At 58.0% G+C, this 56594-nt stretch carries 54 protein-coding genes and 2 pseudogenes (2 of these 56 running past the window's edge); 16 read left to right on the top strand and 40 right to left on the bottom strand.

Going from position 1 to position 56594, the window contains the following annotated elements; genetic code table 11:
• On the bottom strand, positions 1-1065 hold the 5' portion of the coding sequence (locus tag QMK58_RS06475) for a SulP family inorganic anion transporter (RefSeq protein WP_320396017.1). 711 nt of this gene lie to the left of the window's left edge; 1065 of the gene's 1776 nt are visible here — the first part of the coding sequence; its start codon is at positions 1063-1065; the stop codon falls past the left edge of the window.
• 125 nt (positions 1066-1190) lie between these two features.
• Here QMK58_RS06475 and QMK58_RS06470 point away from each other — a divergent pair, with 125 nt between their 5' ends.
• Together QMK58_RS06470 and QMK58_RS06465 are read left to right on the top strand one after the other, a co-directional pair.
• The gene (locus QMK58_RS06470) at positions 1191-2153 is read left to right on the top strand and encodes a hypothetical protein (protein WP_320396016.1); all 963 of its coding nucleotides are present in this window, start codon (positions 1191-1193) and stop codon (positions 2151-2153) included.
• 120 nt (positions 2154-2273) lie between these two features.
• Positions 2274-2591 carry a helix-turn-helix transcriptional regulator gene (locus QMK58_RS06465; protein WP_053159495.1) on the top strand — a complete coding sequence of 106 codons (318 nt, stop codon included), beginning with the start codon at positions 2274-2276 and terminating at the stop codon, positions 2589-2591.
• A 46-nt stretch (positions 2592-2637) separates the two neighbouring features.
• Here the strand turns inward: QMK58_RS06465 and QMK58_RS06460 are convergent, their stop codons facing one another.
• Entirely contained in the window at positions 2638-3696 is a 1059-nt protein-coding gene (locus tag QMK58_RS06460) for an MBL fold metallo-hydrolase (RefSeq protein ID WP_320396015.1), read from the bottom strand.
• Positions 3697-3911: 215 nt separating this feature from the next.
• Here QMK58_RS06460 and QMK58_RS06455 point away from each other — a divergent pair, with 215 nt between their 5' ends.
• Positions 3912-4520 (top strand): TetR/AcrR family transcriptional regulator, encoded by a 609-nt coding sequence (locus QMK58_RS06455; RefSeq protein WP_320396014.1) that lies wholly within the window; start codon positions 3912-3914, stop codon positions 4518-4520.
• 181 nt (positions 4521-4701) lie between these two features.
• Here the strand turns inward: QMK58_RS06455 and QMK58_RS06450 are convergent, their stop codons facing one another.
• Positions 4702-5028, bottom strand: a complete 327-nt coding sequence (locus QMK58_RS06450) for a DUF2025 family protein (protein ID WP_053159504.1) — start codon at positions 5026-5028, stop codon at positions 4702-4704.
• A gap of 217 nt (positions 5029-5245) precedes the next feature.
• Here QMK58_RS06450 and QMK58_RS06445 point away from each other — a divergent pair, with 217 nt between their 5' ends.
• Positions 5246-6373, top strand: a complete 1128-nt coding sequence (locus QMK58_RS06445; protein ID WP_320396013.1) for a glycerophosphodiester phosphodiesterase — start codon at positions 5246-5248, stop codon at positions 6371-6373.
• A gap of 180 nt (positions 6374-6553) precedes the next feature.
• Positions 6554-6862 carry a PepSY domain-containing protein gene (locus tag QMK58_RS06440; RefSeq protein ID WP_053159508.1) on the top strand — a complete coding sequence of 103 codons (309 nt, stop codon included), beginning with the start codon at positions 6554-6556 and terminating at the stop codon, positions 6860-6862.
• A gap of 188 nt (positions 6863-7050) precedes the next feature.
• On the opposite strand, the gene QMK58_RS06435 is transcribed toward QMK58_RS06440, so the two are convergent.
• A complete protein-coding gene (locus tag QMK58_RS06435; RefSeq protein WP_320396012.1) occupies positions 7051-8676 on the bottom strand; it encodes a methyl-accepting chemotaxis protein in 1626 nt (541 codons plus the stop codon).
• A 272-nt stretch (positions 8677-8948) separates the two neighbouring features.
• Between QMK58_RS06435 and QMK58_RS06430 the strand changes: the two genes are divergently transcribed.
• The 3 genes and pseudogenes from QMK58_RS06430 to QMK58_RS06420 all read left to right on the top strand — a co-directional run.
• A complete protein-coding gene (locus QMK58_RS06430) occupies positions 8949-9971 on the top strand; it encodes a transporter (protein WP_320396011.1) in 1023 nt (340 codons plus the stop codon).
• Positions 9972-10204: 233 nt separating this feature from the next.
• Positions 10205-11818 carry an inorganic phosphate transporter gene (locus QMK58_RS06425; protein WP_053159515.1) on the top strand — a complete coding sequence of 538 codons (1614 nt, stop codon included), beginning with the start codon at positions 10205-10207 and terminating at the stop codon, positions 11816-11818.
• Positions 11819-11907: 89 nt separating this feature from the next.
• Positions 11908-12105: pseudogene (locus QMK58_RS06420) on the top strand (short-chain dehydrogenase); the annotation flags it as partial.
• Positions 12106-12164: 59 nt separating this feature from the next.
• Here the strand turns inward: QMK58_RS06420 and QMK58_RS06415 are convergent.
• Positions 12165-12602 (bottom strand): multidrug/biocide efflux PACE transporter, encoded by a 438-nt coding sequence (locus QMK58_RS06415; RefSeq protein ID WP_053159517.1) that lies wholly within the window; start codon positions 12600-12602, stop codon positions 12165-12167.
• Between the two features lie 101 nt (positions 12603-12703).
• On the opposite strand from QMK58_RS06415, the gene QMK58_RS06410 reads away from it, so the two are divergent.
• Complete coding sequence (locus tag QMK58_RS06410) at positions 12704-13558, top strand: LysR family transcriptional regulator (protein WP_320396010.1); 855 nt, start codon at positions 12704-12706, stop codon at positions 13556-13558.
• 57 nt (positions 13559-13615) lie between these two features.
• Entirely contained in the window at positions 13616-14314 is a 699-nt protein-coding gene (gene tsaA / locus QMK58_RS06405) for a tRNA (N6-threonylcarbamoyladenosine(37)-N6)-methyltransferase TrmO (RefSeq protein WP_320396009.1), read from the top strand.
• Between the two features lie 174 nt (positions 14315-14488).
• Here tsaA and fpr read toward each other — a convergent pair whose 3' ends face one another.
• The gene (gene fpr / locus QMK58_RS06400; protein ID WP_008054100.1) at positions 14489-15268 is read right to left on the bottom strand and encodes a ferredoxin-NADP reductase; all 780 of its coding nucleotides are present in this window, start codon (positions 15266-15268) and stop codon (positions 14489-14491) included.
• A gap of 139 nt (positions 15269-15407) precedes the next feature.
• Between fpr and QMK58_RS06395 the strand changes: the two genes are divergently transcribed.
• A complete protein-coding gene (locus QMK58_RS06395; RefSeq protein ID WP_053159521.1) occupies positions 15408-16334 on the top strand; it encodes a LysR family transcriptional regulator in 927 nt (308 codons plus the stop codon).
• On the opposite strand, the gene QMK58_RS06390 is transcribed toward QMK58_RS06395, so the two are convergent.
• The 3 genes from QMK58_RS06390 to QMK58_RS06380 form a co-directional block, all read right to left on the bottom strand.
• The gene (locus QMK58_RS06390; RefSeq protein WP_053159523.1) at positions 16331-16693 is read right to left on the bottom strand and encodes a diacylglycerol kinase; all 363 of its coding nucleotides are present in this window, start codon (positions 16691-16693) and stop codon (positions 16331-16333) included. The two genes, QMK58_RS06395 and QMK58_RS06390, sit on opposite strands and share 4 nt — an antisense overlap.
• A 74-nt stretch (positions 16694-16767) precedes the next feature.
• Positions 16768-17418 carry a response regulator transcription factor ErdR gene (gene erdR / locus QMK58_RS06385; RefSeq protein WP_053159525.1) on the bottom strand — a complete coding sequence of 217 codons (651 nt, stop codon included), beginning with the start codon at positions 17416-17418 and terminating at the stop codon, positions 16768-16770.
• Between the two features lie 218 nt (positions 17419-17636).
• Positions 17637-18380, bottom strand: a complete 744-nt coding sequence (locus QMK58_RS06380) for a tRNA-uridine aminocarboxypropyltransferase (RefSeq protein ID WP_053159527.1) — start codon at positions 18378-18380, stop codon at positions 17637-17639.
• Positions 18381-18569: 189 nt separating this feature from the next.
• Between QMK58_RS06380 and QMK58_RS06375 the strand changes: the two genes are divergently transcribed.
• Positions 18570-18992, top strand: coding sequence for a PA3611 family quorum-sensing-regulated virulence factor (locus QMK58_RS06375; RefSeq protein WP_053159529.1), 423 nt, complete (start codon positions 18570-18572; stop codon positions 18990-18992).
• On the opposite strand, the gene QMK58_RS06370 is transcribed toward QMK58_RS06375, so the two are convergent.
• Positions 18993-19187 carry a hypothetical protein gene (locus QMK58_RS06370; RefSeq protein WP_053159531.1) on the bottom strand — a complete coding sequence of 65 codons (195 nt, stop codon included), beginning with the start codon at positions 19185-19187 and terminating at the stop codon, positions 18993-18995.
• Between the two features lie 481 nt (positions 19188-19668).
• Here QMK58_RS06370 and QMK58_RS06365 point away from each other — a divergent pair, with 481 nt between their 5' ends.
• Entirely contained in the window at positions 19669-20787 is a 1119-nt protein-coding gene (locus tag QMK58_RS06365; RefSeq protein ID WP_053159533.1) for an LOG family protein, read from the top strand.
• A 44-nt stretch (positions 20788-20831) separates the two neighbouring features.
• Here QMK58_RS06365 and recX read toward each other — a convergent pair whose 3' ends face one another.
• From recX to QMK58_RS06340, 5 genes are all read right to left on the bottom strand, one after another.
• Positions 20832-21299 carry a recombination regulator RecX gene (gene recX, locus QMK58_RS06360; RefSeq protein WP_053159535.1) on the bottom strand — a complete coding sequence of 156 codons (468 nt, stop codon included), beginning with the start codon at positions 21297-21299 and terminating at the stop codon, positions 20832-20834.
• An 8-nt stretch (positions 21300-21307) separates the two neighbouring features.
• Positions 21308-22366, bottom strand: coding sequence for a recombinase RecA (gene recA, locus QMK58_RS06355; protein WP_053159537.1), 1059 nt, complete (start codon positions 22364-22366; stop codon positions 21308-21310).
• 83 nt (positions 22367-22449) lie between these two features.
• Positions 22450-22950 (bottom strand): CinA family protein, encoded by a 501-nt coding sequence (locus tag QMK58_RS06350; RefSeq protein ID WP_053159539.1) that lies wholly within the window; start codon positions 22948-22950, stop codon positions 22450-22452.
• A gap of 118 nt (positions 22951-23068) precedes the next feature.
• Positions 23069-23410 carry a phage holin family protein gene (locus tag QMK58_RS06345; protein ID WP_053159541.1) on the bottom strand — a complete coding sequence of 114 codons (342 nt, stop codon included), beginning with the start codon at positions 23408-23410 and terminating at the stop codon, positions 23069-23071.
• A 187-nt stretch (positions 23411-23597) separates the two neighbouring features.
• The gene (locus QMK58_RS06340) at positions 23598-24332 is read right to left on the bottom strand and encodes an XRE family transcriptional regulator (RefSeq protein ID WP_320396008.1); all 735 of its coding nucleotides are present in this window, start codon (positions 24330-24332) and stop codon (positions 23598-23600) included.
• A gap of 200 nt (positions 24333-24532) precedes the next feature.
• Between QMK58_RS06340 and mutS the strand changes: the two genes are divergently transcribed.
• Positions 24533-27112 carry a DNA mismatch repair protein MutS gene (mutS, locus tag QMK58_RS06335; protein WP_053159544.1) on the top strand — a complete coding sequence of 860 codons (2580 nt, stop codon included), beginning with the start codon at positions 24533-24535 and terminating at the stop codon, positions 27110-27112.
• A 142-nt stretch (positions 27113-27254) separates the two neighbouring features.
• The gene (gene fdxA / locus QMK58_RS06330; RefSeq protein ID WP_053159546.1) at positions 27255-27578 is read left to right on the top strand and encodes a ferredoxin FdxA; all 324 of its coding nucleotides are present in this window, start codon (positions 27255-27257) and stop codon (positions 27576-27578) included.
• A gap of 470 nt (positions 27579-28048) precedes the next feature.
• Here fdxA and rpoS read toward each other — a convergent pair whose 3' ends face one another.
• From rpoS to QMK58_RS06290, 8 genes are all read right to left on the bottom strand, one after another.
• Positions 28049-29056 (bottom strand): RNA polymerase sigma factor RpoS, encoded by a 1008-nt coding sequence (gene rpoS, locus QMK58_RS06325; RefSeq protein WP_053159548.1) that lies wholly within the window; start codon positions 29054-29056, stop codon positions 28049-28051.
• 104 nt (positions 29057-29160) lie between these two features.
• Positions 29161-30015: a peptidoglycan DD-metalloendopeptidase family protein gene (locus QMK58_RS06320; RefSeq protein ID WP_053159550.1), complete on the bottom strand. Its 855-nt coding sequence runs from the start codon at positions 30013-30015 to the stop codon at positions 29161-29163.
• Positions 30016-30227: 212 nt separating this feature from the next.
• Positions 30228-30863, bottom strand: coding sequence for a protein-L-isoaspartate(D-aspartate) O-methyltransferase (locus QMK58_RS06315; RefSeq protein ID WP_172681825.1), 636 nt, complete (start codon positions 30861-30863; stop codon positions 30228-30230).
• A 38-nt stretch (positions 30864-30901) separates the two neighbouring features.
• Positions 30902-31651: a 5'/3'-nucleotidase SurE gene (gene surE, locus QMK58_RS06310; protein ID WP_053159554.1), complete on the bottom strand. Its 750-nt coding sequence runs from the start codon at positions 31649-31651 to the stop codon at positions 30902-30904.
• Positions 31639-32697, bottom strand: a complete 1059-nt coding sequence (truD, locus tag QMK58_RS06305) for a tRNA pseudouridine(13) synthase TruD (RefSeq protein ID WP_320396007.1) — start codon at positions 32695-32697, stop codon at positions 31639-31641. The genes surE and truD overlap by 13 nt, the downstream gene beginning before the upstream one ends.
• On the bottom strand, positions 32694-33167 hold the full coding sequence (gene ispF / locus QMK58_RS06300; RefSeq protein WP_053159558.1) for a 2-C-methyl-D-erythritol 2,4-cyclodiphosphate synthase: 474 nt from the start codon (positions 33165-33167) through the stop codon (positions 32694-32696). The genes truD and ispF overlap by 4 nt, the downstream gene beginning before the upstream one ends.
• 43 nt (positions 33168-33210) lie before the next feature.
• Positions 33211-34056 (bottom strand): S-formylglutathione hydrolase, encoded by an 846-nt coding sequence (gene fghA, locus QMK58_RS06295; RefSeq protein WP_053159560.1) that lies wholly within the window; start codon positions 34054-34056, stop codon positions 33211-33213.
• An 88-nt stretch (positions 34057-34144) separates the two neighbouring features.
• Positions 34145-35257, bottom strand: a complete 1113-nt coding sequence (locus QMK58_RS06290) for an S-(hydroxymethyl)glutathione dehydrogenase/class III alcohol dehydrogenase (RefSeq protein ID WP_053159562.1) — start codon at positions 35255-35257, stop codon at positions 34145-34147.
• Between the two features lie 107 nt (positions 35258-35364).
• Here QMK58_RS06290 and QMK58_RS06285 point away from each other — a divergent pair, with 107 nt between their 5' ends.
• Positions 35365-36261 carry a LysR substrate-binding domain-containing protein gene (locus tag QMK58_RS06285; RefSeq protein WP_320396006.1) on the top strand — a complete coding sequence of 299 codons (897 nt, stop codon included), beginning with the start codon at positions 35365-35367 and terminating at the stop codon, positions 36259-36261.
• Between the two features lie 90 nt (positions 36262-36351).
• On the opposite strand, the gene ispD is transcribed toward QMK58_RS06285, so the two are convergent.
• From ispD to ispC, 17 genes and pseudogenes are all read right to left on the bottom strand, one after another.
• Positions 36352-37059, bottom strand: a complete 708-nt coding sequence (ispD, locus tag QMK58_RS06280; protein WP_053159566.1) for a 2-C-methyl-D-erythritol 4-phosphate cytidylyltransferase — start codon at positions 37057-37059, stop codon at positions 36352-36354.
• Complete coding sequence (gene ftsB, locus QMK58_RS06275; RefSeq protein ID WP_008057335.1) at positions 37056-37334, bottom strand: cell division protein FtsB; 279 nt, start codon at positions 37332-37334, stop codon at positions 37056-37058. Before ftsB ends, ispD begins: the two co-directional genes overlap by 4 nt.
• A 171-nt stretch (positions 37335-37505) precedes the next feature.
• On the bottom strand, positions 37506-38795 hold the full coding sequence (eno, locus tag QMK58_RS06270; protein ID WP_053159569.1) for a phosphopyruvate hydratase: 1290 nt from the start codon (positions 38793-38795) through the stop codon (positions 37506-37508).
• Positions 38796-38941: 146 nt separating this feature from the next.
• The gene (kdsA, locus tag QMK58_RS06265; RefSeq protein ID WP_053159571.1) at positions 38942-39787 is read right to left on the bottom strand and encodes a 3-deoxy-8-phosphooctulonate synthase; all 846 of its coding nucleotides are present in this window, start codon (positions 39785-39787) and stop codon (positions 38942-38944) included.
• A gap of 6 nt (positions 39788-39793) precedes the next feature.
• A complete protein-coding gene (locus tag QMK58_RS06260) occupies positions 39794-41425 on the bottom strand; it encodes a CTP synthase (RefSeq protein WP_053159573.1) in 1632 nt (543 codons plus the stop codon).
• Between the two features lie 274 nt (positions 41426-41699).
• Positions 41700-43027, bottom strand: a pseudogene (gene tilS, locus QMK58_RS06255) (tRNA lysidine(34) synthetase TilS).
• Positions 43028-43155: 128 nt separating this feature from the next.
• Positions 43156-44103 carry an acetyl-CoA carboxylase carboxyltransferase subunit alpha gene (locus tag QMK58_RS06250; protein ID WP_053159575.1) on the bottom strand — a complete coding sequence of 316 codons (948 nt, stop codon included), beginning with the start codon at positions 44101-44103 and terminating at the stop codon, positions 43156-43158.
• A gap of 140 nt (positions 44104-44243) precedes the next feature.
• The gene (gene dnaE, locus QMK58_RS06245; RefSeq protein ID WP_053159577.1) at positions 44244-47765 is read right to left on the bottom strand and encodes a DNA polymerase III subunit alpha; all 3522 of its coding nucleotides are present in this window, start codon (positions 47763-47765) and stop codon (positions 44244-44246) included.
• 77 nt (positions 47766-47842) lie between these two features.
• Positions 47843-48469, bottom strand: a complete 627-nt coding sequence (gene rnhB / locus QMK58_RS06240) for a ribonuclease HII (RefSeq protein ID WP_053159579.1) — start codon at positions 48467-48469, stop codon at positions 47843-47845.
• Positions 48470-48480: 11 nt separating this feature from the next.
• Positions 48481-49611, bottom strand: coding sequence for a lipid-A-disaccharide synthase (gene lpxB, locus QMK58_RS06235; RefSeq protein ID WP_053159581.1), 1131 nt, complete (start codon positions 49609-49611; stop codon positions 48481-48483).
• Positions 49612-49613: 2 nt separating this feature from the next.
• Positions 49614-50390: an acyl-ACP--UDP-N-acetylglucosamine O-acyltransferase gene (gene lpxA / locus QMK58_RS06230; RefSeq protein WP_053159583.1), complete on the bottom strand. Its 777-nt coding sequence runs from the start codon at positions 50388-50390 to the stop codon at positions 49614-49616.
• Entirely contained in the window at positions 50387-50827 is a 441-nt protein-coding gene (gene fabZ, locus QMK58_RS06225) for a 3-hydroxyacyl-ACP dehydratase FabZ (RefSeq protein WP_007907157.1), read from the bottom strand. The genes lpxA and fabZ overlap by 4 nt, the downstream gene beginning before the upstream one ends.
• A gap of 109 nt (positions 50828-50936) precedes the next feature.
• Entirely contained in the window at positions 50937-51992 is a 1056-nt protein-coding gene (gene lpxD / locus QMK58_RS06220; RefSeq protein WP_053159585.1) for a UDP-3-O-(3-hydroxymyristoyl)glucosamine N-acyltransferase, read from the bottom strand.
• Positions 51993-51995: 3 nt separating this feature from the next.
• Entirely contained in the window at positions 51996-52499 is a 504-nt protein-coding gene (locus QMK58_RS06215) for an OmpH family outer membrane protein (protein ID WP_007990260.1), read from the bottom strand.
• A gap of 45 nt (positions 52500-52544) precedes the next feature.
• Positions 52545-54920, bottom strand: coding sequence for an outer membrane protein assembly factor BamA (gene bamA / locus QMK58_RS06210; RefSeq protein WP_053159587.1), 2376 nt, complete (start codon positions 54918-54920; stop codon positions 52545-52547).
• Positions 54921-54994: 74 nt separating this feature from the next.
• The gene (gene rseP / locus QMK58_RS06205; RefSeq protein ID WP_053159589.1) at positions 54995-56347 is read right to left on the bottom strand and encodes a sigma E protease regulator RseP; all 1353 of its coding nucleotides are present in this window, start codon (positions 56345-56347) and stop codon (positions 54995-54997) included.
• Positions 56348-56401: 54 nt separating this feature from the next.
• A protein-coding gene (ispC, locus tag QMK58_RS06200) for a 1-deoxy-D-xylulose-5-phosphate reductoisomerase (protein ID WP_053159591.1) crosses the window boundary here: on the bottom strand, positions 56402-56594 show its end. 998 nt of this gene lie beyond the right edge of the window; only the last 193 of its 1191 coding nucleotides appear in the window; its start codon lies off the right edge, out of view; it ends in the stop codon at positions 56402-56404.

Here is a 56594-nt window from a genome sequence, read left to right as displayed (position 1 = left end):
GCCGACCACGCCGGTCAGTTGGGTTTTGGCTCCGGCGGCTTCGGCCACGGGGGTTCGGGACGAGCTGCTGCTGATGGGGAAGCCCTGGAACAAACCGGCGGCGAGGTTGGCGACGCCGAGGCCCACCATTTCCTGATTCGGGTTGACGTAGGTGCGGGTGCGCGCCGCATAAACACGGGAGAGCACGCTGGTGTCGGCGAACGAGACGAGGGCGACGGCGCAACCGCCGATCAACACAGGGACGATGTCGGCGCGGGTGATCCAGGGGATGGCGAACCCGGGCAAGCCTTGCGGAAGTGAGCCGAGAACCGACACACCGGCGCGCGTCGCCAGGTCGAGGACGCCCACGGCGATGGTGGCGCCAACCACGGCGATCAGGATGCCCGGTAGTCGCGGCCAGCGTTTGAGTAGCAGGATGACCGCGAGGGTGAGCGCGCCCACAATAAAGGTGGTCCAGTTGGTTTTTCCGTCCATCACCGCTGTAACGATGGCCCAGATGTTTCTCAATGGGCCGTCGGACTCAATCGAGAAACCGAACATTTTCGGCATTTGGCTGATCAATACGGTCAGCGCGATGCCGTTCATGTAGCCGTAGCGAATCGGTTTGGAGAGCAGCTCGGTGATGAATCCCAGGCGCGCCAGACCGGCCAGGATGCACACCGCCCCCGAGACCAGCGCCATCATGCCCGCCAACGCGACGGCGCGCTGTGGGTCGCCCCCGGAGAGTGGAATGATGACTGCCAGGATGACCGCTACGAGTGAGGAATCCGGCCCCATCACCAGAATGCGGCTGGGGCCGAACAAGGCGTAGGCCAGCAGCGGAACGATGGTCGCGTACAGGCCATAAATGCCGGGCACGCCCGAGGCCACTGCGTACGCAATGCCGACCGGCACCAGCATCGTGGTCAGCACCAGGCCGGCCACGATGTCGTAGCGCAACCAACTCAATTGATACTCACGCAGCATGATCAGCCCCGGCAGCCAACGGCGCCAACCGGTCTGTTCATCCCTGCGGGCTATCCGGCCCGGTTCCGGGAGTGGAGGCGAATCATCTGTCTGGCTCATGGTTTCGCCCTTAATAATCAGTGTGTCATGCCGCAACCGTGCACAGCGGCGGCGAAATGACCTGAGTGTAGCTATTGCCCGGAACGCGCCATAAGCTGATCACTTAAAGGCCAAAGAACCCCACCATGAAATTCGATCTCGCCTACTGCCTCAGCCTCAACGACAAGTTGTCGATCTATGACGTACGTGATCTGAATTTTGACGAAACGGTGGCGTTCGACTCGGCCAAGGAACACTTCCAGTGCCCCAACGATGCCTGTCGCGCAGCCTTCGATGTGGCGAATGAGCTGGGGACGCTCAACGCCAAGAATGTGAATTACGTACGCACGCCGCACTTCAAGAACCTGCCGACAACGCGGCATGCCGATGGCTGCCCTTATGTCAGCCTGAAGGCGCCAGCGTCGGGTGTGGACGCGGAAACGGATGACAGCCGTGAGGAACATTTCCCGTCGGAATTGTTACTGACTCGACGCGAATATGTGCGCAAGCCGTCCCGCCCAGCAGGAAGTGCAGACGTTCAACGGGATGAGCCCGTGGTTCCTTCGGCGATCAGCAACACCGATCAGCCAAGTCGCGACTCCGCCCCCGACAAGACCAGCGTCTTCGTCCATCCGGTAGAGTGTTTCGTGTCGAATTTCGAAGACAAGGAACTGCTCAAGCGCATGCCACTGAAGATTGGTGAGCACACGGCGCCTTATGCGTCGTTCTTCAAGAAAATCGAATACCTGCAAGACAACAAGGGCCTGATTTACTGGGGCAAGATCAAGCAGATCAAGGACTACACCCAAAGCTTTCGTATCGATTTCGAGAAGAAGGTCTGGTTCGAGAAGAAGCCATATTCGGTCAATGTTTACCTGAGCAAGAAGCTGATCGACACCTACCGCAAGCGCAAGGCGTTCCTCGAGGAGATCAAGCATGCGATCGAGAGCGGGCAGGCGTTGTATTGCTTCTTCTATGGCGTGACGCCGGAGTTGAAGCAGGTGCCAAGCAAGAAAAACCCCGAGCAGACGTTCGGGGTGTTCAGCGCAAACATTGAGAATCTGGATCACTTTATCGTGCGGGAGGCGCCGGGGTTGGCGGACAAATAAGCGCCGTGCCGTTTGTCTGGCTGAAATGAAAAATCAAAAATTGCATTTGATTCGGGCTCAAAACAACTGTACAAAAACACAGTGCATTTTGAATCAACTCTCTCGAGCCCGGAGAACACCATGGCCTCTCAAGCGATGAAAATCACCCTGGAACGTATCGCCCTCTTCCAATTCACCCCCGCCCACTGCGCCCAGGCCCGAGCGATGCTGGGCTGGAGTGTGGAGACGTTGTCCCGTGAAGCCGGTGTTTCGGCAAATGCGATTGAACGCTTCGAGGCGCGTCAGGACGTGCTGGATGTCACACGGTTGGCGCTGGCCTATCGGTTTGAATCTGAGGGACTGGTGTTCTTCCCGGGGTTTGCACCGGGGCGCGGGATGAATGTGAGAGGGTCTACGCCGAACCCGGTTGGGCGGGCGGATTTTGCGATGGTCGAATGAGCGCTTGGCGCGGGCCGCTAAACAGCAAGCGGCCCGATGCAGTACCTCACGTGTTCTGCACCACCACCCGTTCATTCTCCTCTTCCATCACCAACCACCAAGCCTCACCACGCTTCGGATGCATCAGGTTGAACGCCTCGCCCATCTGCGGCGTGGTGATCGATACGTTGCGTTCCCAGGCCAGGGCCAGGATGCGATCGAAGGGTTCGTACCAGGCGTGGGTCGACAGGTCGAAAGTGCCATTGTGGATCGGAAACAGCCAGCGGCCCTTGAGGTCGAGGTGGGCTTGCAGGGTTTGTTCGGGTTGCATGTGCACGTGCGGCCAGTCGACGTTGTAGGCGCCGGTTTCCATCAGGGTCAGGTCGAACGGGCCGTACTGTTCGCCGATGCGTTTGAAGCCATCGAAATAGCCGCTGTCGCCGCTGAAGAAGATTCGCGTATCGCCGTCGATCATCACCCATGAGGCCCAAAGGGTGCTGTTGCTGTCGAACAACCCACGACCGGAAAAGTGTTGCGACGGGGTGGCGATGAACTGGATGCCGTCGATTTCTGTGCCTTGCCACCAATCGAATTGACGGACTTTGCTGGCATCGATGCCCCATTTGATCAGCGTGTCGCCTACGCCCAGCGGTGTCAGGAAGTGCTTGGTCTTGTCTGCCAGTTTCAGCACGGCCGCATGATCCAGGTGATCATAGTGGTCGTGGGACAGGATCACCGCTTCGATCGGTGGTAAGTCTTCCAGGCTGATCGGTGGCTGGTGAAAACGCTTGGGCCCGGCCCATTGAATGGGTGACGCGCGTTCGGCGAAGACCGGGTCGGTAATCCAGAATTTGTCGCGCAGCTTGAGTAATACAGTGGAATGGCCGAGTCGGTAGACGCTGTGGTTCGGCGCGGCGATCAACGCTTCTTGGGTCAGGGGTTGCACCGGCACAGGTGCGCTCGGGCGAGTGTTGCGCGGTTTGTGAAACATGGCGTTCCACAGGATGCCCATGGTTTTACCGAAGCTCAAACGCTGAATTGGCGTGTGGTTCTGGTACTGCCCTTGAGCCTTTCGGGACGCTTCTGGTGTGGAGGCGTTATCCGCCGGGGACATTGAATTGGCCATGACTGAATGACTCCAGAAAAAACGCATGCAACGCGGTTTTCCGTTTTGGGACGATAAATGGCCAAAGCACGCACGCATCAGCCGAACACTCTATTTTTACTGTGCAGGATTAACAAAACATTACACTGCACAGTGTAGTTTCAAGGTTGCATCAAAGCCGATGCCAAGTAAACTGGTGAGTGTAATTTTACTGTCCATCCTGCCGAAGCGTATTTATGACAGCTCCACAGCGCCTCACTGACCGAAAACGCGAAGCCATCATTCAGGCGGCGATTGCCGAGTTTCGCGACAACGGTTTCGAGATCACCAGCATGGACAGGATTGCCGCCACTGCCGGCGTGTCGAAGCGCACGGTGTACAACCACTTCCCCAGCAAGGAAGAGTTGTTTGCCGAAATCCTCAACCAGTTATGGGTACGAGTGACGGCGGAACAGGAAACGTCCTACCGCCCTGATGAGCCCTTGCGCGACCAATTACGCCAATTGCTGATCGCGAAATTGCAAATGCTGAGCGATGACAATTTTCTCGATCTGGCACGAGTCGCCATCGCTGCGACCATCCATTCTCCCGAGCGCGCCCAAAGCATGGTTTGCCGAATAGGTGAACGCGAAGAAAATCTGACTGCGTGGATTCGTGCGGCTCAGGCCGATGGGCGGCTAAAAGCCGTTGCTCCCGAGTTTGCCGCGCAGCAGGTTCATGGATTGCTCAAATCCTTTGCATTCTGGCCGCAGATTTCCATGGGCATGCCCAGCTTGTCGGCTGAGATGCAAAGCACGGTGGTGGAGTCGGCGCTGGATATGTTTCTGGCCTGTTACCAGCAGTGATAAATGACAAGTTCGGCTGCTGAATAAAGCGGCCGTGACTCTCAAGTTTACCGTTGCAATGTATTTCAGAGCGGGCCGCCATCGCTAGCAGGCTAGCTTCCACAGGGGATTTATGAGCGCCACAGATCCAGTGTGGGAGCTAGCCTGCTAGCGATGAGGCCCGTCCAATCATCACAAAACCTCAACCCCGCACCAAACTCCGCACCGCCGAAATTTCCGGCACATCCCGACGGTTCATATACACCCGCAACGGTTGGGTAATGTTGATCCGGTCATCGATGTTCTGGTCCAGCAGTAACTGAATCAACTCACGCTTGAGGGTCATCGATTGCGAGGGGCCCACAGCCCAGACAAACTCGCTAGTGGGGATAATGCCGTCATCCGCCACGTCCATGCCGAACGAATCTTCACTGAAGCGCACGATGTAATGGCCGGTCTTGCGGTTGAGGCCGACGAAACCCTTGAGTTGGTCGGCAGCCTGGCAGATGAGCTGGGAAGTGATGCGCATGGTAAACCTCACAGGGTGATCGTTGGTTTACACGCAGAGCAGGCATGGTGATTTCCCTCTGCCGGGGAAGTTGCGAGCAAGCGTACTGCAAACAGGCGCATAAAAGTGCTGACGAACATCAGCTTTAAGCAGGTTTATGTCGGTCTCGCGATAGCGCCCGCAACGCTCAGTTGTTAAAAGGGACGTCTTTGAAAATCATCGCGAAAGGATCTCGACCATGCCTTCAACCATCACTAAAAGCGCCCTGCTGCTGAGCATGCTGCTTGGCCTCAGCCAGGCACAGGCGTCCAGCGAGCCAAGCCCGGCAGCGCTGGCCTCGCGTTCAGGCATCCCGCACCCGGCAGTGATTGCCCACCGTGGCGCGTCTTTCGATGCCCCGGAGTCCACCGCCGCCGCGTACAAACTCGCCCGCGATCTGGGCGCCGATTACCTGGAACTGGACCTGCAACGCAGTAAGGATGGCGTGCTGTTCGCCCTGCACGATAACGACCTGCAACGCACCTCCGACGTTGCCAGCAAGTTCCCCGAGCGCAAGGACAGCCCAGCCAACGCGTTCACCATGGCCGAGCTGAAAACCCTGGATGCCGGCAGCTGGTTCAACTCCGCGTACCCGGATCGCGCGCGTGCGTCCTACGTGGGCCTGAAAATTCTGACCCTCGATGAAATCATCGACATCGCACAAGGCAACTCGCTGCACAAGCCTGGCCTGTACATCGAAACCAAGGAGCCCAAGCAGTTTCCCGGCATCGAGCATGACCTGAAAAAGAAACTGCAGGACCGTGGCTGGCTAAGCCCGGCCGGTTCGAAACTGGCGAAAAGCGAGCTAGCCGTGGGTCAGGGCAAAGGCAAGGTGATCCTGCAAACCTTCGAGAAAAGCAGCCTCGAACTGCTGCAAAAGGAAATGCCTCAGGTACCGAAGATTCTGTTGCTGTGGGTCGCAGAAGGCAGCATCGAGCCGGAGTCGAAAGTCTCGTTTGCCGAGTCCGGTGAGCATGACAAAGCCGCTTACTATGCCAAACAGCACCCCAAGGACAAAGCCGAGTTCCAGCGCTGGGTCGACTACGCCAAAACCCAGGGCGCCATCGGCACCGGCCCTTCCGCAGCGCTCACCCACGGTGGCGATCAGAGTTACTCGGACCTGGTACAACCGTGGATGAACCAGTACACCCACGAACAGGGCTTGCTGGTTCACGTCTACACCATCGACGATGCGGTGGATTACCAGAAAGTCATGGACGCCGGTGTCGACGGTATCTTCACCAACCGCGCCAGCGAACTGCTGAAGTTCTACAAACGCCCGGCCGCCGCCAGCGTGACGCAGGTACTGCAGAACAACGGTTACTAGGACTGACGCAAAATCTGTAAGAGCGTGGTGTGCCCGCGAAGGGGCCATCCGCTCCAACATCAACGTTGATGTCCACGCTCCCACAGTTATTGATGCAAGACATGTAGGAAAATTTAAGGGTGGATTAAGTTACACCGGCTAACCTGATCTCACTTAAACAGCTCAACAAGGAAAGACACCATGAAGACTCTGACTGCCCTGTTCACCGCTGCAGCCATGACGCTCACTGCTGGCCTGGCCCAGGCCAAAGATGTTCCCGTCGATCAGATTCCTCAACTGGTCAAGGACGGCAAGATCAAGCCGCTCGAAGAGCTGAATCAGATCGTGATGAAGCTGCACCCGGGCGCCACCATTACCGACAGCGACCTGGACAAACACTCCACCATTTACGAATACGAAGTCGAACTGCGTGACGCTCAGAATGTTGAATGGGACGTGGACCTGAACGCTACTACCGGCGAAGTCCTGAAGAACAAAAAAGACGACTGATGCATAACGCCTTGTAGGAGCCGGCTTGCTGGCGATGAACGATGACGCGATAAACTTGATGTCCGTGTTGCCTGGATCGCCAGCAAGCCGGCTCCTGCAAGGTCCGTGAGAATGTGATGTTGTCACACAACAAAAAGCCGCACGATCTTCCGATCTTGCGGCTTTTTTCGTCTTGACTACTCAGGCCATCACGCCCTCAGACGTGCCGTCACCTCATTCAACTGCCCCGACAAACCATGCAGGTTGTGACTCGCCGCTTCGGTGCGCTGCACGTTATCCAGATTGGTGCTGGCGATGCTGGTGATCTCGGTGAGGTTGCGCGAGATGTCTTCGGCCACCGAGGTCTGCTCTTCGGCAGCGGTGGCGATCTGGCGATTCATGTCGCGGATCGCCTCCACGGCCAGGGTGATGCGCTCCAGCATGGCACCGGCCTGGGTCACTTGCTCAACGCTTTCATCGCTGCGCGCCTGTCCGCTTTCAATCGCCTGAGCCGCATCGATCGCGCCGGTCTGCACGGTTTGAATGATCTGGTTGATCTCGATGATCGATGCCGCCGTGCGCTGGGCCAGGCTGCGCACTTCATCGGCCACCACCGCGAAACCACGCCCGGCTTCACCGGCACGGGCCGCTTCGATGGCAGCGTTGAGCGCCAGCAGATTGGTCTGTTCGGCAATGCCGCGGATCACTTCCAGCACTTTGCCGATGCGACCGCTGTCGGTTTCCAATTGGCGGATCACGTTGGCAGTGTTGGTGATTTCACCGCGCATCTGGGTGATGGTGTGAATCGTGCCCTGCATGACTTTTTCGCCCTGCTGCGCGTTCTGGTCGGCGTCGTCCGCTGCCCGTGCTGCATCGGCCGCATGACGCGCCACTTCCTGTGCGGTGGCAGACATTTCGTTCATCGCCGTGGCCACCTGATCGGTGCGATTGAACTGCTCGTTGGTGCCACCCGCCATCACGGTCGCAATCGAGTTCAGCTCACCGCTGGCGCTGTCCAGGTCCGAAGCACTGCGCTGCAAACGGCTGAAGGTTTCAGCGAGAAAATCGCGCAGTGTGTTGGCAGCCATTGCCAGTTTTCCCAGTTCATCCTGACGGTGACTGGACACGCGCTCAGCGATACGGCCCTGACTAAGCTGGGCAACATAATCGATCAACTGGCGAATCGGCTCGACCAGGTTGCGATTGACCAGCCACAGGCTCAGCAGGCCAATCAACAACCCCGAGGCCAGCATGACAACGATGCCCAGCCATACCGTGCGATCGGCACTGGCACTGATCAGCGTCGATTGCTCCGCGCCCTGCTTGCGTAACGCGCTGACCAGTTCGCTCATCTGATCGCTGGCCGCACGGTCCACGCCCTTCAGCGCTGCGTCACCGGCCGCCGGGTCACCGCCTGCTGCCACAAAGGCATCACGACCCTTCTGATAGGCCGCCCCCAGCAAACGGTGCTCGTCACGCAAGCGTTCGATACGGGTCTTGAGTTGCGGCTCGATGCCCTTTTGTCCGGCCAGTTCGCCAAGGATGTTCTGCACGTCGCGCTGTCGGTCTTCGAATTGCGCCCAGTACTTGTTCAGGTCTGCCGGCTGCTTGCCACGCAGCAGGACGTTTTTCCACTCCTGAACCTGCACCTTGAATTGCAGGTTGGCTTCATCGATTAATTGCGAGGTATGCAGCGGACCTTCGATCAAATTGGCGTAGTTCTGCACACCACTGGACAGAAAATGAAAGCAGCTCAGTGCGATCAACAGCGTCGCGATCAGACTACCGCTCAGCAGGGCGAGAATTTGCGTTCTCAGGGACTTTTGCAAAAGCATCGAAGGGTACTCATGGCAGGAATGAGGCACGCCCGGTTAAGGCGTGAAAATGTCCGGACTTCTTTGTCTACGGTCTCGGCGGGTCGCCGTCGGCGCGCAACTTGACCCAAACGTAATCGGCGTGCCAGAGCGGTTCTTGAGAAAATACCGACCGCCGGTAGCGTTGCGACTGCGGTCTTTTTACTGTCATGAAAACGTCATCTGCGCTTGCGATGATGCCGCTCAGGTGAACCTGTAAAACCTGCGACAGGCGCTTTCCTTTGCGAGCACTCATGAATCACAGCATCGATCAAAGCCATCGGGATCCCGATCTGTTCGGCCTGCTTTATGGATTCAGTTTTCGCCCAGGTGAACGCGGCCGGGAAATCGACTCGGCCGAGGCGTTGCGATGTCTGCAACAGCCGGAGGACGACGAGCAGTTTCTCTGGCTACACCTGAACCTCGCCCACGCCGCGTGCGAGCGCTGGATGAAAAGTCATCTGGAGCTGCCCGATGAGTTTTTCGAAGCACTGCACGAAGGCTCGCGTTCGACACGTATCGAGCACGTCGACTCGGCGCTGCTGGCGGTGGTCAACGATGTAGTGTTCAACCTCAGCAGCATGGTCTCCTCCGATGTCTCGACGTTATGGGTATGCGCCCGTAGCCGTCTGATCATCAGTGCGCGTCTGCAACCGCTGCACTCGGTGGATAAGTTGCGCTCGTCGGTCAAGGCCGGTGAACGCTTTCGTTCGCCTCTGGAACTGCTGGTGCATCTGCTGCGCGACCAGGGCGAAGTACTGACTCAGATCGTGCGCAAGACCAGCCTGAGCGTGGATCAGGTCGAAGACCAATTGCTGTCCTCGCGACCGTCGACCAATCGGGCAGAGCTGGGGGCCAACCGTCGGGTGCTGGTGCGCCTGCAACGGTTGCTGGCGCTGGAGCCGGGGTCATTGCTGCGTCTGCTCAACCGTCCACCGCAATGGCTGCAAAAGGAGGACGTGAAAGAGCTGCGCAAGTCCACCGAGGAGTTTGCCCTGATCATCAATGACCTCACGGCGCTGGGTGAACGGATCAAGCTGTTGCAGGAAGAAATTGCCGCCAACCTCAACGAACAAAGTAACCGCACGCTGTTCACCTTGACGGTGGTGACGGTGCTGGCCTTGCCAATCAACATCATTGCCGGTTTCTTCGGCATGAACGTCGGTGGTGTGCCGCTCTCCCAGGATCCGGAGGGATTCTGGATTCTGGTGGCACTGGTGGCAACGTTCACCGTGATTGCCGGACGCTGGGCATTTCGCAAGCGACAGGATTACTGAACGTCCGTGAAACCTGTAGGAGCGAGCTTGCTCGCGAAAAACCAAACGGCACCGCTGGGTGCCAGGTTTCAAGCGTTATCGTTCACGACCATCGCGAGCAAGCTTGCTCCTACAGGAATGCATTTCAGATTAACGGAATTGCAAACAACCCAAACACTGACCTAAAGCAGTCTCCCTGTAACATTTCGCAATGATCATGACCAACACTCCTTCCCTTCTCAGGAATGTCAGGCATGGCCACCCCCTCCTTCACCGCCTCCCCGGCGCCAGCTGGCAGCGCCAAGCTGCAACTCGATAAAAAACCCGGCTTGCTGACTATCGTGGTGTTTTTTGCCGTACTGGGCATCGGCTTGCTATTCACCGCTTACAGCCTGATGCACGACATGCGCGAACTGGGCACCGTGGTGACCACATGGACACCGTTTCTGCTGCTGGGTGTGGCGCTGCTGATTGCGCTGGGCTTCGAGTTCGTCAACGGCTTCCACGACACCGCCAACGCAGTGGCCACGGTGATTTACACCAACTCGCTGCCGCCGAACTTCGCCGTGGTCTGGTCCGGATTCTTCAACTTCCTCGGGGTGTTACTGTCCAGCGGTGCAGTGGCCTTCGGCATCATCGCCCTGCTGCCGGTGGAATTGATTCTGCAGGTTGGGTCATCGGCTGGTTTCGCCATGATCTTCGCCCTGCTCATCGCGGCCATCCTGTGGAACCTTGGCACCTGGTGGCTGGGGCTGCCGGCGTCCTCATCGCACACGTTGATCGGTTCGATCATCGGTGTCGGTGTTGCCAACGCGCTGATGCATGGACGCGACGGCACCAGCGGCGTGGATTGGGCACAGGCGACCAAGATTGGTTATGCACTGCTGCTTTCGCCTTTGGTCGGTTTCGGCTTTGCTGCCCTGTTGTTGTTGGCCCTGCGCGCTTTCGTCAAGAACCGTGCGCTGTACAAAGAACCCAAAGGCGATACCCCGCCACCGTGGTGGATTCGCGGCCTGCTGATCCTGACGTGCACCGGTGTGTCCTTCGCCCATGGTTCCAACGACGGCCAAAAAGGCATGGGCCTGATCATGTTGATTCTGGTCGGCACCCTGCCAATGGCTTACGCACTGAACCGCGCCATGCCCGCCGATCAAGCGTTGCAATTCGCTGCCGTCGCGCAAGTTACCCAACAAGCGCTGGTGAAAGCGGCACCGCAACCGGCACCCGCCGACCCGCGCTCAGTGCTGTCCGAATACGTACGAAGCAAAGACGCGACACCGCAACTGGTGCCTGCGCTCGCCGCATTGACCGGTAGCATTGGCGCCGAAGTAAAAGGTTACGGGTCGCTGTCGAAAGTCCCGGCTGAAGCCGTGAGCAACGTGCGTAACGACATGTACCTGGCCAGCGAAACCATTCGCCTGATGGACAAGAACAAAGTCGTCAACTTCGACGCCGACACCAGCGACAAGCTGCAACTGTTCAAACAACAGATCGACAACTCCACGCGATTCATTCCGTTGTGGGTGAAGATCGCGGTGGCCATTGCTCTGGGCCTGGGCACCATGGTCGGCTGGAAACGCATCGTGGTGACCGTCGGCGAGAAGATCGGCAAGACCCACCTGACCTACGCACAGGGCGCCTCGGCGGAAACCGTGGCCATGCTGACCATCGGCGCTGCCGACATGTTCGGCCTGCCGGTGTCGACCACTCATGTCTTGTCCTCAGGCGTGGCCGGGACCATGGTTGCCAATGGCGGTGGCTTGCAGATGAAGACTATCCGCAATCTGCTGATGGCCTGGGTGCTGACCTTGCCGGCGGCGATTGTGCTGTCGGGCAGTTTGTATTGGTTGTTCACCCAGTTGTTCTAAATGGCCCCCTGTAGGAGCTGGCTTGCCAGCGAAGACGGCCTGGCAGGATCCGTATCCAGTGGCTGAAAGACCGCATGGTCAGAGCGCCGGCGATGAAGGGTGCGATGGAATTGCTGACGCATTATCAGGCCAAGGAACGGGGTGCCTGCAACATCACGGCGAACAACACCGCGCAGGGCCGCGCCGGTTTGCCGGATGACATTGGCGCTGCAATTGCGCTGCTTTTGACGCAGGGGAGTCAGTGGATCAATGGTCAGCGAGTGGAAGCGTCAGACGGGATGTTTTTGTCAGGCAAAAAAAGAGATCGCAGCCTGCGGCAGCTCCTACCGAGGTTGCGATCTTTGCTTTATTCCACACAAGCGCGCTGCATGACCATCCGTTCCCGCACCACGTCATACACCCAGTGATAGATGTAGGTGTACGGCAGGAAGAACAGCAACACGCCGATGTCCAGCAAAAACGCCTGCCACAGGCTGACACTCAGCCACCAGGCAATCAGCGGCACGCCCATCGCCACCAGACCGCCTTCAAACAGCAACGCATGCACGACGCGGGTCCAGGCCGTGTGCGCAATGGCAAAGCGCTTGAGCGCACGGTCGAACATCCCGTTGAATACTACGTTCCAGGCCAGAGCCAGGGCGGCAATGAGGACGGTCACCATACCCATTTCCAGCATCGGCTTGTCCATGATCCACGCCAGCAACGGGGTACAAATGACGATGGCCAGCAGTTCAAAGCCCATGGCCTGGAAAATTCGTTCGGTGATGGATTTGTTGGCGCTCATGGCCTGACTCCTTGAGGAACTTGATGACTGACTGTGGTTGCCATGATCCGTCATCACATCGATACTTCATAATCAATAACCATCGATCAAGGCGATAGTTCATGGCCTCTCACGAAGTGCTGCTGGCGTTTGTCGAAGCCGCTACCCAAGGTTCGTTTTCCGCTGCGGCGCGCAAGCTCGGCCGCAGTCAGTCGACCATCAGCGCGGCAGTTGCAAGCCTGGAGATCGATCTGAACCTGACCCTGTTCGACCGCAGCAGCCGCAAGCCGAGCCTGACGCCGGCCGGTCACGTCATGTTGCAACGGGCCGAAGAGATTCTCGCGGCCACCAGCCGTCTGGAAATGACTGCCAGCCAACTGTCCCAAGGGGTCGAAGCCAAGCTGACCGTGGCGCTTTCCGACACCTATCAGTCGGACCGTTTCGAGGGCGCACTCAGTGCGTTCGAGCAGCGCTACCCTGACCTCGAGCTCGAATGCCTGATCGCCGAATGCGATGACTTGGTGGCGCTGGTACAGAGCGGCCGCGCGAATGTGGCCTTCGCCGAAATGCAGGAAAGCTACCCGCCGGACCTTGTCAGTTCGACCGTGGATGAGCGCACCGAGATCGCCTTGTTCGTGTCGCCCCAGCACCCGCTGGCGGCGCAGAAAACCATTCATCAGGACCAGCTCTATCAGCACCGCGAGTTGCGCCTGGCGACCATCGTCAATCCGTATGAAAGTCGGGCGAAGGGCCGCGTCTGGTCGGCGCCGAGTTATCTGATGCTGCTGGAAATGGCCCAGGGCGGTTTCGGCTGGGCGCCATTGCCCCGCTGGCTGGTAGAGCGTTTCGGGCCGGGTACATTGCAGGAACTGGAGGTACGTGGCTGGCCGAAAACGGTGTCGGTGGATGCTCTGTGGTCGCGTCTGAACCCGCCTGGACCGGCGGGGAGTTGGCTGCTCGGCAGGATGCTGGAATAACGGGGCGACCCATCGCGGGTTATCATACGCGACTCCGTCCTGCCTCGAATCCAGACCATGACTTACAGCGTTTCCCCCATCGGCTTCGTGCGCTCCTGCTTCAAGGAGAAATTTGCGATTCCGCGCCAGCCGCAACTGGCACCGGCCGCTCGCGGCGTCCTGGAACTGGTAACGCCCTTCGATCAGGGTGACGCGGTGCAGGGACTGGAGCAGGTCAGCCATGTCTGGCTGTTGTTCCTGTTCCATCAGGCCCTGGAAGAAAAACCACGCCTGAAGGTGCGCCCGCCTCGCCTCGGCGGCAACAAGTCCATGGGCGTGTTTGCCACGCGCGCCACGCATCGCCCCAATGGCATCGGGCAGTCCGTGGTCAAACTGGACAAGGTCGAAGCCAATCGTCTGTGGGTCTCCGGCATCGATCTGTTGGACGGCACACCGGTGCTCGACATCAAACCCTACGTGCCGTACGCCGACATTATCGATTCGGCGTCCAACAGCATCGCCAGCGCGGCGCCACAGTTGATTGCCGTGCACTGGGCAGACTCGGCGCTGCAACAGGCTCACGAACACGCCCTGCGTCTTGGTGAGCCGTTGGTTGAGCTGATTGAGCAGTGCCTGGCGCAAGACCCGCGCCCGGCGTACCAGACGCCTGCACCGCAGAGAGAATACGGTGCGCAGTTCTGGGACGTGGATGTGCGCTGGCATTACCCGACGCCAGAGATGATTCGGGTGCTAGAGGTCATCCCCGCAAACGCATAATCCGCAAAAACGAAAAAGCCCGCGCTGCCTTCTCAGGCTGCGCGGGCTTTTTTGTTGAGTCCTGTAGGAGCGAGCTCGCTCGCGATGGTCGTTAACGATGACGCGAACTAACTGAATGAATGCGGTGCACTCAAGCCCTTCGCTGGCAAGCCAGCTCCTACAGGTGACCTTCGGTCACTTCTCGACGAACGCACGCTCGATCAGGTAATCACCCGGCTCGCGCATCCGCGGCGAGACTTTCAGGCCGAAGCTGTTAAGCACTTCGCTGGTCTCATCGAGCATGCTTGGGCTGCCGCACAGCATGGCGCGGTCGTCCTGCGGGTTGATCGGCGGCAGACCGATGTCGCTGAACAGCTTGCCACTGCGCATCAGGTCGGTCAGGCGACCTTCGTTCTCGAACGGTTCGCGGGTCACGGTCGGGTAGTAGATCAACTTGTCACGCAGCGCATCACCGAAGAACTCGTTCTGCGGCAGGTGCTCGGTGATGAACTCGCGGTAAGCGACTTCGTTGACGTAACGCACGCCGTGGCACAGGATCACTTTTTCGAAACGCTCGTAGGTTTCCGGGTCCTGGATGACGCTCATGAACGGCGCCAGACCGGTACCGGTGCTGAGCAGGTACAAATGTTTGCCAGGTTTCAAGTCATCCAGCACCAGCGTGCCGGTAGGCTTCTTGCTGATGATGATCTCGTCGCCTTCCTTCAGGTGCTGCAACTGGGAAGTCAGCGGACCATCCGGCACCTTGATGCTGAAGAACTCGAGATGCTCTTCCCAGTTCGGGCTGGCAATCGAGTAAGCGCGCATAAGCGGGCGGCCATTGGGCTGTTGCAGGCCGATCATCACGAACTGACCGTTCTCGAAGCGCAGGCCCGGATCGCGGGTGCACTTGAAGCTGAACAGAGTGTCGTTCCAGTGATGAACACTGAGGACACGCTCGTGGTTCATGTTGCTCATGTACGTGGGACTCCTGGAAATTAGGTCTGCGCTAGCTCATTAGGACGAGCGCTGCGGCGCGCAATTGCATCGCATTCTAATAGCGACGACAATATCTGTTAACTGGATTATTAAGATAAGGGTTATCGGTTATATCGATATGCGATTTACTCTTCGTCAACTACAAGTCTTCGTCGCCGTTGCCCAGCAGGAAAGCGTATCCCGTGCTGCGGGCTTGCTCAACCTCTCGCAATCGGCGGCGAGCACCTCGATCACCGAACTGGAGCGCCAATGCAGCTGCCAGTTGTTCGACCGTGCCGGCAAACGACTGAGCCTCAATGCGCTGGGCAAGCAACTGCTGCCGCAAGCTGTCGCCCTGCTGGACCAGGCCAAGGAAATCGAGGACCTGCTCAATGGCAAATCGGGTTTCGGCTCGCTAGCGGTGGGCGCGACGCTGACCATCGGCAACTACCTGGCGACCCTGCTGATCGGCAGCTTCATGCAGCGCCATCCGGAAAGCCAGGTAAAGCTGCACGTACAGAACACTGCCAATATCGTGCAACAAGTGGCTCACTACGAAATTGACCTGGGTCTAATCGAAGGCGATTGCAGCCACCCGGACATCGAAGTACAGAGCTGGGTTGAAGACGAATTGGTGGTGTTTTGCGCCCCGCAGCATCCGTTGGCCAAGCGTGGCTCCGCGACCATGGACGAATTGAGCCACGAAGCGTGGATCCTGCGTGAGCAAGGTTCAGGCACACGGCTGACCTTCGACCAGGCCATGCGCCACCATCGCAGCTCGTTGAATGTCCGCCTGGAGCTGGAACACACCGAGGCAATCAAGCGCGCGGTGGAGTCAGGTCTGGGGATTGGCTGTATATCGCGGCTGGCATTACGCGATGCATTCCGCCGCGGCAGTCTCGTCGCGGTGGAAACGCCGGATCTGGACCTGTCGCGGCAGTTTTACTTCATCTGGCACAAACAGAAATACCAGACCTCGGCGATGCGCGAGTTCCTCGATCTGTGCCGCGCCTTCACCGCCGGGGTCCAGCGCAGCGACGAGATCGTGCTACCCAACATCGCTTAAAGCAGAATGACGGCCCACACCAGGGCGATCATGGTTAACGCCACGAATTGCGCGGCGCTGCCCATGTCCTTGGCGTTCTTGGACAGCGGGTGCAGCTCAAGGGAAATGCGGTCGATGGCTGCTTCCACGGCCGAGTTGAGCAGTTCGACGATCAACGCCAGCAGGCATACCGCAATCAGCAATGCCTGCTCGACCCGGCTGACACTGAGGAAGAACGACAACGGAATCAGAATGACGTTGAGCAACACCAGCTGCCGAAAAGCGGCTTCACCGGTGAAGGCTGCGCGCAGGCCGTCCAGCGAGTAACCGGAGGCGTTGAGGATGCGTTTAAGGCCGGTCTGGCCTTTGAAAGGTGACATAGAGTAGGCAACTGACTTAGAGAAGTGGGAAAGCTAGATTAACCAAAGTCAAAAAAGCGTGAAGCGGCCAACCATCAATGGCTGGAAATTGACTCAAGTTGTTGCAAGAGCAACGCGGCCTGAGTCCGGGTCCGTACATTCAGCTTACGGAAAATCGCGGTCACGTGCGCCTTGATCGTCGCCTCGGAAACACTCAATTCGTAAGCAATCTGTTTATTCAACAAGCCTTCGCAGACCATGGTTAGCACTCGGAATTGCTGTGGTGTCAGGCTGGCGAGTCCCTCACTGGCAGCCTTGGCTTCATCGGAAACACTGACCGATTCGAACGCCTGTGGAGGCCAGAAAACATCACCGTCAAGCACCGCACGCACGGCTTTCTGGATCACACCCAGATCGCTGGACTTGGGGATAAAACCGCTGGCCCCGAATTCACGGGATTTGACCATGATGGTCGCTTCTTCCTGGGCCGAGACCATGACCACCGGAATTTGCGGGTACTGCCCACGCAACAGAACCAGCCCGGAAAAACCGTAGGCGCCCGGCATGTTCAGATCCAGCAGCACCAGATCCCAATCGGCTTTTTCGGTGAGGCGGGTTTCCAGTTCGGCAATGCTCGCCACTTCTACCAGTCGGACATCCGGACCAAGGCCCAACGTCAACGCCTGGTGCAAGGCACTTCGAAAAAGTGGGTGGTCATCGGCAATCAGGATTTCGTATGTGGCCATTTATCAAATGATCCTGTTTTTCATGGGACGTCCGATGCATTCGGACCTCGCCAAAGCAACGCCAGGCACAGCCACACAGCTGCACTGACAAGGCACGCTCAACGCTAATAGCGGCGCTGAAAACTCTGGTCGCACCCTAATCGGCGCCAAGCATGCCCAGCGAAGCCGGGGTGGTCAAGCAGCATGGCCAGTACACTTTATTGCAGTATGCGCGACAATCAGCCCGGTGATGGCGTTGTCGGCTGAACATAGGGCATCAACTCGGCGTGTGCGGGAGTCGAGACGTTCATTTCCAGTTGATGCTTGGCATCGAGATAATGCTGGCTGAACACGTCGAAGTAAGCGTCCAGTGCCGACGCTGCGTCCGTATCGCCCGCAAGATCAAGGCACAACGCCGCGACTTCCGCCGTGCACAGGTGCTCGCTGCGCGTTGATCGACGCAACCGGTAGCGGGACAGTTTTTCGGGCAGCAGGCTAAGAATCGGCAAGTTATCGAAGTAAGGACTTTTTCGGAAAATCTTCCGGGCTTCGGTCCAGGTCGCATCCAGCAGGATGAAGAGCGGTCGTTTATCGCTGTCGACATCAACGCTATTGGTCACGCGCTCCGGCGCAACATACTCGCCGGGGAACACCAGATAAGGCTGCCATTGCGGGTCGGACAACAGCACGAGCAATTGCGGATCGATTTCAGTGCGCGACCAGATGAATGCGTGATTGTCCGCGACCACATCGGCGATCAGCCACCCGGTATTACTCGGCTTGAAGACTTCCTTGTTGGTCATGATCAGGCAAACACCGGAGCGAGTCTGGACCTTGGGACGCCAGGCGCACAGGCAGTGGCTCTGGATCACCCGACAGTCATGGCAACGCGGTGCCCGCCAGCCACGGGCCTGAATCGGCTTGATACCCTCTTCTTCGCGCTGGTCACGCAGGCGGGCTACGGCGTTGGGGGCATGACTCATCGCTGGCAGTACCGGAGGGAAAGGAAAATCGACACGAAAAACACTCGGCAGGGCAAATAGATCGGGCAGTTTACCAGACCGGTTAGCGCAAGCCTGTACCGTCCGGGCCTGCTCTCCTATAATTCGCCGCCACTGAACGCACAGTCACGTGATGGGTCAAACCTGCCATCACCGCCCCAGGAGAGTTTCATGCTGCGCCTTATCGTTCCCACCGCTGCCATTCTGCTGGCGTCGTCCTTCAACGCTCAAGCTGCGTCCTTGAGTGAGCAGAATCTGAACAGAGAGCTGCGAAATGTCGCCGCACAAAGCAGCGTCGGCACTCCACGGGCGATCAATGAAGACATTCTCGATCAGGGCTACACAGTCGAAGGCAATGTATTGATCAACCACTTGAGCGTACAAAGCAGTCACGCCAACAAAATGCGCGCCGATCCCAAAGCCGTGTACTTCCAGTTGGGCGCGTCTGTCTGCAACAACCCGTCCTACCGCAAGTTGATGGCCAAGGGCGCGGTCATGCGTTACGACTTCACCGAAGTCAAAACCAATCGTGCGGTCGGCTCTGCGAGCTACCAGGAATCGGATTGCCCGAAAGCGCCGTCGAAGAAAAAGTAATCACCGGGAATTGGCGCGTCGCTGTTCATCCTCGGCGCGCAATTCTGCCACCAGTGCCTGCAAGTAATGCGACCGATGCTCACTGCCCCGCAAACGTTGGCAGCACTCCTCCTCAAGACTCAAATGGTGGGTCTCGGCTGATGACTTCAGCAATCGATACAGCTGCGTATCGATCTCCAGAATGACTCTGGTCATGGCTTCCCGCCTCCCTGCACCTCACTCGTATCGAGCGATAAATCCTTGAAAAGCTTGTCTCGTGCGTCCTGCCGTTGACGCAACGTTGTCGAGGGATACCTGTTACTTAGTAAATCAGAATGATGGGCAGTCGACGCGCGATCAGACGAGCGGCGAAACTACGTTGCAAATCATCATTAAGCGGTTGCCAGGAAAGGCTTTATGGCGCAATGATCAAGACAACAAGAGCCACTGAAAGGGTCTAGATTTCAGGGTGTCCACGACCAATTTTTCAGGGTGGGAAAGGGCCCGCCCCAGACGCATGTTGTGCGAACGTTTCTTTCATCCAATGGAATTACAGAGCCTGTATGGATGACTCGACTGCCTGTTCGGGTCAATTGGATCGCCCAGGCATGGGCCTGGGCAGACAGCGACACATGAAGTGTCGTGGCATCGACGCTGTTTGTCGGGGCCCAGGGTTCTGTGCAGAAGGAGAAGTTGAATGCCTTACCAACCGAATGACCTCCTGAGCCGGCATTTCGAAGAAAGCGGCCACGACCTCATAAGCAAGGTCGAAGAGCAACTCAACCTTGTTTCACCCAACAGCCCGAACATCCCGATCTACCGCGATATGGTCCTGACCGTGCTACGCATGGCCCAGGAAGACCACAACCGCTGGAACGCCAAGATCACCCTGCAAGCTCTGCGCGAACTGGAACACGCCTTCCGTGTGCTCGAACAGTTCAGGGGACGACGCAAGGTAACCGTTTTCGGTTCGGCCCGTACCCCGGTCGAACATCCGTTGTTCGCAATGGCCCGAGAGCTTGGTGCCGCCCTGGCGCGCTCCGATCTGATGGTCATCACCGGCGCCGGTGGCGGCATCATGGCCGCTGCCCATGAAGGGGCGGGCCTGACCCACAGTCTGGGATTCAACATCACCCTGCCCTTCGAGCAACACGCCAATCCGACCGTCAACGGCACGACCAACCTTTTACCTTTTCACTTCTTCTTCACCCGCAAGCTGTTCTTCGTCAAGGAAGCCGATGCTCTGGTGTTGTGTCCCGGAGGTTTCGGCACACTGGATGAAGCGCTGGAAGTGCTGACCCTGATCCAGACCGGCAAAAGCCCGCTGGTGCCGGTGGTGCTGCTGGACGCACCCGGCGGCAAATTCTGGCAAGGGGCGCTGGACTTTATTCACCAGCAACTGGAGGAAAACCATTACATCCTGCCCACCGACATGAAGCTGGTGAGACTGGTCTACAACGTCGAAGAAGCCGTGGATCACATCAATCAGTTCTACAGCAACTTCCACTCCAGCCGCTGGCTCAAGCATCAATTCGTGATTCGCATGAACCATACACTCAACGACCGAGCACTCGAATACATGCAGGAAGCGTTTGCCGATCTGTGCCTGAGTGACCATTTCCACCAGCATGCCTACAGCGGCGAAGAACACGACGAAGCGCAGTTCAGTCACCTGGCGCGCCTGGCCTTCAATTTCAATGCCCGTAACCATGGTCGACTGCGTGAACTGGTGGATTACATCAACCTGCAGGAAAACTGGGCGCAATCCAAACCCCAGATGCAGCAACGTACCCGGGAGACATCGAAAGTTTCGTGAGGGCATAAAAAAACGGCTCGCTATCAAATAGCGAGCCGTTTCACTCAGTCGTCCAACCCTCTGCCGCTGAGCAGGCGACTGATCATTTCCATGGAGTATCCCCGATACGCCAGGAATCTTCCCTGCTTGGCACGCTCCCGAGCATCTACCGGCATTTCGCCAGAGAACTTGCGTCGCCAGGTATCCGTCAGTTGCGCCTGCCAGTCGATACCGCTCTCGCGCAAGGCGAGGTCGATGTCGCTACGTTGCAAGCCGCGCTGGCTCAACTCTTCACGAATGCGCAAAGGGCCGTAGCCGGAACGGGCACGGTAGGAGACGAAGCTTTCGAGGTAACGGGTTTCAGACAACAGGCCCTCTTCCATCAAGCGGTCGAGTGCTGCTTCGATCATTTCAGGGAGGGCGCCGCGCTGACGCAACTTACGCGTCAGCTCAACTCGACCATGCTCGCGTCGAGCGAGCAGGTCCATTGCGGTTCGCCGCACCGCGACGAGTGTATCCAGTACGGCGGTCATCGCTTCGATCAGATATCAGCGTCAGCCAGATCGTCTTCGGTCTCTTTGACCGCAGATGCTTTGGCGTCTGCTACCGACGAAGGCGACAGCAGCTTGTCACGCAGTTGCTTCTCGAGGGTGGCAGCGATATCCGGGTTATCCGCCAGGTACTTGGCCGAGTTGGCCTTGCCCTGACCAATTTTGGTGCCGTTGTAGGCATACCAGGCTCCGGATTTCTCGACGAAACCGTGCAGAACACCCAGGTCGATCATCTCACCGTTGAGGTAGATGCCCTTGCCGTAAAGAATTTGGAACTCGGCCTGACGGAACGGCGAAGCCACTTTGTTCTTCACGACTTTGACGCGGGTTTCGCTACCAACGACTTCATCACCTTCTTTCACCGCGCCAGTACGACGGATGTCCAGACGAACCGAAGCGTAGAACTTCAGCGCGTTACCACCGGTGGTGGTTTCCGGGCTGCCGAACATCACGCCGATTTTCATACGGATCTGGTTGATGAAGATCACCAGGCAGTTGGCGTTCTTGATGTTACCGGTGATTTTACGCAGCGCCTGGGACATCAGACGGGCTTGCAGGCCCACGTGCATGTCACCCATTTCGCCTTCGATTTCAGCCTTTGGTACCAGAGCGGCCACGGAGTCGACGATGATCACGTCTACCGCGTTGGAACGCACCAGCATGTCGGTGATTTCCAGGGCCTGCTCGCCGGTGTCCGGCTGGGATACCAGCAGGTCGTCGACGTTGACGCCCAGCTTGCCGGCGTACTCAGGGTCGAGGGCGTGTTCGGCATCGACGAATGCGCAGGTCGCGCCGGCTTTTTGAGCCTGGGCGATCACGGACAAGGTCAGCGTGGTTTTACCGGAAGATTCAGGACCGTAGATTTCAACAATACGGCCTTTTGGCAGACCGCCGATGCCGAGAGCGATGTCCAGCCCCAGAGAGCCAGTGGAAATGGCCGGGATCGCCTGACGGTCCTGATCGCCCATACGCATTACGGCACCCTTGCCGAATTGACGTTCGATCTGACCCAGGGCCGCAGCCAAGGCTTTCTTCTTGTTGTCGTCCATTAAAGTCCTCACGTAATCAATAAGGCCTGACGGCCAACACCTGTATAAGTAGCCAGTATTATTCCACAGCGATTCCGGATCGCCTACCCCTGATTTGAGATTTCTGCCGCGGCATAGCGCAGCAGCCCCTCTAGCGCGGCCTTCACCGTTTGTCGGCGGACCTCGTCACGACTGCCCGGGAAGTGCTGGAGCTCACTGAACACCTCATCACCCACGCCCCAGGCCAGCCATACCGTGCCGACCGGCTTGTTCGCCGTTCCGCCATCCGGCCCGGCGATGCCACTGACCGCCACGGAGAAATACGCGCTGTTTTTTTTCTGCGCGCCCCGCACCATGGCCTCGACCACATCGCGGCTGACCGCCCCTACCGTGGTGAACAATTCCACCGGGACATCCAGTTGCAGGGTTTTCTGTCGGTTGGAGTAGGTGACATATCCGGCCTCGAACCACGCCGAACTGCCCGGGATACGCGTGATTGCCTCGGCAATTCCCCCGCCGGTGCAAGACTCGGCGGTAGTGACGTGGGCATTGAGAACCTGTAGGCGTCGGCCAAGCTCAGCGGCCAGTTGGGTTGTCTCTTTCACAGTCATCTCCTGATCGGGCGCAATGAGGTTAACCGTACACGAGCAAACCGCACTTGCAAGCGACAGGATCAATCAAAATGTGAGGAATCAGAGGCTCTGGGAAAGGCCCCCAGGGCAATCAATCCTTTGCGTCGCGGGATGAAAGATCATTAGCCCCTATGCGGTTGGCCGCCCAACGTTCGTAAAGACCGAGCACCACGTCCGTTCCCGCCATCGCGGTCAGGCAGCCGCCCGCACAAGCGGCCCAGATGGAGACGTTCGCGGCGTGCAGCAGCATGATTGCAGATGCACCGCAAATCATGCTGGAGCCCGAGCGCAAGGTCAGACGACGGGCAAGGGGCCAGCCACGAACGCCTTCTTTATCGGCACGCCACATTTCACCGGCGACTCCGCCGAGCAGCGGCAAGGTGATAACCAGCCAAAGAGGCATGTCCAACAACGCATACTGCTCTGCGGTCATTTCACGCCTCCCTGGATAACCGGTAGAAAACAGAATCTGTCACAGCAACTTTTCATCAAACAGGCAGCAAGACTATGCATCAATGCATAATCAGTCAATGCATTGACGCATATATGTTTCAGGCAGATTTTTTTCAGATAAAAAAACCGCCAAAAAGGCGGTTTTATTGAATCAGCTGCACGGGGGATCAACGGGCGTACATACCCCACCAGAAGACATGCCCAAGGATGACGATTGGCTCCTCCTGGATTTCTTGAAATGTGTAATCCTCGTCCGGATGCTCATCCCGATTGAAGCTGCGCAGTCGAATCCCCGACGGCAGGCGGTAAAGCTGTTTCACTCGCAACTGGCCGTTGTGGTTGATCGCATACAAGTCGCCATCAACGATATCACCAATGCCGCACTTGCCGGCATTAACGCCGACCGTGGCGCCATCGCGCAGCACGGGCAACATGCTGTTACCGCGCACGGTCACGCATTTGGCCTGGTCGAACTGCACACCGTTATGGCGCAGACTGCGCTTGCCGAAACGCAGGCTAGAGCGTTCGCTCTCCTCGATAACGAATCGTCCCGATCCTGCGGCGAGTTCAACTTCACGAAGAAAGGGCACCGACACCTCGTCGTCATCGACCGGGGTGTCATCGTCCCACAGACTTATATCCTTGAGCTCCGAATGCGACGCTGCGCGACCAGCGATGTGTGCCGGGGCGACATCGGCACGGCCACGCAACTGGTCAGTGTTCAAGGAGAAGTACTCGGCGATCTTCGAAACGTGTTTATCCGAAGGATCGACAATCTTCCCTCCAAGAATCCGCGAGAGCGTGGATTGAGGCACGCCGGTGCGACGGTGAAGCTCCGTGGGGGAGATCCCGTGTTGATCGAGCAAAGCTCTCAGGACAGTAGAAACATTACGTTTTTGCATAAACGAATAGTGCGTGTTCCATTCAGAGAAGACAAATGCTCAATTGCATAAATAGTGCATAAAATCATTGAAAACAAACCGCAGAGCGTTCACGCCTGCGTCCGGCAGACCGCCCATGTTAATCTTGCGCCCATTGCGCAAAAGCCGGTCCGACACCCCTCCTTTGCCCTACACCTTTGAACGAGTTTTCCTGATCTCCAATGAATAAAGCCCTCTGCGACCTGTCCTCCCACACCCCGATGATGCAGCAGTACTGGCGGTTGAAAAACCAGCACCCGGATCAGCTGATGTTCTACCGCATGGGTGACTTCTACGAAATCTTCTACGAAGACGCAAAGAAGGCTGCCAAGTTGCTGGACATCACTCTGACCGCCCGCGGTCAGTCGGCAGGTCAGGCGATTCCGATGTGCGGGATTCCTTATCATGCTGCCGAAGGCTACCTGGCGAAACTGGTAAAGCTCGGCGAGTCGGTGGTGATCTGTGAGCAAGTCGGCGATCCGGCCACCAGTAAAGGACCGGTGGATCGTCAGGTCGTGCGGATCATCACACCGGGGACGGTGAGCGACGAAGCGCTGCTGGATGAACGCAGGGACAACCTGATTGCCGCGGTACTGGGTGATGAGCGTCTGTTCGGCCTGGCGGTACTGGACATTACCAGTGGCAACTTCAGCGTGCTGGAAATCAAAGGCTGGGAGAATCTTCTGGCGGAGCTGGAGCGGGTCAATCCGGTCGAATTATTGATCCCGGACGATTGGCCGAAGGATCTGCCGGCAGAAAAACGCCGCGGGGTTCGGCGTCGTGCGCCATGGGATTTCGAACGTGACTCGGCACTGAAAAGTCTTTGCCAGCAATTCTCCACCCAGGACCTCAAAGGTTTCGGTTGCGAAAACCTGACCCTGGCCATCGGTGCCGCCGGTTGTCTTCTGGCTTATGCAAAAGAAACCCAACGCACCGCCCTGCCGCATTTGCGCAGCCTGCGCCATGAGCGCCTGGACGACACTGTTGTGCTGGACGGCGCCAGCCGGCGCAACCTGGAACTCGATACCAACCTGGCCGGCGGTCGCGATAACACGCTGCAATCGGTGGTCGACCGTTGCCAGACCGCCATGGGCAGCCGCTTGCTCACCCGCTGGCTGAACCGTCCCCTGCGCGATCTCACCGTATTGCTGGCGCGCCAGACGTCGATCACTTGCCTGCTCGACCGCTACCAATTTGAACGACTGCAGCCGCAGCTCAAGGAGATCGGCGACATCGAGCGGATTCTCGCTCGAATCGGCCTGCGTAATGCCCGCCCCCGCGACCTCGCGCGTCTGCGCGACGCTCTCGCAGCCCTGCCAGAACTGCAAGTGGCAATGACCGGGCTCGAAGCACCGCATCTCCAGCTATTGGCGACCACCACCAGCACCTATCCGGAACTGGCGGCGCTACTGGAAAAAGCCATCGTCGACAATCCGCCGGCAGTCATCCGTGACGGCGGCGTGCTGAAGACCGGTTACGACAGCGAACTCGATGAACTGCAATCACTCAGCGAAAACGCCGGGCAATTCCTGATCGATCTGGAAGCACGGGAAAAAGCCCGCACAGGCCTGTCCCATCTGAAAGTTGGCTACAACCGCATTCACGGTTACTTCATCGAACTGCCAAGCAAGCAGGCAGAATCTGCACCGGCCGACTATATCCGCCGTCAAACTCTCAAAGGTGCCGAGCGTTTTATTACACCGGAACTCAAGGCTTTCGAAGACAAGGCGCTGTCGGCCAAGAGCCGTGCGCTGGCCCGTGAGAAGATGTTGTACGAAGCATTGCTCGAAGACTTGATCAGCCAGTTGCCACCCCTGCAGGACACTGCTGGAGCGCTGGCTGAACTGGACGTGCTCAGCAACCTCGCTGAACGAGCGCTGAACCTCGACCTGAACTGCCCGCGCTTCGTCAGCGAGCCGTGCATGCGCATCAGCCAAGGTCGTCATCCGGTGGTCGAGCAGGTGTTGACCACTCCATTTGTGGCCAACGACCTGAACCTGGACGACAACACCCGCATGCTGGTCATCACCGGTCCGAACATGGGTGGTAAATCCACATACATGCGCCAGACCGCGCTGATCGTGTTGCTGGCGCATATCGGCAGCTTCGTGCCCGCAGCCAGTTGTGAATTGTCGTTGGTCGACCGGATCTTCACCCGGATCGGCTCCAGCGATGATTTGGCCGGTGGCCGTTCGACCTTTATGGTCGAAATGAGTGAAACCGCGAACATTCTGCACAACGCCACCGAGCGCAGCCTGGTGCTGATGGACGAAGTCGGTCGCGGCACCAGCACCTTCGATGGCCTTTCCCTGGCCTGGGCGGCGGCCGAACGCCTGGCGCATTTACGCGCTTACACACTGTTCGCCACCCACTACTTCGAGCTGACCGTGCTGCCGGAAGCCCAGCCGCTGGTGGCCAACGTGCACCTCAATGCCACCGAGCACAATGAACGCATTGTGTTCCTGCACCATGTGCTGCCAGGGCCAGCCAGCCAGAGCTATGGCCTGGCCGTTGCGCAACTGGCAGGGGTTCCAAGCGAAGTCATCGTCCGCGCCCGGGAGCACTTGAGCCGGCTGGAGGATACCGCCCTGCCCCATGAAGCGCCCAAGCCAGCGAAAGGCAAACCGGCCGCGCCGCAGCAGAGCGATCTGTTCGCCAGCCTGCCGCATCCGGTGCTGGATGAACTGGCCAAGCTCGATCTGGACGACATGACGCCGCGTCGTGCACTCGAAATGCTCTATACACTAAAGACACGGATCTAACGCACACGCTTGCAAGCTGTTAGAATCTCGCGCGGTTTGGGATGCTGCGGGCTATTAGCCTGACCTGCAGACTATCGCTCCCAAACCTGGCGACCCCTACGTGAAGGGGCGCAGCAAGCCGCGCCTGAGGAGAAAATTAGAAATGACCTTCGTCGTCACCGACAACTGCATCAAGTGCAAGTACACCGACTGCGTAGAAGTCTGTCCGGTGGACTGCTTTTACGAAGGCCCGAATTTCCTGGTGATTCACCCGGATGAGTGCATCGACTGCGCACTGTGCGAACCTGAATGCCCAGCCGTGGCCATCTTCTCCGAAGATGAAGTGCCTGCTGGCATGGAAAACTTTATTCAGCTGAACATGGAATTGGCCGAAGTCTGGCCGAACGTCACTGAACGCAAAGATCCGCTGCCAGACGCCGCTGAATGGGATGGCAAACCAGGCAAGATCGAACACCTCGAACGCTGATTACCCCCGCGTTCCAAAAAAAGGCCCCACAAGGGCCTTTTTGCTTTTCTGCAGACAAAAAAAGGGGCGGTTTGACCCGCCCACATTTTTTCCCTATTCCCTGTGTTCCCTTTCATCGTCCTGATGAATCGCGTCCTGCGATTTCCCTCTCCCTCATCCTTGAAGAATGTGCCTGTCCGTCGGCACACGCTGAATACTAGAGAGATCCTCGACAGGATCAATCGCCCGCTATCAGTGGCGGCGCCCGTCACACACTGTCACCAATAATAATTTTCCTTATAAATCAAAAATATACAAATAAACCCCACTCAAAATAGACAACTGACCAGGGTAAAAAATACGAACACTTACGAAAGAGTAAGCAAGCGCTTACAACGCAAATCCAAAAAAAGAGATGGCCCTCGCCAACACGCAGACAATAAAAAACCCCGCGCCAGTCGGGGTTTTTTAACGCCATCTCAACGAATGCCTTATTGAAACAGCGACTCGCTCGACAGGCCGTTTTTCTCCAGGATCTCGCGAAGTCGCTTCAATCCTTCCACCTGAATCTGTCTGACCCGCTCCCGGGTCAAGCCAATCTCCAAGCCTACGTCTTCCAGGGTACTGCTTTCATGACCGCGCAGGCCGAAGCGGCGGATGACCACCTCGCGTTGCTTGTCGGTCAGCTCCGAGAGCCATTGATCGATGCTTTGCGACAGATCATCGTCCTGAAGAAGCTCGCAGGGGTCGGTAGGTCGGTCGTCGGTGAGGGTGTCCAGCAGAGTCTTATCCGAATCCGGACCCAGCGAGACATCGACTGAAGATACCCGTTCGTTCAGGCCGAGCATGCGCTTGACCTCTCCTACCGGTTTTTCCAGCAGGTTGGCGATTTCTTCGGGTGAGGGTTCATGGTCGAGTTTTTGCGTCAGCTCTCGTGCGGCCCGTAGGTACACGTTCAACTCTTTGACCACATGAATCGGTAACCGGATGGTACGGGTCTGATTCATGATTGCGCGTTCGATGGTCTGACGAATCCACCAGGTCGCGTAGGTCGAAAAGCGGAAGCCGCGTTCAGGGTCGAACTTCTCCACCGCCCGAATCAGGCCGAGGTTGCCCTCTTCGATCAGATCGAGCAGCGACAAGCCACGATTGACATACCGCCGGGCGATTTTCACCACCAGCCGCAGGTTGCTTTCAATCATGCGTTTGCGCCCGGCCGGATCGCCACTTTGCGACAGGCGCGCAAAATGAACTTCTTCTTCGGGGGACAGCAGTGGTGAAAAGCCGATTTCATTGAGGTACAGCTGCGTGGCATCAAGTGCTCGCGTGTAATCAATGTATTTGTGCTGTTTCAATGTTGCGGAGTGTTTGGATTTGGCACGAACGGAAGGTGGAGCCGCCCCTTCATCATTCGACATCGAATCCGTATCGATGCCGGTCTCCATCAGGAGAACCTCATCGTCGATGTCAAACTCCGGCACTTCTTTACTGAGAGCCATTGTTATAGTCCTTTGGTGAGTTCGACCTCAAGCTCAAGCGGCGCCTTTATCCTTGGCAACGCTGGAGCCTGTCCCCTCTACGCGACGGAACAGGCTGGTAGCGATCAACGGCGTGGCAGGAATTGCAGCGGATCTACAGGTTTACCTTGGCGGCGAATCTCAAAATGCAGTTTCACCCGGTCTGTACCCGTTGACCCCATTTCGGCAATTGTCTGTCCGACCTTGACCTGCTGCCCCTCCCGAACCAACAGCCTGCGGTTATGTCCGTAGGCACTGACGTAGGTTTCACTGTGTTTGATGATGACTAATTCGCCGTAGCCCCTTAAGCCACTCCCGGCGTATACCACCGTCCCATCAGACGCAGCTAAAACAGGCTGTCCCAAATCTCCGGCGATATCAATTCCTTTATTCAAACTCCCGTTTGAAGAGAATTTCCCAATGAGAATGCCATTAGATGGCCATCCCCAGCCGGTCGGGGCTGGCCCTGCAGGAGGCATAGGTGCAGGGGTTGGCTTGTTCGCGACAGACGGTACAACCGTGGTTGTGGTGGTGGTCGAACCGTTTACCGGGCGACGGACAACCGTGGTTTTACTCGAAGACGAAGGCGACGAGCTGGATGAACTGACGACGGTTGTCGGTGTTGATCCCGTGCGCCCATCGAAGCGAATCGTCTGACCCGGGTGAATGGTGTAAGGCGCCGCAATGTTGTTACGGGCCGCCAGGGCCTTGTAGTCCCAACCGTAGCGAAAAGCGATGGAGAACAGGGTGTCTTTCGGTCGAACGACGTACTGCCCCGTTGTCACGGCCGGGCGCTGCGCGGCGGCATTGCGGTCGACAACACGTGCGTCGCTGGATTTGTTGCTGGAGCAACCGACCAGCAAGGTGCTCAGGACAAGGCCAGTCACCAGGCGCTGAAAGCTCGTTTTACCCATACGCTGCGCAATGACTGTGAGACTCACCCGCCGCTCCCTTTTGTGGTGGCTGAAAATGTGAAATACCGGATTCCGGCACGAAGTGTCGCAAGTATAACGGGCCGTGCAGGCTTTACCCTTAATGAAGCGAAATGGCGTGGCGCACACGTTTGCTGCCTGACAAAACTACCCGTTTAACCAATCGGTGCCGCTGTAAGACAGAGGCAATCGAAGAGAATTCAGCGTACTGAAATAAATGCTCAGGCCAGTGGTCCATTGAGCAATGGAACGAAGCGCACGTTCCCTAGGACACGCCTGGAAAAACCGTGTTCCTCACGGATGATCAACATCAATTGCTGGACTTCACCGGCGCCGACCGGAATCACCAGCCGCCCTCCCGGTGCCAACTGATCGAGCAATGCCTGCGGCACATCAGTCGCCACGGCGGTCACTATGATGCCGTTGTACGGTGCCAGTGCGGGCCAGCCTTCCCAGCCATCGCCCCAGCGGAACACCACATTGCGCAGGTTCAGCTCGACCAGGCGTTCCTTGGCCCGATCCTGCAAGACCTTGATGCGCTCGACCGAAAAGACACGCTCGACCAGTTGCGACAGTATCGCCGTCTGATAGCCCGACCCGGTGCCGATCTCCATCACTTTATCCAGCGGCCCGGCCTCGAGCAGCAACTCGCTCATGCGAGCCACCATATAAGGCTGGGAGATGGTCTGATTGTTGCCGATCGGCAACGCGGTGTCTTCGTAGGCACGGTGCGCCAGCGCCTCGTCGACGAACAGGTGACGCGGAGTACGGCGAATGACTTCCAGCACCTTGGCGTTGGAAATGCCCTCTTCGTACAGGCGCTGAATGAGGCGTTCGCGGGTGCGCTGGGAAGTCATCCCGATGCCACGACGCAGCATATCGTCTTCACGGCCCATTAGCGCAGACCCTCCAGCCAGCCATCGAGACTCCTGAAGGCATCGTTGAACGTGCGATCCAGTTGCAGCGGAGTGATCGAAACATACCCTTGCATCACCGCATGAAAATCGGTGCCAGGGCCGCCGTCCTCGGCATCCCCCGCCGCCGCAATCCAGTAACCGGACTTGCCTCGCGGATCCACCACTTTCACCGGCGCGGCAGCGCGGGCGCGATGGCCAAGACGGGTCAGTTGAATACCGCGGATGTGGTCGAGCGGCAAATTGGGAATGTTCACGTTCAGCACCGTGCGCGGTGGCAAGTCGAGATCGGCATGAGCCTCGACGAGCTTGCGTGCGAAATAGGCTGCTGTAGGAAGATTGTCTACTTGTCGTGAGACCAACGAAAAAGCAAACGAAGGACACTTCAGGAAACGTCCTTCAAGGGCGGCCGCCACTGTGCCGGAATACAAAACATCGTCCCCCAGGTTCGCGCCCAGGTTGATGCCGGAAACCACCATGTCCACTTCATGCTCCAGCAAGCCGTTAAGGCCCAGGTGCACGCAATCGGTGGGTGTGCCATTGATGCTGATAAAGCCATTGGCCAGGGTTTGCGGGTGCAATGGACGGTCGAGCGTCAGCGAACTGCTGGCGCCGCTCTTGTCCTGGTCCGGGGCGATAACCACGCACTCGGTGTAATCCGCCAGCGCAGCATAAAGCGCGGCAAGACCGGGTGCGGTCACCCCATCATCGTTTGAAATCAGAATACGCATGGGCTGTCCGTCTGCCCCACCGGCACCAGATCAACAAGCTCGCGCACCAATACGGTGGCGAAGCATCCGGCCGGCAGGACGAATTCCAGTTGCAGAATGTCAGGCTCGGGATAATGCCACGTCAACCCACCAATGGGCAGCCGCAGGATGCGACGTTCGTGGCTCATACCGGCGTTAATCAACCAATCGCGCAAATCCGCTTCGCGCGCGGCGATTGCCTGCTCCAGTTCATGGACAGCGCCCGTGGCCGGCGAGTCACCTTCACCCCACTGCGGCCCGGTCGGGTGCAGATCGAGAATCGCCAGTCGCGGGTCGCTGCACTCGGCTTCACCGGCCGGAAAAAAACTGCGACTGTCGGTGAATGCGAGCAAGTCGCCGACCTGGGCACGTTGCCAGGTGCCATCGGCAACCCGAGCGGCCAGCACCTGATTGAACAGAAAACTGCGGGCGGTGGACAGCAGGCGCGAACGCACGTTGCGTTGCTCCGGCAAAGCCTTGCGCGACGCCCAGCCGCGAGCGTCGACCACGTTGCCGCCGTCATGCCCGAAGCGCTGGGCACCGAAATAATTGGGAATACCCTGTTTGACGATCTGTTGCAGGCGTTCATCGATAGCGACCTTGTCGCCGGCGAACTGGGTCAGGCGCAACGTGAACCCGTTGGCCGAGTGAGCACCACGCTGCAGTTTGCGTTTGTGCCGGCTGGTCTTGAGGATTTTCAGCGTGTCGTTTTCTGCGGCCGACAGATCTGGATCGGCCTTGCCCGGCAACTGCACACTGAACCACTGACGCGTCAGCGCCTGACGGTCCTTGAGCCCGGCGTAGCTGACGGTACGCAAAGGCACGCCCGCTGCCTTGGCTATTCGCCGTGCAGCTTCTTCAGTGTTCAAGCCACGCTTTTCCACCCAGATCCACAGGTGCTCGCCGTCGCCACTGAGGGGAATATCAAGGACTTCATCGACCTGAAAATCTTCCGCGATGGCTTTCAGTACCGCGGTGCCGAGCGGCTCACCGTAGGCTCGCGGCCCAAGCAATTGCAGTTCGTTCATGCGCGCAACAACAAGGCAACGGAATGCACGGCAATGCCTTCTTCGCGACCGACAAAGCCGAGCTTTTCGGTGGTGGTAGCTTTTACGTTCACTTGATCCAACTCAACTTGAAGATCCGCGGCAATCAGCGCGCGCATCGATTCGATATGCGGGGCCATTTTCGGCGCCTGCGCGACGACGGTGTTGTCGACGTTACCGACCTTCCAGCCCTTGGCGTGGATCAGGGCAACGACATGACGTAACAGCACACGGCTGTCGGCGCCTTTGAATTGTGGATCGGTATCCGGGAAATGCTTGCCGATGTCACCCAGTGCGGCGGCGCCGAGCAGAGCATCGCTCAAGGCGTGCAGAAGGACATCACCGTCGGAATGAGCAAGCAGCCCGAAGCTGTGTGCAATTCGCACGCCGCCCAAAGTGATGAAATCGCCTTCAGCGAAACGGTGCACATCATAGCCGTGGCCAATACGCATAAAAAAACGCCCCGATTTTTGTCAGGGCGTGATTCTACCTGCATTAGGCACCTAGAGCATGCGCGTGATGCCGCAAGTGGTCGTCAATGAAACTGGCGATGAAGAAATAGCTGTGGTCATAGCCCGGCTGCAGGCGCAGCGTCAGCGGATGGCCGGCCAGTTTGCTCGCTTGTTGCAAGGCTTCAGGCTTGAGCTGGGTGGCAAGGAAGTCGTCGCGATCTCCCTGATCGACCAACAGAGGCAACTTCTCGTCTGCCTCGGTGATCAGCGCACAGGCATCCCACTCGCGCCACTTCGAACGGTCCTCCCCCAGGTATCGGGAAAAAGCCTTTTGCCCCCACGGGCAATCCATCGGATTGTTGATCGGCGAAAACGCCGACACCGAGCGATAACGCCCTGGATTGCGCAAGGCACAAACCAGCGCGCCATGACCACCCATGGAATGACCGCTGATGCCGCGTTTGTCGGACGCCGGGAAATGAGCCTCGACCAATGCCGGCAATTCCTGCACGACGTAGTCATGCATCCGATAGTGCCTCGACCACGGCTCCTGTGTGGCATTCAGATAGAACCCTGCACCCAGGCCAAAGTCCCAGGCACCGTCCGGGTCGCCCGGCACATCGGGACCGCGAGGGCTGGTGTCCGGCGCGACGATGATCAGACCCAACTCGGCGGCCATGCGCATGGCGCCGGCTTTTTGCATGAAATTTTCGTCGGTGCAGGTCAGGCCGGACAACCAATACAGTACCGGCAACTTGCCGCCCTGTTCCGCTTGCGGCGGCAGGTAGACAGCAAACACCATGTCGCAGCCGAGCACTTCCGAGCGATGGCGATAGCGTTTGTGCCAACCGCCGAAGCTTTTCTGGCAGGAGATGTTTTCCAAACTCATTGCAAACTCCTCACTGAAAACCAAAACCTCAAGCGCCAGGCCAACTCAATCAACTTGCCGCTTGAAGCCTGTGGCCTGCGGCTGCTTCTCAGAAATGGATGACCGAGCGGATGCTTTTCCCTTCATGCATCAGATCGAATGCCTTGTTGATATCTTCCAGGCCCATGGTGTGGGTGATGAAGGTATCCAGCGGGATTTCGCCGGTCTCGGCCATTTCCACATAGCTTGGCAACTCGGTACGGCCGCGTACGCCACCGAACGCCGAACCGCGCCAGACGCGACCGGTGACCAGCTGGAACGGACGGGTCGAGATTTCCTGGCCGGCACCGGCAACGCCGATGATCACCGACTCGCCCCAGCCCTTGTGGCAGCACTCAAGTGCGGCACGCATCAGTTGAACGTTACCAATGCACTCGAAGGAAAAGTCGACGCCACCATCGGTCATGTCGACGATGATTTCCTGAATAGGACGGTCGAAGTCTTTCGGGTTTACACAATCGGTTGCACCCAATTGCTTGGCGATCTCGAATTTGGCCGGGTTGATGTCGATCGCGATGATGCGTGCGGCCTTGGCTTTCACCGCGCCGATGACCGCGGACAGACCGATGCCGCCGAGGCCGAAAATGGCCACGGTGTCACCCGGTTTCACCTTGGCAGTGTTGAGCACCGCACCGATACCGGTGGTGACACCGCAACCCAGCAGGCAGACTTTTTCCAGCGGCGCTTCTTTGGCAATTTTGGCGACGGAAATTTCCGGCAACACGGTGTACTCGGAGAACGTCGACGTCCCCATGTAGTGGAAAATCGGCTGCCCCTTGTAGGAAAAACGCGAGGTACCGTCAGGCATCAGGCCTTTACCCTGAGTCGCACGAATCGCCTGACACAGGTTGGTCTTGCCCGACAGGCAAAATTTGCACTGGCGGCATTCAGGGGTGTACAGCGGGATTACATGGTCACCGACTGCAACTGACGTTACACCTTCGCCAATTGCCTCGACAATCGCCCCGCCTTCGTGACCGAGGATCGACGGGAAGATGCCTTCCGGATCTGCCCCGGACAATGTGTAGGCATCGGTATGGCAGACACCGGAAGCCACCACGCGCAGCAATACTTCACCTGCCTTGGGCATGGCGACATCGACTTCAACGATCTCCAGAGGTTTCTTGGCCTCGAAGGCAACGGCGGCGCGCGACTTGATCATGGTGATTCTCCAGTGAATAAAAACAAGACAGGGAGTGTAATACAGCGTCACACGGTGAATAATCCGGACAAAAGCAAAACATTATTGCTGCACAGGGATAATCATCGATGTCCGAGAATCGCTGGGAAGGCATTGACGAGTTCGTCGCGGTGGCCGAATGCAGTCAGTTCACAGCTGCCGCCGAACGCCTGGGCGTTTCTTCCTCCCACGTCAGTCGACAAATAGCACGTCTGGAAGAGCGCTTGCAGACTCGTTTGCTCTACCGCAGTACCCGGCGTGTCACGCTGACTGAAGCCGGACAAACTTTTCTGCAGCATTGCCAGCGCCTGCAGGATGGACGGGAAGAAGCGCTGCGGGCGGTTGGCGACTTGACCAGCGAACCCAAAGGCATGCTGCGCATGACCTGCGCGGTAGCGTACGGCGAGCGATTCATCGTACCCCTGGTGACGCGCTTCATGGGGTTGTATCCGCAACTGCGTATCGACATCGAACTGACCAATCGCCAACTCGACCTGGTGCACGAGGGTCTGGATCTGGCGATTCGTCTCGGCCGTTTGCAGGACTCAAGGCTGGTCGCCACACGCCTCGCACCCCGTCGGATGTTTCTTTGCGCTTCCCCGTCCTACATAGAACGCTACGGTCGGCCACACAGCCTGTCGGAACTCAATCGGCACAATTGCCTGATCGGTAGCTCGGACCTCTGGCAACTGGAACAAAACGGTCGGGAATTTTCACAACGGGTGCAGGGAAACTGGCGCTGCAACAGTGGGCAAGCGGTGCTGGATGCAGCGCTGCAAGGTGTCGGGCTGTGCCAGTTGCCGGATTATTACGTGCTGGAGCACTTGAACAGCGGCGCGTTGATTTCACTGCTGGAGGCGCATCAACCGCCCAATACCGCCGTTTGGGCGCTGTATCCGCAGCAGCGTCATTTGTCGCCGAAAGTGCGCAAGTTGGTGGATTATTTGAAGGAGGGGTTGGCTGAAAGGCCGGAGTACAGGATTTAAGATCAAAAGATCGCAGCCTGCGGCAGCTCCTACAGGACATCAGGTGATACGCAATCGATCTTTGTAGGAGCTGCTGCAGGCTGCGATCTTTTAGCGACGATTAGCCCAACGCTGTCTCAACCAATCAAGATCCTCAGGACGCGTCACCTTGAGGTTATCGGATCGCCCTTCGATCAAACGTGGCGCCAAACCGGCCCACTCCATCGCCGAGGCTTCATCGGTGACCACGGCATCTGCCACCAGACTGTCGGCCAATGCACGGTGCAAGGCCCCAAGGCGAAACATCTGCGGCGTGTAGGCCTGCCAGATCACACTACGATCAACGGTTTCGACCACACGACCGTGTTTATCGACGCGTTTTAGCGTATCCCGTGCAGGAACCGCCAGCAGTCCACCGACAGGATCGTCAGCCAGCTCAGCCAGCAATTTGTCTAAATCGTCACGACTGAGATTCGGCCGTGCAGCATCATGGACCAGTACCCAATCCTCATCGTCGGCACCCTGCCCATGAAGGTGCAGCAACGCATTGAGCACCGAACCGGATCGCTCGGAGCCGCCCTCGACCCGCGCGATACGCGCATCGCCAGCACACGCCAGGTTCGGCCAATAAGGATCGTCAACAGCAAGACTGACCACCAGGCCTTTGAGGCAAGGATGATCAAGGAAACAGCCGAGGCTGTGTTCGAGAATAGTGCGCCCGCCCAGTTGCAGATACTGCTTGGGACGGTCTGCGGCCATACGGGCACCAACACCCGCGGCAGGGATCACGGCCCAAAAGGCCGGTAAGGTCTGGTTCATTGCGCCAACTGGTAAAGGGTTTCACCGTCCTTGACCATGCCCAACTCGTGGCGAGCCCGCTCTTCGACGGTCTCCATGCCCTTCTTCAACTCGCTGACTTCAGCGTCCATCACCCGATTGCGTTCCAGCAGCGTCTGGTTCTCAGCTTGCTGATCGGCAATCTGCTGAGTCAGCTCGGCCACTTGCGCCAGACTGCCATTACCCACCCACAGGCGGTACTGCAGGCCAGCCAGCAGCAGGAGCAAGACGAGGAACAACCAATTGGGACTGCGCATCGAATATCAGGTATCCAGTGAAAAAAGACAGCCACACCAAAACATGAAGCTACTGATAGCACGAAGCCTGGAAGAACCAGGCTTGTGCTTGTAAGGCATCAGATTAGTGGCAAAAACGTCGCTGTAGCGATTTTTCCGACACAATCCGGTGTCTTTTTTACCACGTACTGCTTAGCCGCGGAATTCGCTGCGGCCGTTGTACTTGGCTTTGCCGTTCAACTGCTCTTCGATACGCAGCAGTTGGTTGTACTTGGAAACGCGGTCGGAACGGCACAGCGAGCCGGTCTTGATCTGGCCAGCCGAAGTGCCCACTGCCAGGTCGGCAATGGTCGAATCTTCGGTTTCGCCGGAGCGGTGCGAGATCACGGCGGTGTAACCGGCAGCCTTGGCCATCTGGATGGCTTCCAGAGTTTCGGTCAGGGTGCCGATCTGGTTGAACTTGATCAGGATCGAGTTGGCGATCTTTTTGTCGATGCCTTCTTTCAGGATCTTGGTGTTGGTCACGAACAGGTCGTCGCCTACCAGCTGGGTCTTCTCGCCGATCTTGTCAGTGAGGATTTTCCAGCCAGCCCAGTCGGATTCGTCCAGACCATCTTCGATGGAGATGATCGGGTAACGCTCGGTCAGACCTTTCAGGTAGTCGGCGAAACCTTCAGCGGTGAACACCTGGCCTTCGCCGGACAGGTTGTACTTGCCGTCTTCGTAGAATTCGCTGGCTGCGCAGTCCAGTGCCAGGGTCACGTCGGTGCCCAGTTTGTAACCGGCGTTGGCCACGGCTTCGGAGATCACTTTCAGTGCATCTTCGTTGGACGCCAGGTTAGGAGCGAAACCACCTTCGTCACCGACAGCAGTGCTCAGGCCACGGGCCTTCAACACAGCTTTGAGGTGATGGAAAATCTCGGTGCCCATGCGCAGACCTTCCGAGAAAGACTTGGCGCCAACCGGCTGAACCATGAACTCCTGGATGTCGACGTTGTTATCGGCGTGCTCGCCACCGTTGATGATGTTCATCATCGGAACCGGCATCGAGTAAACACCCGGGGTGCCGTTCAGGTTGGCGATGTGAGCGTATAGCGGCAGGTCCTGGTCCTGTGCTGCCGCCTTGGCCGCAGCCAGGGAAACGGCGAGGATCGCGTTGGCGCCCAGGGAGCCTTTGTTTTCAGTACCGTCGAGCTTGATCATTGCCAGATCGAGCGCTTTCTGGTCGCTTGGATCGGTGCCTTTCAACAGGTCGCGGATCGGACCGTTGATGTTGGCTACGGCTTTGAGGACGCCCTTGCCCAGGTAACGGCTCTTGTCGCCATCACGCAGCTCGAGCGCTTCACGCGAGCCAGTGGAAGCACCGGACGGCGCGCAGGCGCTGCCGATGATGCCGTTGTCGAGAAGCACATCCGCTTCCACGGTGGGATTGCCACGGGAGTCGAGAACTTCACGACCTTTGATGTCGACGATTTTAGCCATTGCTGTAAACACTCCAAAGTTGACGAAAACGCTGTACCGCTCGATTTATAACTTGTAGGTCACATCTGTAGGAGCCGGCTTGCTGGCGATTGCGACCAAAAGGACGCGATCGCCAGCAAGCCGGCTCCTACGACCGGATTCCAATATTACGCGGTTTCTACCGTCGGAAAACTCTTCACCAGTTCGTCCACGGCTTTGAGCTGGGCCAGGAATGGCTCCAGTTTGTCCAGACGCAAGGCGCAAGGACCATCGCACTTGGCATTGTCCGGATCCGGGTGAGCTTCGAGGAACAAGCCCGCCAGGGACTGGCTCATGCCGGCTTTTGCCAGGTCGAGGACCTGGGCGCGACGACCACCAGCAGAATCAGCGCGACCGCCAGGCATTTGCAGCGCATGGGTCACGTCGAAGAACACCGGGTATTCGAACTGCTTCATGATGCCGAAGCCGAGCATGTCGACGACCAGGTTGTTGTAGCCGAAGCTCGAACCGCGCTCGCAGAGGATCAACTGATCGTTACCCGCTTCCACGCACTTGTTCAGGATATGTTTCATTTCCTGGGGTGCGAGGAACTGGGCTTTCTTGATGTTGATCACAGCGCCCGTCTTGGCCATCGCGACCACGAGGTCGGTCTGGCGCGACAGGAAGGCCGGCAACTGGATGATGTCGCAGACTTCCGCGACGACCGCGGCCTGATCAGGCTCGTGGACGTCGGTGATGATCGGCACGCCGAAGGCTTGCTTGATGTCCTGGAAAATCCGCATGCCTTCTTCCAGACCGGGACCACGGTAAGAGGTCACGGAGGAGCGGTTAGCCTTGTCGAAGCTGGCCTTGAACACGTAAGGGATACCGAGTTTCTCGGTAACCTTGACGTACTCTTCGCAGACCTGCATCGCCATGTCGCGGCTTTCCAGCACATTCATGCCACCGAACAGCACCATTGGCTTGTCGTTGGCAATCTCGATATCGCCGACGCGGATGATCTTCTGGGCCATCAGGTTTTATGCCTTCTTCTGGTGTTGAGCCAAAGCAGCTTTGACAAAACCGCTGAACAACGGGTGACCGTCGCGAGGCGTCGAGGTGAACTCCGGGTGGAACTGGCAAGCCACGAACCATGGATGATCCGGCGCTTCAACCACTTCAACCAGCGCGCCATCACCGGAACGGCCGGAGACTTTCAGGCCGGCTTCCATGATTTGTGGCAGCAGATTGTTGTTCACTTCGTAGCGATGACGGTGACGCTCGACGATCACGTCCTTGCCGTAGCAGCCGTGGACCAGGGAGCCCGGCTCCAGCAGGCAATCCTGCGCGCCGAGGCGCATGGTGCCGCCCAGATCGGAGGTTTCGGTACGGGTTTCGACAGCGCCGGTGGCATCTTCCCACTCGGTGATCAGACCCACGACCGGGTGACCGCTTGCACGATCGAACTCGGTGGAGTTGGCATCTTTCCAGCCCAGCACGTTACGCGCGAACTCGATCACGGCCACTTGCATGCCCAGGCAGATGCCCAGGTAAGGAACCTTGTTTTCGCGAGCGAATTGAACGGCAGTGATCTTGCCCTCGACGCCGCGCAGACCGAAGCCACCCGGTACCAGGATCGCGTCCACACCTTCCAGCAGCGCAGTGCCCTGGTTTTCGATGTCTTCGGAATCGATGTAGCGCAGGTTGACCTTGGTGCGGTTGCTGATACCAGCGTGGCTCATCGCTTCGATCAGCGACTTGTAGGCATCCAGCAGCTCCATGTACTTGCCGACCATGGCGATGGTGACTTCGTGCTCAGGATTGAGCTTGGCGTCGACCACGGCTTCCCACTCGGACAGATCGGCACCGCCGCATTGCAGACCGAAGCGCTCGACGACAAAATCGTCCAGGCCCTGGGAGTGCAGGATGCCCGGGATCTTGTAGATGGTGTCGGCGTCTTCCAGCGCGATCACCGCACGTTCTTCAACGTTGGTGAACTGGGCGATCTTGCGACGCGAGGAAATATCGATCGGGTGATCGGAGCGGCACACCAGCACGTCAGGTTGCAGGCCGATGGAACGCAGTTCCTTGACCGAATGCTGGGTTGGCTTGGTTTTGGTTTCGCCGGCAGTGGCGATGTACGGCACCAGTGTCAGGTGCATCAGCATCGCGCGCTTGGCGCCGACTTCGAAACGCAGCTGACGGATGGCTTCGAGGAACGGTTGCGATTCGATGTCACCCACGGTGCCACCGATCTCGACCATCGCCACGTCGGCATCGCCGGCACCCTTGATGATGCGGCGCTTGATTTCGTCGGTGATGTGCGGAATCACCTGGATGGTTGCACCCAGGTAGTCACCACGGCGCTCTTTGCGCAGCACGTGCTCGTAGACACGGCCCGTGGTGAAGTTGTTGTTCTGGGTCATGGTCGTGCGGATGAACCGCTCGTAGTGGCCCAGGTCCAGGTCGGTCTCGGCGCCGTCGTGAGTGACGAACACTTCACCGTGCTGGAACGGGCTCATGGTGCCCGGGTCGACGTTGATGTACGGGTCCAGCTTCAGCATGGTGACCTTAAGTCCCCGCGCCTCCAGGATGGCCGCCAATGATGCCGATGCAATGCCTTTCCCCAAAGAAGAAACAACACCGCCCGTGACGAATATGTAGCGCGTCATGAAAAACCCTAGAAGTCTGCGTTAAAGCGGTCCGAGCCGCCGGGGAAAGCGAAGGAAGGCCGAAGCCCCCGATCACCTGCATTAATTACAGTGCACCTTTCAAAAAAACCGCCGCGTTGGGACAGACCGGGAGATGAAACACCGGTACGTTGCTCGCTACACATTTTTTGGAATCGCCCAGCAAAGACTGCTTGGTAATCGGCAACTCCTGCAATTCAGGCGAATCCACAGAAGTTGTATCAAGAAGGGAGCGTAGTCTACCGGAAAGCCCCTTTCAGCTCAAACCTTGATCTTCGATGGTGGTTGCCAATGCAAACGCCAGTTACCGAGCACGCTGCCGTCCAGCCCGTGCAGGTTCGCCACCGCCAGCAATTGTTCGCCCCGATAGAGCAGCGGCAATCTGCCACGGACGAATGACGGTACCGCCCTTTCGTTGAGCAAACGCTTGAGGTCCCGGTGGCCACGACCCGGTAAATCCATGGCCTCTCCCCCTTCACGATAGCGGATATGCAGCGGGCCATCGGGGATTTGACCCGTGAATGCGAGCACACCGTTACCCGGCAATGACAGTGCGATCGATGGATCCGGCCACGCTCCCGCTGCCGGCACAGCATGCAACCAGCATCCGCCAAGCCACCAGATGCGCCCGCCCGCCCGGTGCAATTCACCATCGGCCAGGCGCCACACAGGGGCAGCATCACCGGCGGCATCACGCAAATCGGCCCAACCCGACCAATGGTCGGTATCCGGCAAACGGGTCTGCGGTTCGAGCCAGTGACTCAAGGCATTGCGTTGCCTTGCAACGGAGAGTTGCGCGAGGGGAGCCAGTTCCAGGGAGGGCAATCCCAGCCAGTCAAATTCCCCCCCGGAACTGGCGCGTGCCAGATCGATTTGCGCCAGCTCATCGAGCAATCCTTGCGCTTCGTTCAGATGAGCGGCACTGCGAGCCATCGTCGCCGCCGCTTGTGGCCAGCGGGCGGTCAGTACTGGAAAAATCTGATGACGCAAAAAGTTGCGCGAAAATTGCCGATCCTGGTTCGAAGGATCTTCAATCCAGCTCAAACCCTGCTCGGTGGCATAGGCCTCGAGTTCAGCTCGAGAGACGTCGAGCAGTGGCCGCAACAGGTTTCCACGACCCAACGGACGCTGGCGGGGCATCGCCGACAAACCGCGCACGCCCGCTCCACGCAACAGGCGAAACAGTAGCGTTTCCGCTTGATCGTCGCGGTGCTGCGCGGTCAGCAGCACTTCGTTGTCGTGAAGGGTTTCGATGAAGGCCTGATAACGTGCCTCTCGGGCTGCCCTCTCCAGACTGGCGCCGGACTGCACCTGCACACCCATGACTTTCAATGGCACCCCCAGCGCCGCACACACTGATTGGCAATGTTCCGGCCAGGCATCCGCCGCGGCCTGAAGGCCATGATGAACATGAATGGCGTTGAGTGCCGGCAGGGATTCGGTTTGAGAGAGTGTTGCCAGAACGTACAGCAGGACAGTGGAGTCGAGGCCACCGGAGAAGGCGATGTGCCATTGAGCGGCATTGCGCCAAGGCTCAAGATTCAACAAAAGCCGGGAAGACAGATCACTCTTGGAAGGAGTCATAGAGATTGATCGCCCCTCATAAACCACTGTAGGAGCTGCCGCAGGCTGCGATCTTTTGATTTTGCATTTTCAAGATCAAAAGATCGCAGCCAGCGGCAGCTCCTACAAGGGTATTACGTGCAGTCTGATTACAGACCGTAGCTCATCAGTCGATCGTAGCGGCGCTTGAGCAGCGCATCGTTGTCGAACTTCTTCAGCATCGCCAGTTGCGAGCTCAGCTCGGCACGGATCGACGCAGCGGCAGCGGCCGGGTCACGGTGTGCGCCACCCAGTGGTTCGCCGATCACTTTGTCCACGATGCCCAGGCCTTTGAGGCGCTCGGCGGTGATGCCCATGGCTTCAGCCGCGTCCGGCGCTTTTTCGGCAGTTTTCCACAGGATCGAGGCGCAACCTTCCGGCGAAATCACCGCGTAGGTCGAGTACTGCAGCATGTTCAGCTGATCGCAAACACCGATGGCCAGTGCACCACCGGAACCACCTTCACCAATGACGGTGGCAATGATCGGGGTTTTCAGACGAGCCATGACACGCAGGTTCCAGGCAATCGCTTCGCTCTGGTTGCGCTCTTCAGCATCGATACCAGGGTACGCGCCCGGGGTGTCGATGAAGGTCAGGATCGGCATCTTGAAGCGTTCGGCCATTTCCATCAGGCGGCAGGCCTTGCGGTAGCCTTCCGGACGGGGCATGCCGAAGTTGCGGCGAACCTTCTCGCGCACTTCACGGCCTTTCTGGTGACCGATGATCATCACCGGCTGGTCGTCCAGACGTGCGATACCACCAACGATGGCGGCATCGTCGGAGAAGTGACGATCACCGTGCAGTTCGTCGAACTCGGTGAAGATGTGTTCGATGTAGTCCAGGGTATACGGACGTTTCGGGTGACGCGCCAGACGTGCGATCTGCCAGCTGGTCAGCTTGCCGAAGATGTCCTCTGTCAGCGTGCTGCTTTTTTCCTGCAGGCGAGAGATCTCATCGCCGATATTCAGCGAATTGTCATTACCGACCAAGCGCAACTCTTCGATCTTGGCTTGCAGGTCGGCGATCGGCTGTTCGAAATCTAGAAAATTCGGGTTCATAGGCGTCCGTCTAGGGTCGACGTCCAAGAGAGCTTGGGCCGGCCGGTTGTCTATTCGCGCCCTACCTTAAGGGAGAGGCGCGTTGAGGTCGAGATTAAAAATTCTGGTCATGCTCAGGATACGTAATGGCACCCTGACCGTTAACGGTATTGGAGGAAGACGTTGTCTCGCCCGAACTGGTCACGCAAGGCTTGAATCAACGCATCCGCCGGATCGATTCGCCAGCCTTCGCCAAACTGCAACAAGGCCTTCGCATCGGGACTGGTGTAGTCCATGGTGATCGGACAAGCACCGCGGTGACGCTTCAACAATTCACCCAGCCAGCGTAGCTGATCACCCTTGAGATCCTTGGCGTGCAGCTTCAAACGCAGGCTCTCGGCCAGGTTGGTGCGCGCATCCTCCATGCTCATCACCCGTTTGACTCGCAGGCGCAGGCCACCGGAGAAGTCGTCGTTACTAACCTCGCCTTCGACCACCACCATCGCATCGGTTTGCAACAGCGACTGCGCGGAATGGAACGCATCGGCAAACAGCGACGCTTCGATCCGGCCAGAGCGGTCGTCAAGGGTGATGAACCCCATCTTGTCGCCCTTTTTATTCTTCATGACCCGCAGGGCGATGATCATGCCGGCAACAGTCTGCGTGTCGCGAGCCGGTTTCAGATCGATGATGCGCTGACGGGCGAATCGGCGGATTTCACCTTCGTATTCGTCGATCGGGTGACCGGTCAGGTACAGGCCGAGGGTGTCTTTCTCACCTTTGAGCCGTTCCTTCAGCGTCAGCTCCTTGGCCTTGCGATGATTGCCGTAGACATCGGCGTCCGCCTCAACGAACAGGCCACCAAACAGGTCGGCGTGGCCGCTGTCATGGGTGCGGGCGGTTTGTTCGGCCGCCTTGATCGCCTCTTCCATGGCGGTCAACAGGACAGCGCGATTGCGGTCGATGTTGGCCTGATAGGCTTTTTGCTCATCGTGAAAATAAGGGCCGAGCCGGTCCAGCGCACCGCTGCGGATCAAGCCGTCGAGGGTTCGCTTGTTGATACGTTTGAGGTCGACCCGGGCACAGAAGTCGAACAGATCCTTGAATGGACCGTCCCGACGCGCTTCGGTAATCGCCTCGACCGGCCCCTCGCCTACACCCTTGATCGCGCCCAGGCCGTAAATGATCCGGCCTTCGTCGTTCACCGTGAACTTGAACTCCGAGGTGTTCACGTCCGGCGCGTCGAGGCGCAACTTCATGGTGCGAATTTCTTCGATCAAGGTCACGACCTTGTCGGTGTTGTGCATGTCCGCCGACAGTACCGCCGCCATGAATGGCGCCGGGTAATGGGTTTTCAACCATGCGGTCTGGTAGGAAACCAGACCGTAAGCGGCGGAGTGAGACTTGTTAAAGCCATAACCGGCGAATTTTTCTACCAGGTCGAAAATGTTACCGGCAAGGTCGGCGTCGATATTGTTGGTCTTGCAACCTTCAATGAAACCGCCGCGCTGTTTGGCCATTTCTTCGGGTTTTTTCTTACCCATGGCTCGACGCAACATGTCCGCACCCCCGAGGGTGTAACCGGCCATCACCTGTGCGATCTGCATCACCTGTTCCTGATACAGGATGATGCCGTAAGTCGGCGCCAATACGGGCTTGAGACCTTCGTACTGATAATCCGAGTGCGGATACGCCAGCTCGGCGCGACCGTGCTTACGGTTGATAAAGTCGTCAACCATGCCGGACTGCAGCGGGCCCGGGCGGAACAGGGCTACCAGTGCGATCAAGTCTTCCAGGCAGTCGGGCTTGAGCTTTTTGATCAGCTCTTTCATGCCTCGGGATTCAAGCTGGAACACCGCCGTGGTTTCAGCTTTTTGCAGCAACGTGTACGTCGGTTTGTCGTCGAGCGGGATGAACGCGATGTCCAGCGGTGGCTCGTCGACCTTGGCGCGGTCGCGATTGATGGTCTTGAGCGCCCAATCGATAACCGTCAACGTCCGAAGACCAAGGAAGTCGAACTTCACCAGCCCGGCAGCCTCAACGTCATCCTTGTCGAACTGGGTTACCAGGCCATCACCGGCCTCGTCGCAATAGATCGGCGAAAAGTCAGTCAGCTTGGTCGGCGCGATCACCACACCACCGGCGTGTTTGCCGACGTTACGCACAACGCCTTCGAGCTTGCGCGCCATCTCCCAGATTTCCGCGGCCTCTTCATCGACCTTGATGAAGTCGCGCAGGATCTCTTCCTGCTCGTAGGCCTTCTCCAGAGTCATGCCGACTTCGAACGGGATCATCTTCGACAAGCGATCGGCCAGGCCATAGGACTTGCCTTGTACCCGCGCCACGTCGCGGACCACAGCCTTGGCGGCCATGGAACCGAAGGTAATGATCTGGCTTACCGCATTGCGACCGTACTTTTCGGCCACGTAGTCGATGACCCGGTCGCGACCGTCCATGCAAAAGTCGACGTCGAAGTCGGGCATGGAGACCCGTTCCGGGTTGAGGAATCGTTCGAACAGCAGGTCGTACTCGAGCGGGTCCAGGTCAGTGATCTTCTGTACATAGGCCACCAGCGAACCGGCGCCCGACCCCCGGCCAGGGCCAACCGGTACGCCGTTGCTCTTGGCCCACTGGATGAAGTCCATCACGATCAGGAAGTAACCGGGGAATCCCATCTGGATGATGATATCCAGCTCGAAATTCAACCGGTCGACATACACCTGACGCTTGGCTTCGTAGTCTTCAGTGGTGTCCCTGGGCAGTAGAACGCTAAGCCGCTCTTCCAGGCCATCGAAGGACACCTTGCGGAAATACTCGTCGATGGTCATGCCATCGGGAATCGGGAAGTTGGGCAGGAAGTGCGTGCCCAGCTTCACTTCAATGTTGCAGCGCTTGGCAATTTCGACGGTATTTTCAAGCGCTTCGGGAATATCGCTGAACAGCTCGGCCATTTCCTCGGCGCTTTTGAGGTACTGCTGATCGCTGTAGTTCTTCGAACGCCGCGGATCGTCGAGGGCTCGGCCCTCACCGATGCACACGCGGGTTTCATGAGCAGCAAAATCTTCCTGCTTGATGAAACGTACGTCGTTGGTCGCGACCAGCGGTGCACCTATCTTCTCGGCGAGCGCTACGGCGCCGTGCAGTTGCTCTTCATCATTGGGACGATTGGTGCGCTGGATTTCCAGATAGAAGCGGTCCGGGAATACCGCCATCCACTCGCGCGCCAGGGTTTCGGCTTCGTCCGGATTGCCACTGAGCATGGCCTGGCCGATCTCACCTTCTTTGGCGGCCGACAACATGATCAAGCCTGCGCTGGCCTCAGCCACCCACTCGCGTTCGATGATGATCGCGCCATTGCGCTGACCATCGATGAAGCCGCGGGAGATCAACTCGGTGAGGTTTCGATAGCCTTCGGCGTTCATCACCAGCAGGCTGATCCGGCTCAATGCATTGTCCGGATCCTTGTTTGACAGCCAGAGGTCGGCGCCGCAGATCGGTTTGATCCCGGCCCCCATGGCGTTTTTATAGAATTTGACCAGCGAACACATGTTGTTCTGGTCAGTGACCGCGACGGCAGGCATGTTCATGCCGACCAGGGTCTTGACCAGCGGTTTGATCCGCACCAGACCGTCGACCAGGGAGTATTCAGTGTGCAGGCGTAGATGAACGAATGAAGCCGGCATAGTGATCCTGTCTGTAAACATGAAGACAACAAGGCCCGGATTGTACCGGGCCTTGGTAAAAAAAATCAGCCTAGCGACTAACTCTCGATGAGACCTTCTCGCGCCTCATATGCCAGCCGCACCGGGGCAAACGAACGCCGATGAATCGGGGTCGGCCCAAGCCGTGCCAGCGCTTCCAGATGAACAGGAGTCGGGTAGCCTTTATGGCCACCAATGCCGTAACCCGGATAGATCAACTCGAACGCTGCCATCTCGCGATCGCGACTGACCTTGGCCAGAATCGATGCCGCCGCGATGGCCGGAACCTTGCTGTCACCCTTCACTACCGCCTCGGCACGCATCGGCAGTTTCGGGCAACGGTTTCCGTCGATCATCGCCAGCTTCGGCTGGATGTGCAGGCCGGCGATAGCGCGCTGCATGGCCAGCATGGTCGCGTGCAGGATGTTCAGCTCGTCGATTTCCTCGATTTCGGCGCGTGCAATGCACCAGCTCAGGGCTTTTTCGCAGATTTCATCGTAGAGCTTTTCGCGGCGGGCTTCGGTGAGTTTCTTCGAGTCGTTCAAGCCGAGGATCGGACGGTTGGGATCGAGAATCACCGCAGCCGTGACCACGGCACCACAGAGCGGCCCCCGACCGACTTCATCGACACCGGCAACCAACTCTTCGACTTCGGCGACCAAGGTAAAATCCAGCCCCATTTGCATGCTTGTCTTACTCATTGTACTTGGCCGATCAGGTTCAGCACTGCGTCCGCAGCCTGGTTGGAGGCATCCCGGCGCAGGGTCCGATGAATTTCATCAAAGCCGCGGGTCTGTTCTTCGCCGCCTTCAATCAGGGGCGACAGGGTCTGGGCCAATGCTTCGACCGTCGCATCATCCTGTAGCAACTCAGGCACCAACAGGCGCTGGGCCAACAGATTCGGTAAAGAGATGTAGGGACTTTTCACCATGCGTTTGAGAATCCAGAACGTCAGCGGCGCCAGACGGTAGGCAACCACCATCGGTCGCTTATACAGCAAGGCTTCCAGCGTTGCGGTTCCGGAGGCAATCAGCACGGCGTCGCAAGCAGCCAGGGCCAGATGCGACTTGCCATCGAGCAAGGTCAGCGGCAGGTCGCGACCGGTCAACAACTCCTCAAGCTGCGCCCGGCGCTGAGGACTGGCACAAGGCATGACGAACCGCACGCCCGGGCGCATGGCTCGCAAGCGCTGGGCGGTATCGAGAAACAGCGCGCCGAGCCGACTGACTTCGCCGCCACGACTGCCCGGCATCAGCGCCACCAACGGTCCGTCGGGCAAGCCCAGCTCCGCCCTTGCAGCGGCGCGATCGGCTTCGAGCGGTATCGTATCGGCCAGCGAGTGCCCGACAAACCGTACCGGCACGCCTTTCTCTTCGTAAAATTTCGCTTCGAACGGGAGTAGTGTCAGCATCAGGTCGCATCCCTCGCGAATCTTCAGCACCCGCTTCTGCCGCCAGGCCCAGACTGAAGGGCTGACGTAATGCACGGTCTTGATCCCGGCCTGACGCAACTTGAGTTCGATAGTGAGGTTGAAGTCCGGCGCGTCGATACCGATGAAGACGTCAGGCTTTGCGGCGATCAGGTCGGCCACCAGCTTCTTGCGCCGCGCCAACAGCTCGCGCAACCGGCCCAACACTTCCACCAGACCCATGACAGACAGCCGTTCCATCGGAAAATAGGACGTCAGACCTTCGGCCTGCATCAGCGGGCCACCCACGCCAATGAACTCGATCGCAGAGTGACGAGCCTTGAGGGCGCGCATCAGACCCGCCCCAAGAATGTCGCCGGAAGCCTCGCCCGCTACCAGCGCAATACGCAAACTGGCCATGATTAGCGCGTGATGCCGCGGGTCGAAGACTGGATCGAGTCGCGGAAAACGGCCACTTCCGGAAACTGCGCCGAAGGCTCCGCCAGCTCGGCAAGCGCCTGCTCGACCGTCAGTCCCTGGCGGTAAACCACTTTGTAGGCTCGGCGCAACGCATGGATGGCGTCCTCACTGAAACCACGACGACGCATGCCTTCGAAGTTCATGCTTCGGGCTTCGGCAGGATTACCGAACACCGTGACATAAGCAGGGACGTCCTTGCCGATCGCTGTGCCCATGCCGGAAAAGCTGTGGGCGCCAATGTGGCAATACTGATGCACCAGCGTAAAACCAGACAGAATCGCCCAATCATGCACATGCACATGGCCGGCCAGAGCGGTGTTGTTTACCAGAATGCAGTGGTTCCCGATGACGCTGTCGTGGCCGATATGGGCATAGGCCATGATCAGATTGTGATCGCCCAGGGTGGTTTCCGACCGATCCTGAACCGTGCCACGATGGATCGTCACGCCTTCGCGGATGACGTTGTGGTCACCAATGACCAGGCGGGTTTCTTCGCCTTTGTATTTCAGATCCGGCGTGTCTTCACCCACCGAGGAAAACTGGTAGATGCGATTGTGCTTGCCGATCCGGGTCGGACCCTTGAGGATCACGTGCGGCCCGATGACTGTACCCTCGCCGATTTCCACACCTGCGCCGATGATCGACCACGGGCCGACCTCGACGCCGTCGGCCAGGACGGCCGTCGGATCGATGATTGCGCGAGGGTCAATCAAACTCATAGCTTGCGTTCCGCACAGATGATTTCAGCGGAGCAGACTGGTTTGCCGTCGACCGAAGCCTGGCATTCGAACTTCCAGATCTGCCGCTTGCAGCTCAGAAACTTGGCTTCGAGGATCAACTGATCACCCGGCAGCACTGGCTGACGGAAGCGCAGCTTGTCAGAGCCGACAAAGTAGTAGAGCGTGCCATCGGCCGGCTTCACGTCGAGCATTTTGAAACCAAGGATCCCGGCAGCCTGAGCCATCGCTTCGATGATCAATACGCCTGGCATGATTGGATGCGCAGGGAAGTGACCATTGAAGAATGGCTCGTTGATGCTGACATTCTTGTAGGCGCGAATGCGCTTGCCTTCCACATCCAGATCCACGACCCGGTCCACCAGCAGGAACGGGTAACGGTGAGGCAGGTATTCGCGAATCTCGTTGATGTCCATCATTTCGGGGGGAAGCCTATGTAAAGATTGGGAGCGCGCGACTGATGCGCACTCCTCTAGCAAATCAAGGGAGGCAGTCTAGCGGCTGTGCACACTTGATATGGAAATGGTATCAGCCATCTGATGAAGCATTACCGTCAGGGGTCACTTCCCCTACTTGCTTTTCCAACTGTCGCAGACGTCGTGCGATGTCATCGAGCTGACGAAGGCGTGCCGCGCTTTTGCGCCATTCGGCTGCGGGCTGCATCGCCGTACCGGATGAATAAGCGCCCGGTTCGGTAATCGAGTGGGTCACCATGGTCATGCCGGTGATAAAAACGTTGTCGCAAACTTCTATGTGCCCTACCAGCCCGACTCCACCGGCCAGCATGCAATGCTTGCCGATTTTCGTACTGCCGGAAATGCCCACGCACGCCGCCATGGCGGTGTGGTCACCAACCTGAACGTTGTGGGCGATCTGTATCTGGTTGTCGAGTTTAACGCCATTGCCAAGGATGGTATCGGCCAATGCACCACGGTCAATGGCAGTATTCACGCCAATTTCCACATCGTCCCCAATCAACACACCACCGATCTGGGCGATTTTTTGCCAGATGCCTTTCTCATTGGCAAAACCGAAGCCTTCGCCGCCGAGTACAGCACCGGACTGAATCACCACCCGCTTGCCGACCCGAACGTCGTGATACAGCGTGACGCGCGGCGCAAGCCACCCGCCCTCACCAATTTCACTCCGGGCACCGATGAAACAGTGCGCGCCGATGGTCACTCCGGCTGCAATACGCACCGAACCTTCAATGACTGCAAAGGCACCGATGCTTGCCGTCGGATCAACCACTGCGTCATCAGCAATCACCGCTGTCGGGTGAACACCAATAACTGCCTTGGGCTTGGGATCGAACAAGTGGGAAATTCGGGCGTAAGCCGCGTACGGGTCTGGCACAACCAACGCATTACCGGCAAAACCTTCAGCATCAGCGGCTTTGAGCAATAAAGCTGCAGCCTGACTGCCTGCCAGGTATTTTCGGTACTGGGGGTTTGCGAGAAAGCTCAACTGAGCTGGGCCAGCCTCCTGCAAGGTGGCTAGCCCAGTGATTTCTTTCTCCGGGTCGCCACGCAGTGTGGCGCCGAGGAACTCGGCCAATTGGCCGAGCTTTATAGTCGCGGTCATGGGTTACTTCAGCTGATTCATGCGCTCGATAACCTGGCGCGTGATGTCGTACTGAGGCTTGACATCAATCACTGCGCCACGCTCGAAGACCAGGTCAAAAGCACCTTTCTTGATGACTTCTTCCACAGCGCTGTCCAGTTTCGGCTTGAGCTGCTTCAGCATTTCACGGTCGGCAACGGCTTTGGCCTCATTCAGTTCCTTGGACTGGAACTGGAAGTCGCGGGCCTTTTGCTTGAATTCGAGCTCAAGACGCTCGCGCTCGCCTTGCTGCATCTTGTCGCCGCCAGCCATCAGACGATCCTGAATACCCTTGGCGCTGCTTTCCAGAGTCTTGAGCTTGGTCAGCTGAGGACCGAACTTCTTCTCGGCATCCACGGCGTACTTCTTGGCCGCGTCGGATTCCAGCAAGGCCATTTGATAGTTCAGAACGGCGATTTTCATGTCGGCAAATGCCGGGCCTGCTACCAGTACGGAAGCGAGGAGAACCAATTGAGTCAACTTACGCACGATGCACTCCTACAAAATCCATTGTCGTTATCTTGGGTCAGACGCTTAGAACGTCTGGCCGAGGGAAAATTGGAACACTTGAGTTTCAGCATCATCCGGTTTCTTGACCGGCATGGCCAAAGCAAAACTCAGAGGACCCAGTGCGGTGACCCAGGTCACACCCACACCAACGGAACTGGCCATATTGCTCAGGCTGATGTCATCACACTTGGTGTTGGACTTCGTGCCATCCGCGTTTGTGGTATCCGAGCAGGATGAGTTGAAAACGTTACCCACATCCCAAAATACCGACGTACGCAGGGAGCGTTGATCCTTGATGAACGGCAGCGGGAACAGAACTTCCACACCACCCTGGATCAGGACGTTACCACCGAACGGCAGCGGATCCTGGTCCGGGTCGAGCGCGGTGCCAGGGTTCTTGCCGGTACTTGGCGTGCTGCGCGGACCCAAAGTGCTGTCCTTGAAGCCACGAACCGAGTTGAAACCACCAGCATAGTAGTTTTCGTAGAATGGCAAGCCATCCGTCGAACCATAACCGTCGCCATACCCCAGCTCAGTGTGCAGGCGCATGGTGTAGTTCTCGCTCAATGGCTGGAACAACTGGCCACGGTAGTCGAGTTTGAAGAACGACAGGTCACTGCCAGGCGTCGTGGATTCCAGCACCAGGCTCTGGGAATGACCACGGGTGGCGAGCACGCCCTTGTTCAGGGTGGACTCGGACCAACCGGCCGAAGCCTTGAAGTTCAGATACTTGTCGCCTTCCTTGTTAACGAAGTCGAAGATCTCGTCAACGGTGTACACACCTGTCTTGATCTCATCCTGCTGAGCCGTCAGGCCAAAGGTCAGACGCGAAGTCTCGCTGATCGGGTATCCGACGCTGACACCCGCACCCAGGCTGTCCACCGCATAGCTCGCCACGTCGACATCAAGCTCGTCGTAGTCAGTCGTACGGTAGAAAGCGTTGTAACCCAGGCTAACGCCATCGGCGGTCCAGTAGGGGTCCACAAAGCCGAAGTTATAACGGGTTTGGTATTCGCTTCGGGTCAGGCCGACGCTGACCTTGTTACCGGTACCCAGGAAGTTGTTCTGGGTGATCGACCCACCGAGGATCAAACCGGCGCTTTGGGCAAAACCGACACTGGCAGTGATGGAACCGGAGGCCTGCTCTTCAACGCTGTAGTTAACGTCGACCTGGTCATCGACACCCGGTACGGCCGGGGTTTCGACGTTGACTTCCTTGAAGAAGCCCAGACGCTCCAGACGGGTCTTGGACTGGTCGATCAGGTAGGTCGAAGCCCAGCCGCCTTCCATTTGACGCATTTCACGGCGCAGCACTTCGTCTTCGGACTTGGTGTTGCCACGGAAGTTGATGCGATTCACGTAAGCACGCTTGCCAGGATCGACAGCGAACGTGATGTCTACGGTATGGTCGTCATCGTGCGGTTGAGGCACGCCGTTGACGTTGGCGAAGGTATAACCCTCGTTACCCAGTCGGCGGGTGATCAGTTCGGAGGTGGTGGTCATCAGCTTGCGCGAGAACACCTGGCCTTTTTGCACCAGCAGCAACGACTTGACCTGGTCCTCAGGGACTTTCAGGTCACCGCTCAGCTTGACGTCACGAACGGTGTACTTCTCGCCTTCGTTGACGTTGACAGTGATATAGACGTGCTTCTTGTCCGGCGTGATGGACACCTGGGTCGAGGCGATATCCATGTTGATGTAGCCACGGTCCAGGTAGTAGGAGCGCAGACGCTCAAGGTCACCGGACAGTTTTTCACGGGCGTACTTGTCGTCGTTCTTGAAGAACGACAACCAGTTGGTTGTCTTGAGTTCGAACAGGTCGATCAGGTCTTCATCAGGGAAGACGGTGTTGCCCACCACGTTGATGTGCTGGATAGCGGCAACGGTACCTTCGTTGATGTTGACCTTCAGCGCGACGCGGTTGCGCGGTTGCGGCACCACCTCGGTGTCGACGGTCGCCGAGTAGCGACCCTGGGCGACGTATTGACGCTGCAGTTCGTTACGCACACCTTCGAGCGTTGCACGCTGGAAGATCTCGCCTTCGGCCAGACCGGATTGCTTGAGGCCTTTCATCAGGTCTTCGGTAGAGATCGCCTTGTTACCTTCGATCTCGATGCTGGCGACGGATGGACGCTCGACTACCGTGATGACCAGGACGTTGCCGTCACGGCCCAGCTGGATATCTTGAAAGAAACCGGTTTTGAACAACGCACGAGTGGATTCCACCAGGCGACGATCATCCGCCTGTTCACCGACGTTCAACGGCAAAGCACCAAAGACGCTACCCGCGGAGACCCGCTGGAGGCCATTGACGCGAATATCAGAGATAGTGAAGGACTCGGCGTGAACTTCGGCGATCATCAATACGGTGAGAACCGCAGTTAGCAGCAGACGTTTCATGAAGTCCTTTCTTATTCCAACTGGCAATAAACAAACTGCCGCAAAATGCGGCAGATTCGCAATTCAGCGAAGCGTTACAGTCGACCCAGATCATTGACCAGAGCAAGCAACATCACCCCGACCACCAAACTGATACCGATCTGTATCCCCCAACCCTGCACCCGATCTGACAAGGGACGACCACGCGCCCACTCGATCAGATAAAACAACAAATGTCCCCCATCCAGCACAGGAATGGGCAACAGATTCAGAACACCCAGGCTAATACTCAGATAAGCAAGGAAATTCAGGAAATCAGCGACACCCGACTGGGCCGAAGCGCCCGCCACTTTAGCAATGGTTATCGGTCCACTCAAGTTTTTTACCGAGAGCTCGCCGAACAACATTTTCTTGAGTGAATCGAGGGTCAGCACACTCATGGTCCAGGTGCGGCTAGCGCCTTCGCCGATCGCGGCCAACGGACCGTAACTGACCTCGCGAATCATTTCCGGCGGCCAATCCACCGCCTTCACCCCAGCGCCCAGATAACCACTAGGAGACTTGCTTTCGCCTCGCGAAGCCAATGTTACCGGGACGTCGATTTGAGCACCGTCGCGCTCGACCCGCAGCATGATTTTGGTATCAGGATGCTTACGGACGGTATCCACCACCTGCTGCCAATCATCCACCGAGCGGCCATCGAGGGCCAACAAACGGTCACCGGTTTTCAGGCCGGCAGTTTGAGCCGGCCCCTTTGGATCGATTTCGGCCAACACCGGCGGCAATGCCGGGCGCCATGGACGGATACCCAGGGATTGGATCGGATCAGGCTCATCAGCCCCCTTGAGCCACTTATCCAGCGCCAGCTCCCGAGGAGAGTCGGCCGTAGAACCTTGCTCGCGAACCATGACTTGCAGCGAACCGCTTTCCCCCAGGCGGCGGACAAGCTGCAGATTCACCGCAGCCCAGCCAGAAGTCGCTTCACCATCAATGGCGACGATCTCCTGCCCCCGACTCAAGCCTGCCTTGGCCGCGATGCTACCGGACTCGACGGCACCAATGACCGGACGCACCTGCTCGCTGCCGAGCATCGCCAACACCCAGAAAAACACCAGGGCCAGCAGAAAGTTGGCAATCGGTCCCGCCGCCACGATAGCGATGCGCTGGCGGACGGTCTTGCGATTGAACGATTGATCGAGTTGATCGAGTGGTACTTCGCCCTCCCGCTCGTCGAGCATCTTCACGTAACCACCCAGCGGGATGGCGGCAACCACGAACTCGGTGCCTTGCTTGTCATGCCAGCGCAGCAGCGGCATGCCAAAGCCTACGGAGAAACGCAGCACTTTGACCCCACAGCGACGCGCGACCCAAAAATGGCCGAACTCGTGGAAGGTAACCAGCACACCCAGTGCAACCAGGGTGCCGACAATCATATAAAGCGCGCTCATTTACTTTCTCCGCAATCCTATCCGCCGCTGCCGGGGCAAACGTGTTCGCAGCACTTAGCGTCCGTGACGACTGAGCCAATGCCCGGCCAGCAGTCGCGCTTTCGCATCTGCCGTGAACACTGCTTCAAGATCATCCACCGCCACTACGGGCTCCAGATTCAATACTTCCTCGATAATACTCGCGATTTCCGGGTAACGAACCCGTCCGTCGAGAAACGCTGCCACGGCGACTTCATTCGCCGCATTG

This window comes from Pseudomonas sp. P8_241 (genome assembly GCF_034008315.1).
In the GTDB taxonomy this organism is placed as follows: domain Bacteria; phylum Pseudomonadota; class Gammaproteobacteria; order Pseudomonadales; family Pseudomonadaceae; genus Aquipseudomonas.
This window is presented reverse-complemented; position numbering and strand designations above follow the sequence as displayed.

Bases quoted from the DNA above. Each gene is read 5' to 3' on its own strand.
- QMK58_RS06430 (WP_320396011.1), top strand. From the start codon at position 8,949: ATGAATCACAGCATCGATCAAAGCCATCGGGATCCCGATCTGTTCGGC.
- QMK58_RS06250 (WP_053159575.1), bottom strand. From the start codon at position 44,103: ATGAACCCGAATTTTCTAGATTTCGAACAGCCGATCGCCGACCTGCAA.
- ftsB (WP_008057335.1), bottom strand. From the start codon at position 37,334: ATGCGCAGTCCCAATTGGTTGTTCCTCGTCTTGCTCCTGCTGCTGGCT.
- fpr (WP_008054100.1), bottom strand. From the start codon at position 15,268: ATGAGCAACATGAACCACGAGCGTGTCCTCAGTGTTCATCACTGGAAC.
- fghA (WP_053159560.1), bottom strand. From the start codon at position 34,056: ATGAGTTTGGAAAACATCTCCTGCCAGAAAAGCTTCGGCGGTTGGCAC.
- QMK58_RS06375 (WP_053159529.1), top strand. From the start codon at position 18,570: ATGCTGCGCCTTATCGTTCCCACCGCTGCCATTCTGCTGGCGTCGTCC.
- QMK58_RS06260 (WP_053159573.1), bottom strand. From the start codon at position 41,425: ATGACGCGCTACATATTCGTCACGGGCGGTGTTGTTTCTTCTTTGGGG.
- recA (WP_053159537.1), bottom strand. From the start codon at position 22,366: ATGGACGACAACAAGAAGAAAGCCTTGGCTGCGGCCCTGGGTCAGATC.
- QMK58_RS06370 (WP_053159531.1), bottom strand. From the start codon at position 19,187: ATGACCAGAGTCATTCTGGAGATCGATACGCAGCTGTATCGATTGCTG.
- tsaA (WP_320396009.1), top strand. From the start codon at position 13,616: ATGACTTACAGCGTTTCCCCCATCGGCTTCGTGCGCTCCTGCTTCAAG.
- fabZ (WP_007907157.1), bottom strand. From the start codon at position 50,827: ATGATGGACATCAACGAGATTCGCGAATACCTGCCTCACCGTTACCCG.
- eno (WP_053159569.1), bottom strand. From the start codon at position 38,795: ATGGCTAAAATCGTCGACATCAAAGGTCGTGAAGTTCTCGACTCCCGT.
- kdsA (WP_053159571.1), bottom strand. From the start codon at position 39,787: ATGGCCCAGAAGATCATCCGCGTCGGCGATATCGAGATTGCCAACGAC.
- lpxB (WP_053159581.1), bottom strand. From the start codon at position 49,611: ATGGCCAGTTTGCGTATTGCGCTGGTAGCGGGCGAGGCTTCCGGCGAC.
- erdR (WP_053159525.1), bottom strand. From the start codon at position 17,418: ATGGCCACATACGAAATCCTGATTGCCGATGACCACCCACTTTTTCGA.
- rpoS (WP_053159548.1), bottom strand. From the start codon at position 29,056: ATGGCTCTCAGTAAAGAAGTGCCGGAGTTTGACATCGACGATGAGGTT.
- ispD (WP_053159566.1), bottom strand. From the start codon at position 37,059: ATGAACCAGACCTTACCGGCCTTTTGGGCCGTGATCCCTGCCGCGGGT.
- QMK58_RS06440 (WP_053159508.1), top strand. From the start codon at position 6,554: ATGAAGACTCTGACTGCCCTGTTCACCGCTGCAGCCATGACGCTCACT.
- QMK58_RS06390 (WP_053159523.1), bottom strand. From the start codon at position 16,693: ATGTCACCTTTCAAAGGCCAGACCGGCCTTAAACGCATCCTCAACGCC.
- truD (WP_320396007.1), bottom strand. From the start codon at position 32,697: ATGAACGAACTGCAATTGCTTGGGCCGCGAGCCTACGGTGAGCCGCTC.
- QMK58_RS06450 (WP_053159504.1), bottom strand. From the start codon at position 5,028: ATGCGCATCACTTCCCAGCTCATCTGCCAGGCTGCCGACCAACTCAAG.
- surE (WP_053159554.1), bottom strand. From the start codon at position 31,651: ATGCGTATTCTGATTTCAAACGATGATGGGGTGACCGCACCCGGTCTT.
- QMK58_RS06395 (WP_053159521.1), top strand. From the start codon at position 15,408: ATGCGATTTACTCTTCGTCAACTACAAGTCTTCGTCGCCGTTGCCCAG.
- QMK58_RS06445 (WP_320396013.1), top strand. From the start codon at position 5,246: ATGCCTTCAACCATCACTAAAAGCGCCCTGCTGCTGAGCATGCTGCTT.
- QMK58_RS06465 (WP_053159495.1), top strand. From the start codon at position 2,274: ATGGCCTCTCAAGCGATGAAAATCACCCTGGAACGTATCGCCCTCTTC.
- mutS (WP_053159544.1), top strand. From the start codon at position 24,533: ATGAATAAAGCCCTCTGCGACCTGTCCTCCCACACCCCGATGATGCAG.
- recX (WP_053159535.1), bottom strand. From the start codon at position 21,299: ATGACCGCCGTACTGGATACACTCGTCGCGGTGCGGCGAACCGCAATG.
- QMK58_RS06315 (WP_172681825.1), bottom strand. From the start codon at position 30,863: ATGACTTCCCAGCGCACCCGCGAACGCCTCATTCAGCGCCTGTACGAA.
- bamA (WP_053159587.1), bottom strand. From the start codon at position 54,920: ATGAAACGTCTGCTGCTAACTGCGGTTCTCACCGTATTGATGATCGCC.
- dnaE (WP_053159577.1), bottom strand. From the start codon at position 47,765: ATGCCGGCTTCATTCGTTCATCTACGCCTGCACACTGAATACTCCCTG.
- QMK58_RS06425 (WP_053159515.1), top strand. From the start codon at position 10,205: ATGGCCACCCCCTCCTTCACCGCCTCCCCGGCGCCAGCTGGCAGCGCC.
- lpxA (WP_053159583.1), bottom strand. From the start codon at position 50,390: ATGAGTTTGATTGACCCTCGCGCAATCATCGATCCGACGGCCGTCCTG.
- QMK58_RS06470 (WP_320396016.1), top strand. From the start codon at position 1,191: ATGAAATTCGATCTCGCCTACTGCCTCAGCCTCAACGACAAGTTGTCG.
- QMK58_RS06415 (WP_053159517.1), bottom strand. From the start codon at position 12,602: ATGAGCGCCAACAAATCCATCACCGAACGAATTTTCCAGGCCATGGGC.
- QMK58_RS06285 (WP_320396006.1), top strand. From the start codon at position 35,365: ATGTCCGAGAATCGCTGGGAAGGCATTGACGAGTTCGTCGCGGTGGCC.
- rnhB (WP_053159579.1), bottom strand. From the start codon at position 48,469: ATGCAAATGGGGCTGGATTTTACCTTGGTCGCCGAAGTCGAAGAGTTG.
- QMK58_RS06410 (WP_320396010.1), top strand. From the start codon at position 12,704: ATGGCCTCTCACGAAGTGCTGCTGGCGTTTGTCGAAGCCGCTACCCAA.
- rseP (WP_053159589.1), bottom strand. From the start codon at position 56,347: ATGAGCGCGCTTTATATGATTGTCGGCACCCTGGTTGCACTGGGTGTG.
- QMK58_RS06435 (WP_320396012.1), bottom strand. From the start codon at position 8,676: ATGCTTTTGCAAAAGTCCCTGAGAACGCAAATTCTCGCCCTGCTGAGC.
- QMK58_RS06455 (WP_320396014.1), top strand. From the start codon at position 3,912: ATGACAGCTCCACAGCGCCTCACTGACCGAAAACGCGAAGCCATCATT.
- QMK58_RS06380 (WP_053159527.1), bottom strand. From the start codon at position 18,380: ATGAGTCATGCCCCCAACGCCGTAGCCCGCCTGCGTGACCAGCGCGAA.
- QMK58_RS06365 (WP_053159533.1), top strand. From the start codon at position 19,669: ATGCCTTACCAACCGAATGACCTCCTGAGCCGGCATTTCGAAGAAAGC.
- lpxD (WP_053159585.1), bottom strand. From the start codon at position 51,992: ATGACCGCGACTATAAAGCTCGGCCAATTGGCCGAGTTCCTCGGCGCC.
- QMK58_RS06460 (WP_320396015.1), bottom strand. From the start codon at position 3,696: ATGGCCAATTCAATGTCCCCGGCGGATAACGCCTCCACACCAGAAGCG.
- ispF (WP_053159558.1), bottom strand. From the start codon at position 33,167: ATGCGTATTGGCCACGGCTATGATGTGCACCGTTTCGCTGAAGGCGAT.
- fdxA (WP_053159546.1), top strand. From the start codon at position 27,255: ATGACCTTCGTCGTCACCGACAACTGCATCAAGTGCAAGTACACCGAC.
- QMK58_RS06290 (WP_053159562.1), bottom strand. From the start codon at position 35,257: ATGATCAAGTCGCGCGCCGCCGTTGCCTTCGAGGCCAAGAAACCTCTG.
- QMK58_RS06345 (WP_053159541.1), bottom strand. From the start codon at position 23,410: ATGACCGCAGAGCAGTATGCGTTGTTGGACATGCCTCTTTGGCTGGTT.
- QMK58_RS06340 (WP_320396008.1), bottom strand. From the start codon at position 24,332: ATGCAAAAACGTAATGTTTCTACTGTCCTGAGAGCTTTGCTCGATCAA.